Source organism: Bacillota bacterium (genome assembly GCA_023511835.1).
Lineage (GTDB): Bacteria > Bacillota > Sulfobacillia > JAIMAT01 > JAIMAT01 > JAIMAT01.
This window is the reverse complement of sequence record JAIMAT010000008.1, coordinates 1-48,811: the sequence shown is the minus strand read 5'-3', so window position 1 is coordinate 48,811 and position 48,811 is coordinate 1. Positions and strand designations below refer to the sequence as shown.

Here is a 48,811-nt window from a genome sequence, read left to right as displayed (position 1 = left end):
TGTCTTCTCCATAGGGCTCCCATTAAGCGCCAGGAGCCGAACTCCTGCCGGCCTGGGCGGGATTACTCGCACAGGCTCCTAGCGGGGCGCCACGATGAACTTGATCGCCGTCCGCTCCTCCCCGTCGATGTTGATCTCGGCGAAGGCGGGGATGGCCACCAGATCGATGCCATTGGGGGCGACGAAGCCCCGCGCGATGGCGATCGCCTTCACCGCCTGGTTGACCGCGCCGGCTCCCACCGCCTGCACCTCCGCGGAGCCGTTCTCGCGGAGCACCGCAGCCAGCGCTCCGGCCACCGACTTCGGGCTGGACTGCGCCGAAACCTTGAGTACCTCCATGGAGTCAGTCCCTCCTCTGAGGCACGATCCCTGCCGTCAAGTCAAGAGGCACCAATCCAGAGCACCGGCCCAGCTGCGATTGGTATCGGGTGATTCGGCGCCTTTCCGGGAAACCCTGCCGGTCAAGCTTTGCTTTCTGTCGGCCTCCACCGCCGCCTCGGCGACTTTCAACAGGAACCTCCACGCCTCGCCCGCGGCCCGGCCGAGCGGCCCGGCCCCTCAGCCGGGCCGCTCGGCCGGGCGGAGCCATCCGCCCGCCCGGCCGTGGCCGTCCGCCCCGACGCCCACCGCCAGGAGCGCCTGCTGCGCGGCGAAGAGCTCGGCATCCTTCTTAGAATGGCCGATCCCCCGCCCCAGGACCCGGCCTCCCAGCTCCACCTCCACCTCGAACTCCTTGGCGTGGTCGGGGCCGCGGGTGGCGACGAGACGATAGTTGACCGTCAGCCCCTGGCGCTGCGCCCACTCCTGCAGGCGGTTCTTGGCGTCGCGCAGCCCGCCGCCGCGCGCCGCCTGCTCGATCTGGGGGCCGAGGTGGCGGAGGATGAAGGAGCGGGCTCGCTCCAGGCCGCGCTCGCCCTCCACCAGGTAGATGGCGCCGCAGAGTGCCTCGAAGGCGTCCTCCAGCAGGCTCGGCCGCGTCTTGCCGCCGCTCAGCGCCTCGCCGCGCCCCAGGAGCAGCAGCTCGCCCAGGCCGATCTCCGCCGCGGTGCGGGCCAGGCTCTCGCTGGAGACCACGGCCGCGCGCAGCTTGGTCAACTCTCCTTCGGGCCAGTCCGGGTAGCGCCGGAAAAGCTCCTCGCTCACCACCAGCTCCAGGACCGCGTCGCCCAGGAACTCCAGGCGCTCGTTGGAACCGAAGTGGAGCAGCGGCCGGCCCGAGGCGGTCAGGAGCCGTTCGTTCCGGTGCTCGTTGACGTACGAGGAATGGATCAGCGCGCGCACATAGACCGGACTCTGCTCGGGAGGCCAGCCCAGGATCGCCTCCAGGCGCTTCCAGTCGGGGAAGTCCGCTCGCAGCCGCCGTGCCGTTCTCAAGCGCCGGGGCCTCCGTTTCCTTCCGCGGCGACGAGGACCAGCGTCACGTTCTGTCCTCCGAAGCCGAAGCTGTTGGAGAGGGCGGCCTCCGGCCGCGCGGCCACGGGGTCGCGGAAGAGCCGGATACCCAGCTCCGGCTGTGGGCGCTCGAGGGTGGCCGTGCCGGGCAAAACCCCGCGCTCCAGCCCCAGGGCGGTCAGTGCCGCCTCCAGCGTACCCGCCGCCCCCAGCAGGTGGCCCGTCTGGGCCTTGGTCGCCCCGACCCGGGGCGCCCTCCCGTCGTCGCCCGTGTAGCGCCCAAAGATGGCGGCGATGGCCCGGGCCTCCGCCTCGTCGCCCGCCGGCGTGCCGGTGGCGTGGGCGTTGATGTAGCCGATCCGCTCCGGCGCCAGGCCCGCGTCGGCCAGCGCCCGCCGCATGGCTTCCTCCGCGCCCCGCCCCTCGGGGTCGGGAAGCGTGGGGTGAAAGGCGTCCTCGCTGCTGCCGTAGCCCGCGAGCTCGGCATAGGGCCGCGCGTCGTAGAGCTGCTCCTCCCCGTCCAGCACCAGCGCCGCCGCGCCCTCGCCGATGACGAAGCCGTCCCGTTCCTCGTCGAAGGGCCGCGAGGCCCGCCAGGGCTCCTCGTTCCTGGTGGAGAGGGCGCGCATGTTGGCGAAGCCGGCCACGGCCAGCGGAACGATGGCGGCCTCGGTGCCCACCACCAGGAGCCGGTCCGCCTCGCCCCTGCGCAGGGCGCGCAGCGCCTCCCCCAGTCCGTGGGCGCTGGAGGCGCAGGCGCTGGAGAAGCTGGCCGCGGGCCCGCGGAGCCCGTGCCGCCCGGCCAGGAAGCGGAGCGCGGTCACGGCCGGGAAGGTGCGGAGGATCTCCATCTCGTCGAAGTCCGCCTCCGCTCCGAGCCTTTGCGCCACCCCGCGCCCCAGCGTCTCGATGCCGCCCAGGCCCGTCCCCAGAAAGAGCCCGCTCCGCTCCGGCGCCGGCGGCCGTGCCCCGCGCGCCTCGGCGTCCGCCAGCGCCTCGCGCGCCGCCCGCGCCGCGAAGCGTATGAAACGGTCGTAGCGCGCGAGTTCGGGATCCTCCCCGACCGCCTCCGCGGCCGGGTCGCGTACCTGGGCGGCGATGCGGACGCCGTACCCCTCGCTGGGGAAGCGGTCCAGCGGGCCCACCCCGCTGCGACCCGCCAGCAGCGCCTCCCAGGTGCTCTCCCGGTCGCCGCCCAGAGGGCTGACGATCCCCACCCCCGTGATGAAGACGCGGCGCCGCCCTCCGGAGTTCCGGACGCTGCCGCCCAACCCTACCATCCCTCCGTCCCCGTCAGAGCATGGCCATTCCGCCGTCCACCGCCAGCGTCTGGCCGGTGACGTAGGAGGCGCCCGGACCGGCCAGCCAGCGGACGGCGCTGGCGACCTCCTCCGGACGCCCCGGCCGGCCCAGCGGAACCTGCCGGAGCATCTCCTCCAGCCGCCCGGCCAGCGGTGCAGTCATCTCGGTTTCGATGTACCCGGGGGCGACGGCGTTGACCGTGATCCCGCGCGAAGCCACCTCGCGGGCCACGGCCCGGGTGAAGCCGATCACGCCTGCCTTGGCTGCAGCATAGTTCGCCTGGCCGACGTTGCCAAGGATTCCTGCCACCGAGGCAATGTTGACAATCCGTCCGGAACGCTGCCGCAGCATGGGTCGCAGCGCCGCCCGCGTGAGCCGGTAGACGGCCGTCAGGTCCGTCTCCAGCACCTCCCGCCACTTCTCCTCGTCCATGCGCACCAGGAGGTCGTCGCGGGCCACCCCGGCATTGTTGACCAGCACGTCCAGGCGACCCCAGCGCTCCAGGACCGCCGCCACCAAGCGGGCGGCCGTGGCGGGCTCGGCCACGTCGCCTTGCAGCGTCAGCCCCTCGCCGCCCAGCCGTTCGATCTCTTCGGCCACCTCGGCCGCGCGCTCCGCCTGGCCCCGGAAGTTGACCGCCACCCGCGCGCCGGCCCGCGCCAGTTCCAGCGCGATGGCCCGGCCGATGCCGCGCGAGGCGCCGGTCACCAGCGCCACCGCGCCCTCCAGCTCCCTCACCCGCCCACCCCCATCCGCTCGGCCCACGCTTCCGCCTCGGCCGCCTCGCCCACGTGGCTGACCTCCGCCTCGGGCAGCGTCCGCCGCACGAAACCGCTCAAGGCCGTCCCCGGGCCCACCTCGACGAAGTGCCGGATCCCGTCCCGCCACATGGCCCGCAGCGTCTCCTCCCAGTAGACCGGGTGGTCCACCTGGCGGATGAGCGCGTTGCGGATGGCTGCGGGCGACCGCCGCGCCCGGGCGTCCACGTTCTGGTAGACGGGCACCGCCGGCCGGGCGATGGCGAGCGCGCGCAGCTCCGGCTCCAGCCGCCGGGCCGCCGGCGTCATCAGCGCGCAGTGGAAGGGCGCGCTCACGCGCAGGGGCACCAGACGCCGCGCACCCTGCGCGCGCAGCAGCTCCACCGCCCGTTCGACCGCCGCCCGCTCGCCGCCGATCACCACCTGGCCCGGGCAGTTGAAGTTGACCGGCTCGACCACGCCGCCCCCGGCTGCGGCCTGACGGCAGGCCGCGGCCACCTGCTCCCGGTCGAGGCCGAGCACCGCCACCATGGAGCCCTCGCCCTCGGGCACGGCCTCCTGCATATAGCGGCCCCGGTGCTCGACCAGGCGGAGTGTCTCCTCCAGCCCGACCGCCTCGGCCGCCACCAGCGCCGAGTACTCGCCCAGGCTGAGCCCGGCCACGGCCACCGGCCGGTGGCCCATGGCGCGCAGCACCCGCGCCGCCGCCACGCTGGCCGCCAGCAGCGCCGGCTGCGTCCGCTCCGTCCGGTCCAGCTCCTCCTGCGGCCCCTCGAAGCAGAGGCGGGTGAGCGGCCAGCCCAGGGCGCGGTCGGCGGCCGCGAAGACCTCCCGCGCCTCCGCCCAGCGCTGCCAGAGGTCGCGGCCCATGCCCACCGTCTGGGCGCCCTGCCCGGGGAAGAGCCAGGCCACCGGCACCGCGCTCACGGCTCCCACGCCCCCGGTTCCAGCAGGCCGCGCACGCGCCCCAGGGCCCGCTCCTGGCCGGTCGCGCCCGTCCAGCGCCAGACCGCGGCGGCCCAGGTGAGGCCCGCGCCGAAGGCGGCGGTCAGCACCACGTCGCCCGGCCGCAGCCTGCCCGAGGTCTCCGCATCGTAGAGCGAGACCGGGATGGAGGCCGAGGAGATGTTGCCGTAGCGCTCGATGTTCAGGAAGACTCGCTCGCGCGGGATGCCCAGTCGCTCGCCCACGGCGTCGATGATGCGCGCGTTGGCCTGGTGGGGGACGAAGAGGTCGACATCCTCCAGGCCGAGCCCCGCCTGCGCCAGCACCCGCTCCGAGGCACGGGCCATGGCCGGCACCGCCAGGCGGAAGACCTCGCGTCCGTTCATGCGGATGACGTGCTCGCCCTGCAGCACCGTCTCCAGCGAGGCCGGGCGGCGAGAGCCGCCGGCCGGCTGGGTGATCAGGTCCGCGTGGGCCCCGTCGGCCCCCAGGAGGATGCCCAGAAGGCCCTCGCCCTCGGGCGCCGGCTCCAGCAGCGCCGCCCCGGCGCCGTCCCCGAAGAGGACGCAGGTGGCGCGGTCGTTCCAGTCGACGATGCGCGAGAGCGTCTCCGCGCCGATGACCAGCACCCGGCGGTAGGTGCCGGTGCGGATGAACTGGGCGCCTACGCTCACCCCGTAGAGAAAGCCGGAGCAGGCCGCCTCCAGGTCGAAGCAGGCCGCGCGCCGCGCGCCCAGCGCCTCCTGCACGAGGCAGCCCGTGGCCGGGAAGGGCATGTCCGGAGTGACCGTGGCGACGATGATCAGGTCGACTTCCTCCGCCCCCACGCCCGCGTGCGCCAGCGCCTGGCGCGCCGCGGCCACGGCCAGGTCCGAGGTGGCCACGGCGGTGGAGGCGATGCGCCGCTCGGCGATGCCGGTCCGGGTCAGAATCCACTCGTGGCTCGTCTCCACCATGCCGGCCAGGTCGTCGTTGGTGCGGATCTCCTCCGGGAGCGAAACGCCCAGCCCCCCGATGGTCACGCCTGTCAAAGCGCCTCACCCCCGCCCCGCTCTTCGACGATCATGAACTTGCCGCGGAAGACCGGCCGCTGGCCGGCCCGGCTCTCCACCAGCACCACGTGCTCGCTGGAGGAAGGGTGGCGGATCACCTCGGCCCTGGCCACCACCCGCTCTCCGACGCGTACCTCGCTCTTGAACTTGGCGTTGGCCACGCGCGTCCGCGCCGCCGGCGCGTCGATGACAGCCAGGGCGAGCGACTCCGCCTGGGCGAAGAGCAGCTGCCCCCGCACCACGCGGGAGCGCTCGAAGGCCATGGCCTCGTCCGTCTCCAGGAGCGAGACGGCATGGGAGCCCAGCTCCAGCTCCACCAGCTCGCCCACCACCTCGCCCCGGCCGACGCTGCGCAGCCGCTCGTAGGCGCGGCGCGCCATCTCTTGCAGGCGCAGGCGCAGCTCGGGGATCCCCAGCGCCATGCGGTCCAGGCGGACGGTCTGGACGCTGACCAGGAAGTGGCGCGCCAGCTCCTCGTCGGTGACGAAGGGATTCCGCTCCAGGTACTCGCGCAGCGCGCGCAGGCGCTGGCGGCGGTGCTGCTGGGTGAACGCGGCCATCGACCTTCCTTCGAGCCGCGCGCACCGGCGCGGCTCCGCGCTCCGGGCCATTGTAGCATGATCTTAAGACCAGGTCCCAATGACAGCGCCCGCCGAACAACGACCCGCCCCGACCCGCTTCGATCTGGGCGGCGGGTCCGGCGGGACCGAGTGGCGGGCGCGGGGCTCACTCGCCCGAGCGGACCACCTCGCGCTCCCCGTAGTAGCCGCAGTGGGGGCAGGCGCGGTGCGGCATCTTCATCTCATGGCAGTGCGGGCAGGGGACGAGATTGGGCGCCGCCAGCTTCCAGTGGGCCGCCCTCTTGTCCCGGCGCGACTTGGAGAACCTGCGCTTAGGATTGCCCATCCTTCTCCCTCCCCTCCCCCTCCGGGGGTGATCCGGGCAGGCGGAGCCTCTCCAGGGCCGCCCAGCGTGCGTCGCGTGCGGCCGGCTCGCCGTGGCCGCAGTCCACCTCGTTCCGGTTGGCCCCGCAGACGGGGCAGAGGCCCCGGCAGTCGGGCCGGCAGAGGCGCTTGAGCGGCAGGTCCAGGAGCAGGTTCTCCCGGAAGCCTTCCTCCAGGTCGATGGTGGTGCCGGCCGGGTCGAGCAGCCGGGTCGGCCGCTCCAGCTCGTCCTGCCCGCGCTCCGGCCAGCGCTGGTGCTCCTCGGGCGTCTGGTAGATCTCGGCGTACTCAAGGTGGACGGGCTGGGCGAACTCGGCCAGGCAGCGGTCGCAGACCAGGAGCGCCACCGTCTCGGCGCGGACGTGCGCCAGGATGAGGTGGGGCAGGTGCTCCAGCTCCACCGAGAAGCGGACGCCCGCCGCCAGCTCGGGCACTCCCTCGGGCCGCTCGCCCGGCGCCCAGCGCTCCTCGCCCTCCACGTGGGCGCGCGCCCCGGGCGCCTCCCTGCGCAGCTGCGAGACGTCGATCTTCAGCCCGACCACCCGCGCGGAGTATAGCCTCGCCCCCGGGGGGCGTCAACGAAGCGCGCCCCGCACGGCGGGTCTAGAATAGCGCGACAGGGAAGGCCTCGCGAGAGGCGGCGGGAGGTGGCGCATGGGGCTGGAGGAGGCGCTCGACTGGCTCTACGCCTCCTGGCTCGAGGCGAAGCCGCTGGTGGCGCGGCTGGAGGCGCCGCCCGGCGCCGGCCGTGACGAGGTGGCGCGCCATCCCGAGGTGACGGGCCGGCTGCTGGAGGCCCTGGGGCATCCGGAGCGTGGCATGGACGTCATCAACGTGGCCGGCAGCAAGGGGAAGGGCTCGACGGCCAGCTTCCTGGCCTCGCTGCTGGCGGCGCTGGGCGCGCGCACCGGCCTCTTCACCGGCCCGGACCTGGTGGACTACACCGAGCGCATCCGCCTGGACGGGCGCGCCATCGCGCCGGAGGAGCTGTCCCGGCTCCTGCTCGAGCGGGTCCGTCCCGCGGCGGAGGCGCTCCGCCTCCGTCCGCCGGTCTACGCCAGCCCGGTCGGTCTCGCCCTCCTGGCGGCGCTCCTCTGGTTCCGCGAGCGCGGCGCCGCTGCGGTGGTGCTGGAGCACGGTCGCGGCGCCCGCTTCGACGACGTCAACCAAGTGCCGCACCGCTGGGCCGTCCTGACGCCGGTCATGGTGGAGCACCGCGAGGAGCTGGGGGGGACGCTGGATCGGGTCGCCTGGCAGAAGGCGGCCGTGGTCCGGCCCGAGACCGAGGCGGCGGTGCTGGCCCGCCAGGAGGCGGCGGTGCTGGAGGCGGTGGAGCGGGAGGCCGCCGCGGGCCGGGAGGGGCGGCCGCCGGCCTCCGTGGACATGGCCGGCCGCGACTTCCACTGGCGCCTGCATGCCGGCGGGGGGGAGCCGGGCGAGGCGCTCCGCTTCGACCTGTTTACGCCGCTGGCCGCCTATCCCGGGCTCGTCGTACCGGGGCAGGCCCCCTTCCTGGTCGAGAATGCCGCCGTGGCCGTCCGCGCCGCCGAGCGCTGGTACGGCGGGCCGCTGCCCGCCGGGACGGTGCGCCGCGCGCTGGCCCGCGTCCGCCTGCACGGGCGGCTGGAGGTGCTGGAGCGGCGACCGCTGGTGGTGGTCGACGGCGCCATCCACCCGCTCGCCGCGAGCGCCGCCCTGGAGGCGCTCCGCCGCGCCCCGCGCCCGCGCTGGCTGATCGTCGGCATGCCCCAGGGGAAGGAGCTGGCCGGCACGCTGGCGCTGCTCGCGCCCGAGAGCGAGGTGCTCGCCCTGACGCGGGCGGGCAACCCCCACCTGCGCTTCGACCTGGAGCGCGACCGGGCCGTGGCGGCCCGGCTGGGCCACCCGGCCGCCGTCTTCGCCACACTGGAGGAGGCGCTCGCCCGGGGCCGCGCCGCCGGCGCGGCCAGCCTCTTCGTGGTGGGCACCCAGTCGCTGGTGGCCGACGCGCTCCGCCTCTACGCGGTCGACCTGCGCGACCTCTGGTGAGAGGGGCCGCGAAGCCGCCCGCGCGGGCGGCTCGCGCGCCGGGCCACGGAGAGGCTCAGGGCGCCGCGGGAAGGCCGAGGAGCCGCGCCGCCTCGCCGAAGTCGCGCACGGCAGCCAGACGCCCGGCCCCTCCGAAGGCGCCCTCCGCCTGCCCGGTCTCCCCCGCCGGCAGGAGGAGGAGCGAAGCGCCGAGGCGGCGGGCCGAGAGCGCCTTCAGGGCCACCTGGCCCACGCGACCCACCCTCCCGCTTTCGTCGAGGCTTCCGCTGACCGCCACCCGCCCGGCTGCTCGGCTCCTGGCGGGCATCCGCGCCAGCCGGCAAGCGATCTGCCGGTCCACCTCCAGCGCCAGGGCAAGGCCCGCCGAGGGGCCGGCGATGCCGCCGTCCGAGAGGCGGATTTCCAGCAGCCGGCCGCCGGGCGCGCGCCAGCGCCAGCGCCCGGCGACGCCGCCGTCGGGGACGGGACGGCCCGCACCGGCGTAGGCCGCCGTGGCCACCTCCACCGCGCTCCTCTCCGCCTCGTCCATCTGCCGCCGTGCCTCGTCGGCGTACGTCTCCAGGGAGCGGCCGCCGAGAAGCCTTTCGGCCGGCAAGAGCCTCGCCTCGCCGCGCCTCATCCAGGCAGCAGGCAGCTGGGCGAGGCGGAGAGGGCGGACGCGCACCGTCAGCAGGTGGATGTTCGGCCCGCCGCAGTCGGTTCCATCGCCGCGGGCGGCGGAGGGGGAGGCCGCTCCCCCGGAGGGGGCGGCCTCCTCCACGTGGACCAGTGTGGCTGCCGCCGGGGCGGGCCCCGGCTCGACCAGCAGGTAGCCGCTGGGCAGGAAGGCGGTCAGTACCGGGGCGAGGAGGACCAGCACCCAGCCGGCCAGCCGCCCGGCCCAAGCCGGCCTGCCCACGACCCTGCTACCCCCTCTGGCCCAGGTAGGCGCGGCGAACGCGGTCGTCGCGGGCCAGCTCGGCGGCCTTCCCGCCCAGCACCACCCGGCCGTTCTCCAGGACGTAGGCGCGATGCGCCAGCTGCAAGGCTGCTCGGGCGTTCTGCTCCACCAGCAGCATCGCCACCCCCTGGGCGTTGATCTCGCGCAGGGTGCGGAAGATGGTCCGCACCAGGAGAGGGCTGAGCCCCAGCGACGGCTCGTCCAGCAGGAGGATGCGCGGCTCGGCCATGAGCGCCCGGCCGATGGCCAACATCTGCTGCTCGCCGCCGGAGAGCGTGCCGGCCAGCTGGCCGCGCCGCTCGGCGAGGCGCGGGAAGAGCTCGAAGACCCGCCGCCGCCCCGCCTCCACGCGCGCCGGCTCCTGCCGCCGGGTGTAGGCGCCCAGGGTCAGGTTCTCGTCCACGGTCAGCGTGGCGAAGACCTGCCGCCCCTCGGGCACATGCGCGACGCCGAGGCGGACGATCTGGTGGGCTGGGCGCCCGCCTCGCGGCGCCGCCAGCAGCTCCTCCCCCAGGCGGACCTCCCCCTCGGCTGGCCGGACCAGACCGGAAATGCTCCGCAAAAGGGTGGTCTTGCCGGCGCCGTTGGCGCCCAGGACGGCCACGATCTCGCCCGGCTGCAGCTCCACGTCCACCCCGCGCAACGCCTGGATGTGCCCGTAGCGGACCGCGAGGCCGCGGACGGCGAGCAGGCTCACGCGCTCTCCCCCCCGCTCAGCTCGGCCTCCGGCGCCCCCAGGTAGGCCTCGATCACCCGCGGATCGGCCTGCACCACGGCCGGCGTCCCCTCGGCGATCATCCTCCCCTGGTCGAGGCAGACGACGCGATCGGAGACGTTCATGACCACCGACATGTCGTGCTCGATGAGGATGAGGGTGATGCCGGCCGCGCGGATGCGCTGCAGCTCTTCCATCAGCTCGGCGCTCTCCTGCTCGTTCAGCCCCGCCGCCGGCTCATCCAGGACCAGCAGCACCGGCTCGGCCGCCAGGGCGCGGGCGATCTCCAACCGCCGCTGGTCGCCGTAGGGCAGGTTCCGGGCCAGCTCGCCCTCCCAGCGCTCCAGCCCCATCTCGGCCAGGAGCCGTCGGGCCAGCGCCACCTGCCGCGCCTCGAGCGCCCGCGTCCGCCCGGGCCGGAGCAGCACTTGCCAGAAGCGCTGCTCCTCGAAACGGTGGCGCCCGGCCAGCACGTTCTCCAGCACGGTCAGCCCGGGGAAGAGGCGGATCGTCTGGAAGGTGCGCGAGACGCCCAGCGCCGCCACCCGGTAGGCCGGCAACCCTTCCACCGGCCGGCCCTCCAGGCGGATGCTGCCGCGGTCGGGACGGTTGAAGCCGGTGATCAGGTTGAAGAGCGTCGTCTTGCCGGCGCCGTTGGGGCCGATCAGGCCCAGGATCTCGCCGCGCCGCAGGCGGAAGCTGACCCCGTCCACGGCCACGACGCCTCCGAAGGCCTTGCCCACGCCCTCCACGGAGAGCAGCTCGCCGCCGGCGGCGCCGCGCTCGCGCCTGCCCGCTCCCTCGCCCGGCCCGGCGGCGGCGGGCCTCTCCGCTTCGGGCTCCGCCGCCTGCCCGCGGAAGCGCCACGGCCTCGCCGGCCAGATGCCCTGGGGCCGGAAGATCATCATGGCCACCATGGCCGCCCCGAAGACCACCATCCGGTACTGGGCGAAGTCCCGGAAGAACTCCGGCAGGATCTCCATCCCCACCGCGCCCACCACAAGCCCCGGCAGGGAGCCGGGGCCGCCCAGGATGACGATGGCGAAGAGCACCGTCGACTCCCAGAAGGTGAAGCTGTCGGGCGCCACGATGGTCAGCTTGCCGGCGAAGAGCGCACCGGCCAGGCCGGCCACGCCTGCTCCCGCGGCTACGGCGAGCAGCTTGGCCCGGCCCGGGTTGACCCCCATGGCCGTGGCCGCCTCCTCGTCCTCTCGCACCATGCGCCACGTGCGCCCCAGGGGCGAGTCGACCACCCGCCGCCAGAAGAGCACGGCCAGGATGCACCCCGCCAGCGCCACCCAGTAGTACCCCGCGGGCGTGGAGAGCACGTGCCCCAGCACCTGCGGCTGGGGGACGCCGGGGATCCCGTTGGCGCCGCCCGTCAGCCCGAAGGGGTTGTTGACCACCGCGATGCGGAAGATCTCGCCGATCCCCACGGTGACGATCAGGAGGTAGTCGCCGCGCAGGTGGATGGCCGGCCAGGTGACCAGCGCCGCCAGCCCCGCCGCCACCGCCACGGCCGCGGGGACGGTCCAGAGGATGGGGATCCCCAGCCGCGTGGAGAGGATGGCGGCCGTGTAGGCGCCCATTCCGTAGAAGGCCGCCTGCCCGAAGTTGTAGACGCCCGCCTGGCCCACCATCAGGTCGAGGCCGATGGCCGCCGTCAGGTAAAGCAGGAAGATATTGACCACGTCGGTCCAGTAGGCGTTGAGCGCGAAGGGCAGGACCAGCGCGAGAAGGAGGGCGGGCAGGCCGAGCCGCTCCTCCCAGGCTGCCCGCCGCCACCACCGGTCCGGGCTCCACCCCCTCACAGCTTGCTCACCACCCGCTCGCCCAGCAGCCCGGTGGGGCGGGCGATCAGGATCAGGATCAGCACGAGAAAGGTGATGGCCCCCTGCCAGGCCGACGAGATGTAGCCGGCGCCCAGCGCCTCCAGCACGCCCAGCAGCAGGCCGCCCACCATGGCGCCGGGAATGTTCCCGATCCCGCCGATGATGGCCGCCGTGAACGCCTTGAGGCCGTAGCCCCAGCCCATCTGGAAGCTGATCTGACCGTAATAGCTGCCCACCATCAGCCCGGCCGCGCCTCCCAGCGCCGGACCGATAAGGAAGACGAGCAGGATGATCCGGTCGACGTCGATCCCCATCAGGCGCGCCGTGTCGTGGTCGAGCGCCACCGCGCGGATGGCGGCGCCCACCGTCGTCCGCTGGACGAAGAGGTAGAGCGCCACCATCAGCGCCAGCGAGACCACGATGATCAGCAGCTGGACCAGCGCCACGTGGACGCCGGCCCCCAATGACCAGACGACCTGGGGCAGGAAGCCGTGCGGGAAGACGCGGTAGTCGGGCCCGTAGACCAGCATGATGGCGTTCTCGAGAAAGACGGAGACTCCCAGCGCGGAGACCACCGGCGCCAGGCGTGAGGAACGGCGCAGCGGCCGGTAGGCGATACGCTCGGTCAGCGCTCCCGCCAGGGCGACGAAGAGCATCACCAGCAGGAGCACCACCACGAGCCCGCCCGGCCCGGCCAGCCGGCTGGAGAGCGCGGAGGCGGTCATCAGGCTGAAGGCCAGGTAGGCGCCCAGCGCGAAGAGGTCACCATGGGCGAAGTTGATCAGCCGGAGGACGCCGTAGACCATGGTGTAGCCCAGCGCCACCAGCGCGTAGACCGAGCCCAGCGTCACCCCGTTGAGCAGCAGCTCCAGGAACCCGCTCATCGCACCCCCGCCCCGGTCCGGTCACTCATTCGGCTGCTTGTCGTAGAGAACGAACTTCCCGTCCTTGACGATGTAGGCCTTGTGCAGCGTCCCTTCGCGGTCGCCGTTGGCGGCGAAGCTGATGGGCCCCGTGAAGCCGGGGAAGTCCTTCAACTGGTGCAGGTAGGCCGCCAGCTTGTCGGGGTCGGTGGAGTGCGTCTTCTGGATGGCGTCCACAATGACGCGGAAGGCGTCGGCCGCCGAGATGGTCCAGACACTGGGCGGCATCTCGCCGTACTTCTGCTGGTACTGCTGGACGAACTGCTCCGCCTCGGGCGTCTTCAGGTCCTGCGGCTGCGGCGGCGTCGTCACCAGGAAACCTTCGGCCGCCGGTCCCGCCACCTGGATCAGCTGCGGGTTGTTGTTGGCGTCGCCGCCGATCCACTGCGTCTTCAGGCCGATGGCTTGGCTCTGCTTGAGCAGAAGGCCTGCGTCGGAGAAGTAGCCGGTGAAGTAGACCGCCTGCGGCGCCTGGGCCTTCAGCCGGGTGAGGACCGCGCCGAAGTCGTTGGAGCCGGGGACGATGGCGTCGAAGAAGACCACCTGCCCGCCGTCGGCCTTGACCGCCTGCTCCGTCGCCTGGGCGAGGCCCAGGGCATAGGTGGAGTTGTCGTGGAGCAGGGCGATCTTCTGGAAGCCCAGCGTCTTCACCATCAGGTCGGCCGCGAACTTGCCCTGCGCGCTGTCCAGCGTCGCGGTGCGGAAGAAGTACTTGTAACCCTTCTGGCTCAGCTGGACGGCCGTGGAGGCCGGGGTGATCTGGATCACCTTGTTCTGGTTGTAGATGGGCTGGGCGGCCTCGGTGGCGGTCGAGTTGTAGCCGCCCACCACCGCCACCACGCCCTCGGTCACCAGCTTCTGCGCGGCCACCGCGGCCTGCTGGGCGGTGCCCTGATCGTCCTGGGCCACGACCTGGATCTTGTGGCCGTCGATGCCGCCCTGGGCGTTGATCTGGTCGGCCAGGAGCTGGATCGCCTTCTGGAAGCCCTGGCCCTCGAGGGCGTAGTCGCGCGTCAGGGGGGCCTGGATGCCGATCTTGATGTCCCCGGCCGGAATGCCACCCTGCGCCGAGCTGCCGCCCCCTCCGGCGGGCGCCGTCCCGCCGCCGCCGCCACAGGCGGCCGCGAGCAGGGCGAGCGGGAGGGACGTGGCCAGGAGGAGCTTGCGGATCGCGCGCAAATGTCTTCGCTCCCTTCCTAATCGAATCGAAGTGCGGCCCGATGCCCTACAGATTTTTCGACCCCGGGCGCTTCTCCTGTCCGGCCAAGCAAGGTGGGCCGGGAGAAAGACTTGCCAGGGAAGGCTCGGGACGGGGGGCGGGAGAAGCAAGCCGGGGGGTGGAGACGACGGAAGTTCTCTGGCTGGACGCGGAAGGCGTCCGGGAGGCGCTGCCCCCGGCCGCGGCGGTGGAGGCGGCGGCGCGGGCGCTGGTGGAGGCCTGGCGGGGCACGGCGGAGGTGCCGCTGCGCCTCAACCTGCGCCTGGCAGGGGGAGGAAGCGCCCTCGTCATGCCCGCCTCGGCGGCCCAGCTGGCGGTCAAGGTGGTCTCCGTCGTCCCGGGCAACGCGGAGCGGGGCCTGCCGGGGACCCAGGGGGTGGTCCTGCTCCTGGACGGCGCCACAGGTAGCCCGCGCGCCCTCCTGGACGGGACCGTGCTGACCGGGCTGCGCACGGGCGGGGCGGCGGCCGCCGCGGCGCGCGCCCTCGCCCCGCGGCGGCGGGGCGTCCTGGCCATGATCGGAAGCGGCACCCAGGCCGCCTACCAGGTGGCCTGCACCCTGGCCGTCCTCGAGCTGGAGGAAGTCCGCCTCTGGAGCCCGCATCGCAAACATGCGGAGCGCCTGCGCGCCCGCGTGGAGAGGCTCCTGCCGCCGGGGGCGCTGGACCGGCTCTCCTGGCGCATCGCCTCGCGGGCCGAAGAGGCCGTGCGCGGCGCCGACCTGGTGGTCTGCGCCACCACCGCGCGCGAGCCGGTGCTGGAAGCCTCCTGGCTGGAGCCCGACGTGCACGTCAACGGCGTGGGCAGCTTCACGCCCGAGATGCGCGAGCTACCCCCGGAGCTGGCCGCCCGCGCCGCCGCCGAGGCCGGCCTCTGGGTGGAGAAGGAGGAGGCTGCGCTGGCCGAGGCGGGCGAGTTGATCGCCGCCGTGGAGGCGGGGCTCCTGGAGCCGGCCTCGCTGCGCCCGCTGGGAGCGCTGCTGGCGGAGGCGCGGCCCGGCCGGCGGGCGCGAGGCGCCAGCTTCTTCAAGAGCGTGGGCGTCGCCGAGCTCGACCTCTACGCGGCCCAGGCGGCGGTGGAGGCGGCCGAGGCGCGCGGGCTCGGCCGGCGCCTGGCGTGGTCGCCGGGCGGATGAGAGGCGGCCGCGGGGGCGGCGGGCGGTTCGGGGCCTGCGCCGGGGCGCCCGCGCCGGCCGGCCCCCCTCAGGCCAGGTCGGCCAGCGCTTCCGCCAGCGGCTTCCGCACGCCCAGGATGAAGGGCACGTCCAGCTTGGTGTAGCGCCGCGCCTCGGCCTCGCGCAGGCGCCGGATCAGGTCGACCAGCTGCGAGAAGTCGTCGGTCTCGAAGGCCAGGATCCACTCGTAGTCGCCCAGACCGAAGGCCTGGACGTTGTTGGTGTAGACTTCGGGGAACTCGGCCCCCAGCCGGCCGTGCTCGCGCAGCATGCGCGCGCGCTCCTCGGTGGGGAGCAGGTACCACTCCGGCGTGCGCACGAAGGGGTAGACCTGCACGTAGCGCTTGGGCGGGATGCCACGCTGGAAGGCGGCCAGATGATCGCCGACGAACTGCGGCGGCCGCGCCACGCCCAGGAAGGACCAGCTCAGCTCGCTGGCCCGGCCGAAGGTGGTGTGGCGCAGCGCCACCACCGTCCTCTGCAGGCTCTCCACCTGCGGGGCGAGGAGCCAGAAGAGGATGTCGGCGTCCGGCCGGAAGCCGACGCTCGAATAGACCCCGCGCACCTCCACGCCGGGCTCGGCCCCGAGCGCCGCCTCCACCTCGTCGACCAGCCGCTCACGCTGCCCTTCCACGATCCTCTCCCACTCCGGGCCGCGCCGCCAGACGGCGTGCAGCGTGAAGATCTCCGGCAGCCGGCCCGGCGCCGACCTCCCGCCTTCCGCGCCCATCGCCCTCGCCTCCCTCCAGGCTTTACGCGCTCTCCGGCGCGGAGATATTGTACCGGAGCGGCCGGTCCCTCCCCCGGCCGGGGGGTTGCCGGGGCGCGGGCCGGTGCTAGAATCGCCGTGTTCTCGAAGGCGGGCGGGAGCCCTCGAGAAATCCGGACCGGGGTTGGAGAGAGCGTGGCGACGGTCGCGAAGGGAAGCGAAGCCGGGGCGGCGCCGGCGCAGCTGCGGCGCGAGGTGAGTGTCTGGGGTTCCTACATGTGGGGCTTCTCCGACGTGGGAGCGGACATCTTCGCGGGCCTCGGCCTTGTGACGGTCGCCTCCCAGGGCGCCGCTCCGGCCGCCTTCGCCCTGGCCGGGCTGGTCTACGTCCTGATCGGCCTGGCCTACACCGAGCTGGCGGCGGCCTTCCCGGTGGCGGGAGGCGGCCAGTATTTCGCCACCCGCGGCCTGGGCGACCTCTGGGGGCTGATCACGGGCGGCGCGCTGATCCTGGACTACACCATCGACATCGCCCTCTTCGCCGTCTCCTCCACCGGCTACCTGAACGCGCTCATCGCCTTCTTCAGCGGTGTCGACCTGACCTCGATCAAGGTCCCCCTGCTGGGTCTCCACGTTCAGGCAGTCTGGCTCCTGGAGGCGCTGGCGCTCATCGCGGCGCTGATGTGGATCAACGTGCGCGGCATGCGCGAGTCCAACATGTTCAACCAGATGGTCGGGCTGGCCACCATGGTCATCGACCTGCTGCTGCTCCTGCTGGGTTTCGTCACCGTCTGGTCGCCGGGCCTCTTCGGCAGCCAGGTCGCCCACCAGATGCCCTCGCTCCACCAGTTCATGTACGGCTCGTCGCTGGCCATCATCTCCTTCGTCGGGCTGGAGTCCATCTCCCAGGCGGCGCAGGAGACCCGGCATCCGTCGCGCATCCTGCCGCGCAGCACCCTGACGCTCATCCTGACCATTTTCATCACCAGCATCGGCTACTCGGTCCTGGCCAACGGTACGCTGCCCTGGAACGCCTTCGCCGGTCACGAGCAGGACTCGGTGACGCTCCTGGCTCGGCGCATGCCCTTCATCGGCCCCATCGCCGGGCCGCTGACCGCGGTGATGGGCGCGGCCATCCTGGCCATCTCGGCCAACTCGGGCGTGATGAGCGTCTCGCGGCTCACCTACTCCATGAGCCACCACAACCTGCTCTCCAGCTGGTTCGACTACGTGGACCCGCGCCGTTTCACGCCCGTGCGGACCATCCTCTTCTTCTCCGGGATCGGCCTGGTCTGGACTCTCTTCGCCTTCGCCACGCCCAGCGTCATGGACACGCTGGGGAACATGTACGCCTTCGGCGCCACGCTGGGGTACGTGGTGGTCTTCATGGCGCTGATCGCGCTGCGCAGGAAGGAACCGGAGGTGCCGCGCCCCTTCCTGATGCCGCTCAACCTGCGGCTGCGCAACCGCGACGGGCGGCCCTACCTCTTCCCGGTCCTGGGCGCCGTCGGCTTCGTCAGCGTGCTGGTCGTCCTCTTCGAGGTGCTCTACACGCACGCCGTAGGGCGGATCTTCGGCCCCATCTGGGTGGTGGGCTGGCTGGTCTATTTCGTCTACTACCGGCGGCGGTCGGGACTCGGGCTGCGTACGCTGCCGCGGGACTGGGTGGGCGAACAGAAGGAGATCCTGGCCTCGGCCGAGGAGTACCAGCTGCTGGCGGAGTACGAGCAGGCGGTGGCCGCCTCGGGCCCCCATCTGGAGAGAGCGGAGGGCTTCCAGCCGTGAGCTTCCTGGCGGAGCACTGGGCCGGCATTCTGATCGCGTTGGTCATCGCCCTCCTGACCAGCCTCAACTTCCTCTGGATGAGCCGGGTGCCCAGACCCATCCCGCGCGCCCTGGCGGAGGCGGAGGGCAGGGTGGGCGGCAGCCGGCGCATCGTCGTCTTTCTCGACCCCTACCACCCGGAACCGGCCGCCGTGGCGGTGGCCCACCGCCTGGCGGCGGCGACGGAGGCCGACATCATCCTCGCCGCCCTGGTCCGCATCCCCTTCACCCGCTCGCTCAGCGTACCCCCCGCCCAGCAGGACGAGATCGAGCGCGGCATGCTGGCCGAGCTGGCCGAGGGGCTCCGCTCGCTGGAGCTGCGGCCCGTGACGCAGGTGGTCCCCTCCCGCCAGTATTGGGACGGGGCGGCCGAGTTCGCCCGGCGCCTGCGTGCGGCCATCGCCGTCGTGGGCGTCGCCGAGGAGTCGACCTTCGAGCGCGGCGAGGTGCTGGAGGGGCTCTTGCGGGAACTGCCCCTGGTAGGCTGCGAAGTGATCATCATCCGGCCGCGTGCCACGGAACGGTCGCGGAGACAGCTGGAGGCGGAGGTGCTCTGATCGGATGCGGATCATCGTCGTCGGATGCGGGCGGACCGGGCGACGCCTGGCCCGCGCCTTCGCCGAGCGCGGGGACGAGGTGACCGTCGTCGACCGGCGGACGGCCATGCTGGAGCAGCTGGCCGAGCTGCCCGGCGTGCACGTGGTGGCCGGGCTCGGCTTCGACCAGGAAGTCCTGCGGCGGGCGGGCGCCGCCGAGGCCGACCTGCTCGTCGCCGCCACCGAGAACGACAACGCCAACCTGATGGTGGCCGACGTGGCCCATCTCCTCCTCGGCACCCGCCGCGTCCTCCTGATCGTCAACGACGCCGAGGGCAGCGAGATCTACCAGCGCTTCGGCTATGACGTGATCGTCCCGGTGGAGCTGGGCGTGCAGAAGGCGCTGCTCTGCGCGGCCTCGGTCGCCGGCCAGGCGGCCGGCTCCCGTCCCGAGGCCGGCGGGCGTTGAAGGGGGAGGAGCGGATGTACCTGCTGGTGGTCGGCGGCGGCAAGGTCGGCTTCGCCCTGGCCCGCGACCTGATCCAGAGCGGCCACGAGGTGACGCTGATCGAGAAGCAGCCCGAGCGCGCCCAGTGGCTCGCCCGCCTGCTGGGCGGCGCGGTGCTCTGCGGCGACGGGACCAACCCCGAGACGCTGCGCGAGGGCGGTATCGAGCGGGCCGACGTGGTCATCGCGGTCAGCGGCCACGACGAGGACAACTACGCCATCTCCCGCATCGCCACCGCCTTCAAGACGGGCACGCACGTCATCGCCCGGGTCAACGACCCGCGCAACGAAGAGATCTTCCGCCGCATCGGCGTGCGCACGGTCAGCTCCACGCGGACCATCGCCGAGATGATCGAGGAGAGCGTGCCGCACCCCTGACGGCTAGCGGAGCCCCGTCTCGACGCGGAGCACCCGGGCGCGACCGTCCAGCTCGACGCTCGTCTCCAGGAAGTGGACCGCCTCGTCGAGCAGGCGCCGCGCCACCGACGCCTCGTCGCTGACCACGGCGATCCCGATCTCGGCCAGCTGGTGGGCGTCCCGGACGCCCACCTCGGCCGCCGAAACGTTGAAACGGCGCCGCAGGCGGTCCAGGAGCGCCCTCAGGACGGCGCGCTTCTCCTTCAGGCTGCGCGAGCCGGGCAGGTTGATCTCGACGCGCGCTACGGCCACGGGCGGCACGGCGCCCCCTCCCCTCACGACCCCCCCGCCGCCGCGAAGCGGGCCGGCTGTGCCAGCCACGCCTCGAGCGGCACGGGCCCCTGGAACTCGATGCAGCGGAGCCAGAGGCGGTAGGGCCGTCGGACGGCCCCCAGCTCCGGCCAGGGCAGCCTGCGCCGGTAGGCCGCCCGGAAGGCCTCCGCCTCGCGGGCCGGCAGGAGCAGCTCCCAGCCCACCAGGTCCAGCTCGCGGGGAGCCACGGCCAGCGCGTCCAGGTCGACCAGGCCGAGGATCCTCCCGTCCTCCGCCACCAGCTGGCTGTGGTCCCAGTCCAGGAGCAGCGGCGCCATCCAGGCGGGCGGAGGCAGCCGCCCGAGAGCCGCCTCCGCCTGCTTCAGCTCCTCTTCCAGGCGCGGCTCGGCCCTTGGGCTTCCCCGCCCGGCAAGCCAGCGCAGGCTCTCGAGGAGGCGCGGGTGAAACGTCTCCGCCGGCTGGCAGGCGCGGCCGGGCGGCCCCCAGCCCGGCGCCCGCCGCGCGTGGAGACAGGCCACCGCCTCGCCCAGGGCGGCGCCGAGGCCGTCCAGCGAGGCGGCCATGCGGCCCGGAAGCCACTCCACCACCAGGTGCGCCCGCGCTCCCAGGCCGACGGCCAGCGGTCGCGGCACCGGCAGGCAGCCCAGGTCGGCCAGCCAGCGGTAGGCCTCGGCCGCCCGGCGCACGTCGCCCGGCCGCAGACCGAAGAGGCGTCCGACGCCCCGCCAGAAGGCGGTCGAGCCCGCCACCCGCCCGGCTTGCCGGCGCGGCAGGCGGACCACCACCCGCCGTGTGGGCGTCCGCACCTCCCAGAGCCGGTTGGTGTGCCGCTGGTAGTCGGGGTCCAGCTGTCGGCGCTCCAGCACCGGTTCACCCAGGATGGCCTCCAGCCAGGCCTTGCTTCCTGCGCGCGGCGCCCTCACGGCGCCTCGCCCGCCGCGCGCTCGGTCCCGCCGCGCGCCAGCTCGAGCGCCAGCGCGAGCGCCCGGTCGAACATGGGGGCGGTGAGGCGGCCGGTGCGCGTGTTCTGCCGGCTGGGGTGGTAGCTGGCCACCACCGCCGGCCCGCCCGGCGGCAGCGCCACCTGGCCGTGGGCGAAGGGCGGCCAGCTCTCGCCCGCGCCCCACTCCTCGCGGGCCACCTCCCAGGCCACGCGCCCCAGCGTCAGAACCGCGCGGACGCGGGGCAGGAGCGCCAGCTCGCGGCGCAGGTGCGGCCGGCAGGCGCGCAGCTCCTCGCGCGTGGGCCGGTTGTCGGGCGGGGCGCAGCGCACCGGCGCCGTCAGGAAGCAGTCCTCCAGGCGCAGGCCGTCGCCGGCCCAGCGGCTGACGGGCTGGCTGGCGAGTCCGGCGCGGTGGAGCGCCGCCATGAGAAAGTCGCCCGAGTCGTCGCCGGTGAACATGCGCCCGGTCCGGTTGGCACCGTGGGCGGCCGGGGCGAGCCCCAGGAGGAGGAGGCGGGCGCGCCGGTCGCCGAAGCCCGGCACCGGGCGGCCCCAATAGCTCTCGTCGCGGAAGCGGCGCACCTTGGTCCGCGCCACTTCCTCCCGCCAGGCCACCAGCCGCGGGCAGAGCCGGCAGGCGACCACCGCCTCCACGTGGGCCCGCCAGGCCGCCTCAGCCGGATCCGCCGCCAGGCCGTCGGCCAACCGCCTCTCCCCCTTCCCGCGGCGCCGCCGCGCCGCCCGCCAGCACCTCTTCCAGGAAGCTCCGCACCGCCCGCCGGAACTCCGCCGAGCGCTCCACGTGGAGCAGGTGGCCGCTGCCGGGGCCGCGGAAGAAGAGGCGGCGCGCACCCGGCAGCCGCTCCGCCAGCCTCCGGCTGTAGCGGAGCGGGATCATCCGGTCCTGCGCGCCGGCCACCACCAGCGCCGGGACCCGCGGCAGGCGCTCCGGCGCCAGCGGCTCCGGCTCCAGCCCCAGGTAGGCCAGCAGCACCTCCCGCGACGGGCCCAGGGGCGGCCGCCAAGCCTCGGCCATGCGCTCGATCCGGCCCGGCTCCTCCGCCAGCCGGCGCGAGCCCAGGAGCCAGGCCAGCACCTCGGCGTAGACCGGCTCCGGCGCCCAGCGCACCAGCTCGCGCACGGCCCGCAGGCGGCGGCGCAGGTCGGCGTCCGCCTCCAGCCAGGGGTGGATCAGCACCATCGCCGCCAGCCGCGCCCCGGCGCGCGCCGCCAGCGCCAGCGCGGCCCGGCTGCCCAGGCTGAGGCCCACCAGGACCAGCGGCGCGCCGGGCGCCTCCTCCAGGAGCGGGCCGTAGGCGGCCAGGAGCTCCTCCCAGTCGGCCGGGGGCGGGCCCGCGCTGGCACCGGTGCCCGGCGGGTCGGGCGCCAGCAGCCGCCAGCTCCGCCCCCAGTCGGCGATCTCCGCGCCCCAGGAGCGGTGATCGGCCCCCGCCCCGGGGAGCAGCAGGAGCACGGGCGTCCCGGGCGGCGCCCCGGGCGGCCCCGAGCGGCGCACGTAGAGCCCGGCCAATCCCCCACCTCCCCCGCGCAGAGACGGCTCGGCCGCCCCTCCAGCCCCCCAGTCTAGCCCGAGCGGGCAGGGGCCGCGAACCGGGGTGCGGCGGCGCTCCGTCCGGGAAGCTGGGGAGACTAGGCGGGGGAGGCGAGGCCGCTGGAGACGCTGGAGGCCGCCCGCTGGCAGATGGGCATCTCGCTGGGCTGGCACATGCTCTTCGCCGCCTTCGGCGTCACCCTGCCGCTCCTGGCGGCGGCGGCCGAGGGCATCGGGCTGCTGCGCCGCTCGCCGCTTCACCTGGAGCTGGCCCGGCGCTGGTCCGTGGCCACCGGACTGCTCTTCGCCATCGGCGCCGTCAGCGGCACGGCGCTCTCCTTCGAGCTGGGGCTCCTCTGGCCACGGCTGATGGCCGTGGCCGGCCCCGTCCTGGGCGTGGCCCTCTTTCTCGAAGGCTTCGCCTTCTTCGTGGAGGCCGTCTTCCTCGGCCTCTACCTGTACGGCTGGGAGCGCCTGCCGGCCTGGGCGCACTGGGCGAGCGGGCTTCTCGTGGCCGCGGCCGGCTCCGCCTCCAGCCTCCTCGTCACCGCCGCCAACGCCTGGATGCAGCTGCCCAGCGGGCGGATGGCCGCCCTGGCCGATCCCCTGGCGGCCGTGATGCGGAACCCGGTCTGGTGGCCGATGGCGCTCCACTCGACGCTGGCCGCCTGGACGGCGGCCGCCTTCGCGCTGGCCGGGGGCGAGGCCTGGTCGCTCCTCCGCCGGCCGCACGCCCGGGAGGCCGCCCGGCATGCCGCCGGCCTCCGCCTGGCCATGGCGCTGGGCCTGGTGGGGGCGGTGGCCATGCCGCTCTCGGGCGACGCCGGCGGCCGCGTCGTCGCCGCCCTGGAGCCGGTCAAGCTGGCCGCCATGGAGGCGCGCTTCACGACCCGCGCCGCCGCGCCGCTCTACGTGGGCGGTCTCCCGGACGTGGCCCGGAGGACGGTGCGGTGGGCGCTGGAGATCCCGGGGGGGCTCAGCTGGCTGGCCTACCGGCGGACCGGGGCGGTGGTGCGCGGCCTGGAGAGCGTGCCGCGGGCGCTCTGGCCGGACGTGACGCTCACCCACCTCAGCTTCCAGGTGATGGTGGGCAGCGGGCTCGTGCTCCTGGCCGGCACACTCCTCTACTGGCTGCGCGCGGCGCGCGGCCGCCCGCCCCGCTGGCTGCTGCGCCTCCTGCTGGTCGCCTCGCCCTTCGGCTTCGTGGCGCTGGAGAGCGGCTGGCTGGTCAGCGAGTCCGGCCGGCAGCCGTGGGCCGTGGCCGGGCTCCTGCCCACCGCCCGGGCGGTGACGCCGGCGGCGGGCACCCCTGTCTCCCTGGCCGGCTTCGTCCTGCTCTACGCCGGTCTGAGCGCGGCCCTGGTCTACTTTCTGCGGCGCATGGCGGAGCCGGGGGCGCGGCCGGAGGGGGGCTCCGGGGAGCCCGCGGGAGAGGGGCTGGCGGCAGAGGTGGTGGACGATGCACCCTGAGACCGCCTCCCGGGCGTTGGCCGCCGCCGGTCCCGCGGCGCCCGAGCCGGTGCGCGCCGCGGCGCTCCTGCTGGCGGCCGTTCTCGCCCTCTACGCCCTCCTCGGGCTGGCCGACTTCGGCGCGGGCCTCTGGGACCTGGCTGCGGCGCGCGGCCCGCGGGCGGCGGCGGTCCACCGGGCGGTAGCGCGCGGCATGGGGCCGGTCTGGGAGGCCAACCACGTCTGGCTGATCTTCGCCCTGGTCCTCCTCCTCGCCGCCTTCCCCGCCGCCTTCGCCCGCCTGGGAAGCGGCCTCTTTCTCCCGCTCCACCTGGCGCTGGCGGGCATCATCCTGCGCGGGGCGGCCTTCGTCTTCGCCGCCCGGGGGCGGCAGGCCGCCGGGGGTGACGCCCCGCCCCGCCTCTGGGCGGTCGCCTTCGGCGCGGGGAGCCTGGCCGCGCCCTTCTTCCTCGGGCTCGCCCTGGCGGCCACGGCCCAGCCGCGGCTGGCCTGGCACTCGCTCTTCGCCCTCGTGGTCGCCCTGGCCGTGGTGGCCGCCGGCGCGCTGGAGGCGGCCGCCTACCTGGCCGTGGAGAATCGGGGCGCGTTGCGGGCGCACTTTCTCGCCCGGGCCCGGGCCGCCTTGGCCGCCCTGGCCCTGCTCGCCCTCCTCGCCCTCCCGCTCGCCCGGGCGGCCGCGCCCTGGCTGGGCCCGCGCCTGCTGGGCGGTCCCGGCCTGCCTTTCGTCCTCCTCGCCGGCGGGGCGGCGCTCCTGGACGCCCACGCCCTGGCGCGGGGCGCCGCCGAGCTGGCGCGCCTCTGGACGGCCGCCCTGGTGTTGCTGCTCTGGGCCGGCTGGGCCGCCTCGGCCTGGCCCTGGCTGGTCTGGGGCGAGCTGACCGCCGCGGCCGCCGCGGCGCCCCGAACCGCCCTCCGCCAGCTGCTCGTCCTGCTCCCCTGGGGCCTCCTCCTGCTCCTCCCCGCGCTGGCCCTGCTCTTCGCCCTGTTCAAGGGAGAGAGCCCGGCCCCGGGCCCCGGCTGAGCAGGAGCCAAGGCGGCGCCGCCCTCCCGCCTCAGGAAGCCCTCCCGCCCCCGGCGCCCACCTCGACCACCAGCCCGCTGTGCGCGCGCCCCGTCGGCCCGCCGAAGGCCCGCCGCGCCTGCTCCTCCAGCTCCTCCAGGTCGCCGTAGTGCGGCAGGTGGGTGAGCACGAGCCGCGCCACGCCCGCGCGCCGCGCCATGGCGCCCGCCTCGGGCGCCGTCAGGTGGCCGGCGCGGGAGCCGTCCTCGCCCTCGTAGTGGGAGGCCTCCGCCAGCAGCAGGTCGGCCCCCGCCGCCAGCGCCTCCACCTCGGCGCTGGCCGCCGTGTCGCCCGTATAGACCAGGCGCCGCCCGCCCTCCTCCACGCGGAGCGCCAGCGCCGGCACGGGATGGCGGGCCGGCGCCGCCTCCACCCGGAAGGCGCCGACGGTCACGACCTCGCCGGGGCGCAGGGGACGAAGCCGGCTCCAGGGGTCACCGGCCAGGTAGAAGCGGGCGCGCTCCAGCGCCCCCTCCGGGACGTAGACCGGCAGGGGTGCGCGTTCGAAGCCGTGGTACGACTCGACCACCAGCGCCTGGGAGAGGACGCCCAGGTCGGCGGCGTGATCGTGGTGGAGATGCGTCAGCAGGACCGCCTCAAGCCGCCTCAACCCCTCCAGCCCGGCGCTCTCCAGCAGGCGGCTGAGCACGCCCGAACCGCAGTCCAGGAGCAGCTCGCCCCCTTGCTCACCGTGCAGCAGATAGCCGGCGCTGGCCCCCTCCGGACCCGGGTAGCCGCCCCAGAAGCCGAGCACCTCCAGCCGCACGCCCGGCACCTCCCGTCCTTCTCTCGATGCGGCACCAAGGCCCGCGCCGCTCCTGGTAGGTTATCATCCTCCCCGTGGAGGAGGTGGACCGGTGTCGAAGCCGGCCGAGCGGGAGCACGTGGAACAGCACTTCACGGGCGGCGCCTGGATCCGCGATATCATCCTGGGCATGTCCGACGGCCTCACCGTTCCCTTCGCCCTGGCCGCCGGAATCTCCGGCGCGGTGACGCAGAACTTCCTCATCATCGTCGCCGGCTTCGCCGAGCTGGTCGCCGGCGCCATCAGCATGGGGCTGGGCGGCTACCTGGCGGCGCGGAGCGAGCTGGACACCTACCGGAACGAGCTGGCCCGCGAGCGGCGCGAGGTGGTGGAGCTGCCGGAGGTGGAGCGCCAGGAGGTGCGCGAGATCTTCGAGCGCTACGGGTTGCGCGGCGCCACGCTGGAACAGGCGGTGGGGGCCATCGCCTCCGATCACGAGGCCTGGGTCCGCTTCATGATGCGCGAGGAGCTGGGCCTGGAGGAGCCGGAGCCGGCGCGCGCCCTCCGTTCGGGGCTGACCATCGGCGCCAGCTACGTGGCGGGCGGCATTATCCCGCTGGCGCCCTACCTGCTGCCGCTGCCGGTGCCGAGGGCGCTTCTCCTCTCGGCGGTCGTCACCCTGGCCGCGCTCCTCCTCTTCGGCTGGCTCAAAGGAAGCGTCACCGGCGTGGCGCCCGGGCGCTCGGCGCTGCAGACGGCGCTGGTGGGCGGCATCGCGGCCGCACTGGCCTACGCCCTCGCGCGTGCCATCTCCGCCTTCGGCTGAGTTCCCCTCTGTGCGGCGAGCCCATCACGCTCCACCCTTCCGGGAATACTAGGCCGCGGCATTCGAAGTGCCGCCCGGAAGGCTTCCCAGTCCGTGCCGACCGGGCCGGAGGGGAGTGGAAGCCGTGATGGACAAGATCCGTCGACACGCCCTAGGGGTGCTCGTGCTCCTCGTCTCGGGCGCGCTGGTCAGCTCGGCCTGCGCCGGCCCGGGCGGGACCGCCCGCCGTTCCACCCCGGGACCGACCGGCACGAGCCGGGCCCAGCTCACCCCGGGCGCCACCGTGGGCGTCTCCGTGCTGCCGGCCAGCCTCTTCGACCCCAGCGCGCTCGCCCGTCCCGTGGCCTGGGCCACGCTGGTGAAGGGCAACCCCAAGCTGGCGGGCTACGTGGCCCAGCCCAGCAACGACCCGCGCGCCGCCCGCGTCTACACGCCCAGGAAGGACATCGCGGCCCTTCAGTTCCTGGTCGACCGCGCCGGCAACGTCGTCGGCATCCGGGCGCGCATGCCGGCCTCGGCCGGGCAGCAGCCCTGGTTCGACCCCGGCACCACGGCCGGGGCGGGCGGCAAGAGCTGGGTGACGCAGACGCTCTACCTGGTGCCGACGGCCGGCACCGCGGCAGGCGCCGCCGCCACCACCCCGGCGACGCCCGGCACCACCGCCACCACGCCGCCGGCCACCTCGCCGGGGACCTCCACCACGCCCGCCAACCGCGGGGCCACGCGCACCGCCCCGGCGACGCCCGGCGGCGCCATGCCGGGAACGCCGCCCCCGCCGGGCGCGCCGGGAACGGCCTGGCCCAACACGGCCGGCAACGCCCCGGTGGCCACCACCGGCGCCGCCTACGGCCTGGCCAACCTCGCGACGCTGACGCGCTACAATCCCCGGCTCGGCACGCTGCAGAAGATGGGCCCCTTCGTGCCGGGCATGGGCCAGCACTACGGCCACCCCGGGCCGGGCATCGTACTGATGACGGATAAGGCGGGGCATGTGGTGGCGGTGGCGGGGAACTTCCCCACCGACCAGACCGGGAACGGCTGGCAGGGCTTCTACGACCAGGAGCCCAGCATGCCGGCTTACGACCCCACCCAGGGCCGCTTCCTCTGGTCGCAGCACGTCTACTTCGTCGACCCCTCGGTCATCCGCTGAAAGGCGGCCGGGCCCCCGCCGCCGCCCGCGCCCCTTCCCGGGGCGCGGGCCCGCCGGCGCGGGGCCACCGCTGCCCCACCCGGCGTCCGGCGCCGTTCCGGTCTAGCCGACGAAGAAGAGATCGAGCTGCGGGAAGCGGCTCGCCAGCTCCTCCCGCAGCCGGCGGGACTCCGGCCGCTCCAGCTCCGGATCCCTCTCCAGAAGGCGCTCGCTCTCGATCCGGGCCAGCTCCAGCAGCTCGCGGTCACCCACGGGGTCGGCCACGTGCAGCTGGGGCAGGCCATGCTGCCGCTTCCCGAGAAAGTCGCCCGGCCCGCGCAGCTCCAGGTCGGCCTCCGCCAGCGCGAAGCCGTCCTCCGTGCGCGCCAGCCGCTCGAGCCGCTCCCGTCCCGGGCCGTCCTCCCTCGAAGCGACCAGGAGGCACTCGGACGCGAAGGGGCCGCGCCCGACCCGCCCCCGCAGCTGGTGGAGCTGGGCCAGTCCGAAGCTCTCCGCCGCCTCCACCAGGATGGCGGTCGCCTCGGGCACGTCCACCCCCACCTCCACCACCGTGGTGGCCACCAGCACCCGCACCTCGCCGCGCGCGAAGGCCTCCATCACCGCCGCCTTCTCGCGGACCGGCAGGCGGCCGTGGAGCAGGCCTACCCGCCAGTCCGGATGCCTCCGCGCCAGTTCGCGCGCCACCGCCACCGCGCCGGGCAGCGCCTCGCCGGACACCGCCTCCTCCGCCTCGTCGCCCCCTTCCTCCCCCTCCTCTCCGCCGACCCGCGGGCAGACGACGTAGGCGCGGTGACCGGCGCGCAGGTGCTCCCCCAGCCGCCGGTAGGCGGCCTCCCGCCCTTCCGGCGGGAAGAGGCGCGTCTCGATCCGGCCCCGCCCCTGGGGCAGGCCGCGCAGCAGCGAGAGGTCGAGGTCGCCGTAGAGGGTGAGGGCCAAGGTGCGCGGGATGGGCGTGGCGGTCATCACCAGCACGTCCGGGCGCACACCCATGTGCGCGGCCTTCCGCTGCAGGGCGGCCCGCTGCTCCACGCCGAAGCGGTGCTGTTCGTCGATGACCACCGAGCCCAGGCGCGCGAAACGGACGTCGGGCTGGAGGAGGGCGTGCGTCCCGACCACCACCGGCAGGCTGCCGTCGGCCAGCCGGTCGAGAAGCTCCTGCCGCTCCCCCGGCGCCATGCCGCCCCGCAGCAGGCCCGTCTCCACGCCCAGCGCGCGGAAGCGGGGGGCCAGGCCGAGCCAGTGCTGCTCGGCCAGGATCTCGGTCGGGGCCATCAGCGCCGCCTGGTAGCCGGAGTCCACGCTCTTCAGCAGCGTCATGGCCGCCAGTACGGTCTTCCCCGAGCCGACGTCGCCCTGCAGGAGCCGGTTCATGCTGAGCGGCCCCTCCATGTCGGCCTCGATCTCGCGCCAGGCGGACTCCTGGCCGTCCGTCAGCCGGTAGGGCAGGGAGTCGCGGAAGCGGCGCAGGCGCTCGCCGTCCGGCGCGTGGCGGACGCCCGGCAGTCCCTGCCGAGCACGGCGGCGCAGGAGGCCGAGCGCCAGCTCCAGCAGCCAGAGCTCCTCGAAGGCCAGGCTGCGCCGGCCCAGCTCCGCCTCCTCCGGCGAGCGCGGCGCGTGCACGGCCCGCCACGCCTCCCCCGTCGGCAGAAGCCCGAGGCGCCTCCGGCTCGCCTCGGGCACGAGGCCGGCGACTCCTTCCCGCCCCTCCAGCGCCCGCCGGCAGGCCCGGCGCAGGAAGCCCTGCGACAGCCCCCGCCCCGCGGGGTAGACGGGCACCAGACGGCCCACGCGCCCCTCCGCTTCACCCGGCTCCTCCACCTCCGGGCTCTGCATCAGCCAGCGCCCCTGGAACTCTTCCACGCGGCCATAGGCCGCCAGCGGCCGGCCCGCGGCCAGCTGCCTTTCGCGGTAGGGCTGGTTGAACCAGCGCAGGACGAGGCTTCCGCTGGCGTCCCGCAGGACGGCGTCCACCAGCTCCAGGCCGCGCCGGGCCTGCCAGCGCCGCACGGCCACCACCGTCCCGGCCACCAGCTGTTCCGAGCCGGCCTGCAGGCGGGCGATGGGCACCGGCCGGCGCCAGTCTTCGTAACGCAGGGGAAGGTGGGCGAGCAGGTCGCCCACGGTCCGGATCTGGAGACGCGCCAGCGCCGCGGCCTGGCGCCCGCCCACGCCGCGAAGCCGGGTGACCGGCTCCGCCAGGTCCGGCACGGCTGCCGCCGGCCCGACCCCCTCCGGTCCGGCGGGCGCTTTCCCCGGGGCCCCGGCCACCGGCGCCCCCAGCCGGCGCAGGAGCGCCGCCGCCAGCTCCCGCCGCCCTTCGGGGGAGGCCGCGCCGTAGGCGCGCAGAACCTCCCTGGCCTCCGCCAGCCAGGCGGTCCCGGGCTCCTCCGGGCCCCCACCCCCCGGCGGCGCGAGCATCGGCTCCAACCGCCGGCGCGCGTACGCCTCCAGGCCGCCGACCACCGTCCGGTCGCGGAAGCCGTCCCTGCTCTCCTGGCGCAGGATGGCCCGCAGCTCGCGGGCCACCTGCTCGACCGCCGACTCCGCCATGATTCCCCGGCCGACGCGCCGCCTACTCGACGGCCACCAGGAAGGGGTAGAAGGGCTGGTCGCCCCTCTCCAGCCGGACCTCGCACCCCGGCTTCAGGCTCTCCAACCGCTCCGCCAGCTGGCGGGCGCCGACCTCTTCCACGCCGTCGCCGTAGATGAGCGTCACCGCCCGCGCCTCCTCCCCGGCCAGGCGCTCCACCAGGGCGACCACCGCCTCCTCCAGGCCGGGGCCGGCGTGGACCAGCTCCTCGCCGCGCAGCGCCAGGAAATCCCCCTCCCGCACGCGTACCCCGTCCAGCACCGCGTCGCGGGCCGCCCGCGTCACCATCCCCGTGCGCACCTCCGCCAGCACGTCCTTCATCCGCGCCGCCTCGGCCTCCAGGTCGCGCCCGGGGGCGAAGCTCATCAACACCGCCATCCCCTGGGCCATGTCGCGCGTGGGCACGACCTCCACGCGCCGCCCCGCCAGGCGCGCGGCCTGCTGGGCGGCCAGGAAGATGTTGGCGTGGTTGGGCAGGAGGATGACGCCCTCGCCGGGCACCTGTCGCAGGGCGGACAGGATCTCTTCCGTGCTGGGGTTCATGGAGGGCCCGCCGCGGACCAGCGCGCTCGCGCCCAGCGAGCGGTAGAGATGCTCCATCCCGTCGCCCTGGACGACGGCCACCACCGCCACCCGGGGCGCCTCGGCCGAAACGGCGGGAGCGGGGGCGAGGCCGTTCTCGCGCGCATAGGCCTCCCCCTGCAGGCGCAGGTTGACCACGCTGACATCGCGCAGCTCGCCCCGCGCCACCGCCCAGCTGAGCACGCGTCCCGGATCGGCGGTGTGGATGTGGACGCGCGCCAGCCGGTCGCCCTCCACCACCACGAGGCTGGAGCCCATCCCGGCCAGCTCCCGGCGCCAGCCGGCGAAGTCGGGTGCGACGGCCGGCACGAGAAAGAACTCCGTCTCGTACGGCTCCTTCAGGCTCTCCAGCGCCTCCTCCCGGTAGCCGGCCGGCGGCGCTGCGGGCTCCGGCACCGCCGCCGGTACCACCGCGGGCCCTGCCGCGGAGGGAAGCCCGGTCTCGCTCGGGCGCCCGGTACCCATCCGCTCCGCGGCGCCCTCCAGGAGGTAGACGAGCCCCTGGCCGCCCGAGTCGACCACTCCCGCCCGCGCCAGCACCTCCAGCTGGCGCGGCGTCTCCGCCAACGCCTCCCGGGCGGCGGCCAGCGCCTCGCGCAGCACGCCCGCCAGGCCCGCGCCGCCCCCCGCCGCGGCCACGGCGGCCTCTGCCGCCCGCCGCGCCACGGTCAGGATGGTCCCTTCCACCGGCTTCATGACGGCCCTGTAGGCGGTCTCCACCCCGCGCTCCATGGCGGCCGCCACCTCGCTGGCGCCCGCCCGCTCGCGGCCCCGGAGCGCCTCCGCGAAACCGCGCAACAGCTGGGAGAGGATGACCCCCGAGTTGCCCCGGGCGCCCATCAGCGCGCCCTGGGCGAGCGCGCGCGCCACTTCGCCCAGCGCCGGGCCGGCGCGATGCGCCTCGCGCAAGGCTCCCTGCACGGTCTGGCTCATGTTGTTGCCGGTGTCCCCGTCGGGCACGGGGAAGACGTTGAGGGCGTTCACCTCGGCCTCGTGCAGCGCCAGCCGTTCCGCCGCGGCCTCGGCCGCGGCCAGCAGCGCGGGCCCGTCCAACTCGCGCAGTTCCAACTCCATCCCCCCGCGGCTCAGCGGCGGCCCCTGGCGCCGCGGCCCTGACCGTCCAGCCGGATCCCCGCCACCTCCACGGTCACCTGGTCCACCTTCAGCCCGGTCGCCTGCTCCACGCCGTAGCGGATCTGCTCGCGCGCGTTCTGGGCGACTTCGGAGATGCGGGTGCCGTAGCCGACGACGATGGCCACCTCGATGGCCAAGTGCTTCTCGTCCAGGCGGACGGTGACGCCGCGGCCGGGATTGCCGATGCCCAGGACGCCCGCCAGCCCCTCGAGCCCCCGGCTGGCCAGCCCGGTGACGCCGTAGCAGCGCTCCAGCGCGTGCGCAGCCAGCGCCGCCACCACCTCTTCGCTGATGCTGACCGTGCCCAGTCCGGTCTCCAACTCGCGGCCCATCCGCCACCACCCCGCCCGCACCGGCTCCGCCGCGCGCCCCCCGCACGACGCAGAAATGATAGCATAGCCCGGGTGCGTCATCCGGCCGCCCCGCGGGGCGCGGGGCGGCGGTTGCGCCCGCCGCGGGCGGATGCTAGCATGCCTCTGCCCACTTCATCTCGCGGGGGAAGGGATCCCAGTGGCCCGACGCTGCGATATCTGCGGTCGCGAAGTCGCCTTCGGCCATGCCGTCAGCCATTCCAACCGGAAGAGCAACCGCCTCTGGCGGCCCAACCTGCAGACGGTGCGCGTGGAGAGAGCGGAGGGCCGGCGCCGCCTGCGCGTCTGCACCCGCTGCCTCCGCTCGGGACGCGTGGCGCGAGCGGTCTAGCCGCCCGCAGCGGCGGCCTGCGCCGCCAGGCGGGCCAGCTCCTCCCGGGTGAAGGTGTAGCGGGCGTTGCAGAAGTGGCAGCGCACCTCGGCGCGCCCCTCCGCCTCCATCCCCCGCAGTTCGTCCTCTCCCAGCGCCAGCAGCGCGGCCTCCACGCGCTCCCGCGAGCAGCTGCAGCGGAAGCGCAGCGGCAGCGGCTCGCCCTCGATCCGCCAGGACCATCCCCGCAGCGCCTCGGCCGCCAGCTCCCGCGGACCCGCGCCGGCCTCCACCAGCCGGCTGATGCTTCCGATCCGCTCCAGGTTGGCCTCGACATCGGCGCCCAGCTCGTCCAGCGCGCCGGGCAGCACCTCCACCAGCAACCCGCCGGCGGCGCGCACTTCGCCACCCGGTCCGACCAGGACGCCCACCCCCACCGCGGCGGGCCGCTGCGCGGAGCGGCGCAGGAATTCGCTGACGTCGTCGCCCACCTCGCCGCTGGCCAATGGCACCGAACCCGTGTAGGGACGCCCCCGCTCGGGCTGGTAGGTCACGTACAGGAAGCCCTGCCGGCCCACGGCGCCTCCCACGTCCAGCTTGCCGGCCGCGTTGAGCGGCAGGTCCACGTGCGGTTCGCCCACGTAGCCGCGCAGGCGCCCGTCCGCCTCTCCCACGGCCACCGCGCCGCCCAGCGGCCCATCCCCCGCCAGCCGGACGGTGACCGAACCGTGCTTGGCGTCCGCCGCCAGAAAGGCGGTGGCCGTCAGGAGGCGGCCCAGGGCCGCCGTGGCCGTGGGCCAGGTGTCGTGACGGCGGGCGGCCTCGTCGACGACCGCCGAGGTGTCGGCGGCCATCACCCGTAGCCGCCCGTCAGCTCCCACCGCGCGCACCAGGCTGGATGGACGCACCCTCGACCCCCGCTCCGCTTCCGGCCGGCCGCGCCCTCCCGCTCCGCCCGCTCAGCCCGCCAGGCGTCGCAGGATGGGCCGCAACCAGGCCGGCAGCCGGATGATGATGAACCGCATTCCGGGCCACCCCCTTCGCCCGGGCCGCCTGCCCGGGCGAACTCCACTCTATGTGGCCGCACCGCCCGGGGGTGCCGCCTGGAGCCGCCTTCCGCTCCGCCGCACGCGCGTCAGTCGCGCGCGCGCAGCCGCCGCTTCCAGCCGCCCCGCTCCAGGACCACGTCCATCACGTCGTCATAGGTGATGATGCCCTGCAGCCTGCCCTCGTCGTCGACCACCGGGAGCGCGAGGAAGTCGTAGTGCGCCATCACGTCCACCACGCGCTCCTCGTCCGCCTCCAGCGGCACCGAGATGACGCGCCGGTGCATCACGGCGCCCAGCGGCCGGTCGGGCGGGGCGACGATCAGGTCGCGCAACGTCAGCGTGCCCACCAGGCGCCCGTCCTCCGCCACCACGTAGAGGTAGTAGATGGTCTCGGCGTCGGGCGCGAGGACGCGGAGGCGGTCGATGGCTTCCTGGGCGGTCAGGCGCTCCGGAAAGGCGATGAAGTCGGTGGTCATCAGGCCGCCGGCGGAGTGCGGCCCGTAGCGCATCAGGCGCTCCACGTCCGAGCGCTGGGCCTTCTCCATGCCGCCCACGATGGCCTCCTGGTCGTCGCGCGGCAGCTCGGCCAGCACGTCGGCGGCGTCGTCGGGCGCCATGCGCTCCAAGAGGTCCGAGGCCAGCTCCTTGGGCAGCCGCTCCAGGATGGCGCGCCGCAGCGGCGCCTCCTCGATGCGCGAGACCACTTCGGCCGCGTCGCGCAGGTCGAGGGAGCGGAGGAGCGCCACCTGCTCCTCCGGGTCGAGGTCGGGCAGGAGCGAGGCCAGGTCGGCGGGATGGTAGCCGCGCAGCTTGTTCCAGGCGATGGAGAGCTTGAGCGGCGAGGCCGGCGAGCCCAGAGGCTCCACCAGCGCCCAGGGGATCACCCGCTCGCGCGGGTGGAAGCCCAGCCGCCGCAGCAGACCGACCAGCCCTCCCAGTCCCAGCCGTTGCAGGAAGCCGGTCCAGCCGACGTCGACGGCCACGATGCGCAACGCCTCGCCCGCCCAGGCCACCTGCACGTCGTTGACGCGCACCACCTTGTGGCCCATGATGTCGATCACCTGCTTGTCCAGCACGTCCAGTCCCAGGCGGATGGTGCGCGTCTCGGGCAGAAAGAGGCGGATGGAGCGCTGGGGCGAGCGGACGACCAGGCGGCCGTCGGCCTCCGGGAGGAGCTGGCCGCTGGGCACCCAGAAGGCGTCGCCCCTCCGGCCGCGCAGGATGAAGCCGCGCGCCAGCGGGTTGGACTGTCCGGCCTGGATGACCACGTCTTCCAGCCGGCCCAGCACCACCGAGCCCTCCGACTCCTGGGCGTAGACGCGGCTGCCCAGCAGCCGGCTCAGGTAGAGCATCCCGTCCCCCCCTCTCCCGGCGCCGGCGCCTCCCGGCCCGCGCTTCGCAGCCCCGCCGCCCGCTCCGCGATCTCCGCCAGACGGCGCAGGGCGGCCGCGGGATCCTCCGCCCCGGCCACCGCCGCACCCGCCACCAGCACCTCGGCCCCCGCCGCCACCGCCTCGGCCGCCACCGCCTCGCCGATCCCGCCGTCCACCGCCAGCTCGCCCGCCCATCCCGCCGGCGCCTCGCCGGCCAGCCGGCGGAGCTTCTCCAGCGCCAGCGCCAGGAAGCGCTGCCCGCCCCATCCCGGGTTGACGCTCATCACCAGCACCTGGTCGACGAGCGGCCAGAGCCAGCGGACGACCTCGGTGCCCGTCGCCGGGTTGAGCGCCAGCCCGGTGCGGAAGCCCTGCTCGCGCGCGCCCGCCAGGAGGCGGTGCAGGTGGCGGCTGCTCTCGGCGTGGACCACCACCGTCGCCGGCTGCGCCGGCCGCAACGCCTCCAGCAGGGCCTCGGGCTCCTCCACCATCAGGTGGACGTCGAAGGGCAGCCGCGTGTGGCGGCGCAGCGCCGTCACCACCGGCGGCCCGAAGGTCAGGTTGGGCACGAAGTGCCCGTCCATCACGTCCAGGTGGAGACGGCGCGCCCCGGCGCCCTCCATGCGCCGCGCGAAGGCGGCCAGGTCGGAGAGGTCGGCGGAGAGCACCGAAGGCGCCACGATCGGCATGTGCACTCCTCCTCGGCGACGGGCGCCCGCGGCGCCCTCCTTCAGCGTCTCCCGGCCGCCTGCCGGACCTCCTCCAGGAGCGCCCGGTAGCGCGCATAGCGGCCGGCGTCGATCTCGCCCCGCGCCACCGCCTCGCGGACCGCGCAGCCCGGCTCGTCCTGGTGCAGGCAGTCGCGGAAGCGGCAGGAGCCTCCCGCACGAGCCAGCTCGGGAAAGGCGTCGCGCACCTCCCGCGGGTCCTCCAGCCCCGCCGGTTCCAGGCGGACGAAGCCGGGAGTGTCGGCCACCCAGCCGCCGTCCGGGAGCGGCAGCAGCTCCACGTGACGCGTGGTGTGCATGCCGCGCTCGGCGCGGCTGAGCGTTCCCGTACGCAGGCGCGCGCCGGGCAGGAGGGCGTTGAGCAGGCTGGACTTCCCCACCCCGCTGGCGCCCGCCAGCACCGTCAGGCCGCCCGCCAGCAGCGCACGCAGCTCCTCCAGGCCGGTCCCGTCCAGCGCGGCGGTCAGGAGGACGGGGTAGCCCGCCTTCCGGTAGGGCTCGAGAAAGCGCCGGGCCTCCTCGAGGAGCCCGGGCTGCCCCGCGATGCGGTCCACCTTGTTCAGCACCAACGCCGCCGGGATCCCGCGGCGCTCCGCCTCCAGCAGCGCCCGGTCCACCAGTTCCGGCACGATCTCGGGCTCGCGCCAGGAGGCCACCACCAGCAGCCGGTCGACGTTGGCCACGGGCGGGCGATCGAGCCGGTTCCGGCGCGGGAGGATCCGTTCGATGCGCGCGGTGCCGTCGGGCGCCGGCAGTACCTCCACCATGTCCCCGGCCAGGGGTGCTCCCTCCCCCTCCCGCCGGAGGCGGCCGCGGGGCCGCGCCGCCAGGACGCCCTCTTCCGTCTGCACCTCGTACCACTGGTTGAGGACCTTGACGACCCGCCCGGTCCGGCTCAAGGCGCTCCTCCCTTCAGGAGATCCCCGTCGGGCGGGTTGACCAGCTGACCGTCCTCGTAGACCTTCAGCCTGGCGTCGCCGCTCCCCCAGCAGGCGTCCACCTGGAAGGTGTCGCCCGGGAGATGCGTCGCCTGGTAGATCGTCCGCGTACCCGCGGCGTCGGTCAAGTCGACCCGCACCTGGACCGGCTGGCTGCCCTGCCCGGGGACGGTCAGCGTAGGCTGCGCCTGGTTGACGCAGCCGCGGCTGATCACCAGGTCGACGGCGCTGCCCGGCGCCACCATCTGGCCGGCGGCGGGCGAGGTGGAGACCACCGTCCCCGCCGGATAGCCCGCCAGCTGGTAGGTCATCTTCCCCGGGACCAGCTGCTGCGCCCGCAGCTGGCTGAGCGCGTCGTCCACCCCCAGCCCGACCAGGGCCGGAACCGCCACCTGGTTGACGCTCGGCCCCTGGCTGACGGTCAGCGTGACCGTGGCCCCCTGGCCCAGCGAGGAGCCCGGAGCGGGCGACTGGTCGATGACGTAGCCGGCGGCCACGGAGTCGCTGTACTCCTGGACCACCTGCACTTTCAGCCCCCGTGCCTGGAGGAGCGTCTGGGCCGTCTGCTGGGGCATGTTGGTCACCGCGGGCACCGTCACCTGCTCCGGTCCCTGGGAGACGACCACGCGCACCGGCTGTCCGGCCTTGACCGACTCGCCCGGGGCCGGCTCCTGGGAGATGACCACGTTGGCCGGGTACCGTTGACTGTAGCGCTGGTCGGCAACGCTCAGCGTCAGGCGCGAGTCCTGCAGGGCCCGCGTCGCCTCGCTCAGGGTGAGCCCCACCACCCTGGGCACGCGGACGGTGGGCACGTCGAACCAGTGCGCCAGTGCCCACGCGCCGTAGCCCGCCGCCCCCAGCAGCAGGAGGAGGCCGGCCAGCGCCCAGAGCCACGGGCGGTGCCGCCCCTCCCGTTCCGGGCGCTCGCCGGCGGCGGCATCCACCCCGTCGCGCCTCCCCCGGCCGGCGGCCGCCGCCAGGGCGAGCGTCGGCTCGTCCTGCGCGCCCCCGTCGAGCGTCTCCTCCTCCCCGGCATACAGCAGCGGACGGCCCGCCAGAAAGGCGCGCAGGTCCTCCGCCATGGCGGCCGCGCCCGGGTAGCGGCGGCCCGGCTGGCGCGCCATGGCCTTGCGCACCACCCGCGCCAGCGCCTCCGGAACCTGGGGCGCCAGCGCGGCGAGGTCGGGCGGTTCTTCCTGGAAGCGCTTGAGCGCCACCTCCACCGGACTCTCGCCGTCGTAGGGCAGCTCCCCGCTCAGCAGCTGGAAGAGAAGGACGCCCACCGAGTAGAGGTCGGAGCGCCCGTCGAGAGGGCTGCCGCGCGCCTGTTCCGGGGAGATGTAGTGCGCCGAGCCCAGGATGGCCCCGGTGGGCACCAGCGTCGCCTGGCTGACCGCGCGGGCGATGCCGAAGTCGGCCACCTTCACCCGCTCGTCGCGCGTCAGGAGGATGTTGTCCGGCTTGATGTCGCGGTGGATGACACCGTGGCGATGCGCCTCCTCCAGGGCGTCCAGGATCTGGGCGGCGATGCGCGCCGCCCGCGCGGGCGCCAGCGCCCCCTCCTGGTCGAGCAGCTGGCGGAGGCTGCGACCCTCCACGTACTCCATCACGATGTAGTGGAGCTCTCCGTCGTCGCCCACGTCGTAAACGTTGACGATGTTGGGGTGGGAGAGCATGGCCGCGGCCTGCGCTTCGCGGCGAAAACGGCGTACGAACTCGGGGTCGGTGGCGTACTGCTCGCGCAGGACCTTGACGGCCACCGGGCGGGAGAGGAGGCGGTCCAGCCCCTTGTAGACGACGGCCATGCCGCCGCCGCCCACGCGGTGAAGGATCTCGTAGCGACCGCCCAGCAGGCGTCCGATCACCCCAGACCACCCGAGGCCAGACCCGCCTCGCGGTCGCCTTCGGTCCCGGCCTCCAGCTCGGCCACCAGGACCGTCACGTTGTCGGGAGCCCCGCCGCGGTTGGCGGCCTCCACCAGGCGTTGCGCCGGGCGGTCGCCGCCCTGCGCCAGCAGCTCCACCACCTGCTCCAGGCTGAGCGCCGCCGTCAGGCCGTCGGTGGCCAGTAGCAGCCGGTCTCCCGGCTCCAGCCGGAGCCCCACGACATCGACCTCCACCTCGGGCGCGGTGCCCACCGCGCGGGTGAGAATATGCCGTTCGGGGAGGCGCTCGGCCTCCTCCTCGCTCAGGGCGCCGCGCTCCACCAGCGCCCGCACCAGCGAGTGGTCGGAGGTCAGCTGACGCAGGCTGCCGCCCCGCCAGAGGTAGGCCCGGCTGTCGCCCACGTGGGCCACGGTCAGCTCGCCGGCCTCCACCAGCGCCGCCGTCAGGGTGGTGCCCATGCCGCTCCAGTCGGGCCGGCGCTGGGCCGCCTGCCAGACCGCCTCGTTGGCCCGGTGGAAGGCCGCCTCCAGCCTCTGGCGGCGGAGCGCGCCCGGACCGGCGTCGCCCAGCGCCTCGGCCAGCGCCTGCAGGGCCAGGCGGCTGGCCACATCGCCGGCCTGGTGGCCGCCCAGCCCGTCGGCCACCGCCAGGAGCTCCGCCGCGCCCAGGCGCCGCCAGAGCCAGGCGTCCTCGTTGCGTACGCGTACTCGCCCCACGTCGCTGGCGGCATCGACCCGCATCCCCGCTCCCCCTCCCGCGGCCCCCGCGCCGGCCTCGTCCCCCGTCCCCGGCGTCGTCTGCCGCCTGCTACTCGCCCAGCCGCACCAGCGGCCGCGCCGCCGCCTCCACCTCGCGCCGGCGCAGCTGGCCGCAGGCCGCGTCGATGCGGCGCCCCAGGGAGCGGCGCACCGTCACCTCCACCCCCGCCCGCTCCAGCACCTGCCGGAAGGCCTCGATGCGCTCCGGTGGCGAGCTGGCCAAGCCCCTCCCCGACTCGTTGAGCGGGATCAGGTTGACGTGGTTGGGCAGCCCGCGCAGGAGGCCGGCCAGCTCGCGGGCATGCTCGGCCGCGTCGTTCACCCCGTCGATCATCACGTACTCGAAGGTGGGGCGCCGTCCGGTCCGCGCCGCGTACAGCCGGACGGCCTCCATCAGGCGGGCGATGGGGTAGCGGTTGTTCATCGGCACCAGCCGCCGCCGGAGTTCGTCGTTGGGGGCGTGGAGCGAGACGGCCAGCGTGACGGGGAGCCCTTCCTCCGCCAGCCGCTCGATGGCCGGCGCCACCCCCGAGGTGGAGACCGTCATGCGCCGGTACGAGATGGCCAGCCCCTCCGGCTCGTGCGCCAGGCGCAGGAAGCGGACCGTCTCGGCGTAGTTCTCCAGCGGCTCGCCCATCCCCATCAGCACCAGCCGGCTCAGGCGCTCCCCCCGGGGCAGCAGCTCGCGCTGGATGGCCAACGCCTGCTCCGCCATCTCGGCCGCCGTCAGGTCGCGCCGCTTCCCGCCCAGGGTGGAGGCGCAGAAGCGGCAGCCCACGTTGCAGCCCACCTGCGTGGAGATGCAGGCGCTGAAACCGTAACGATAGCGCATGCGGACCGTCTCCACCAGCTCGCCGTCGGCGAGCCGGAGAAGGAGCTTGACCGTCCCGTCCTCCGGGTCGGCCTGGCGGCGGACCACTTCCGCCGGCTCCAGCGGGATCCGAGCCTTGAGGCTCGCCCGCCAGGCGGCGGGCAGGTCGGTCATGGCCTCGAAGTCGGTGACGGCGCGCCCCTGGATCCAGCGCAGCAGCTGCCGCCCGCGGTAGGCCGGCTGGCCCTCGCCCAGCGCGAAGGCCTCCATCGCCTCGCGGTCGAACCCGCGCAGGTCGGGCGGTCCGCCCGCTACCCGCTCGCTCCCCGCCATCGCTCACGCCTCCCTGGCCAGGCGGGCGATGTAGTGCCCGTCCAGCCCGTCGCGCTGCGGGAGCAGCTGGATCTCGCCCTCCCGCTCCACCCGCCCCGCCAGTCGCTCCGGCAGCCAGGGCGCCAGCGCCTCCCGCCGGAAGGTTGGCCAGCGGCGCAGAAACGCCTCGACGGTGGCCGCGTTCTCCTCCGGTTCGAGTGTACACGTGGAGTAGACCAGCGTCCCACCCGGGCGTACCAGCGGCGCCACGCCGTCCAGGATCTGGGCCTGGAGGCGCGCGGCCGCCGCCACGTCCCCGGGCCGCTTCCTCCAGCGGGCCTCGGGGCGGCGGTTGAGGACGCCGGTGCCGGTGCAGGGCGCGTCCACCAGCACGCGGTCGAAAGAGCCCGGCTCCAGCCGCGCGGCGAGCCGGCGGGCGTCTTCGGCCAGCAGGCGGATCGAGCGGAGACCCAGGCGGCGCGCGTTCTCCTTCACCCGCCGGAGCCGCCCCGCGTCCACGTCGACGGCCAGCACCAGCCCGCGGTCGCCGGTCTGCTCGGCCAGGTGGGTGCTCTTGCCGCCCGGCGCCGCGGCCACGTCCAGGATCCGCTCGCCGGGCTTGGCGCCCACGCTCAGGCCGATCAGGAAGGAGGCCTCCGACTGGACCTGGTACCAGCCCTCCGACCAGCCGGGGAGCTCGGCCGGGGAGCCCCCTCGCAGGCGGATCACCTGCGCGCCCGTCAGCCCCGGCTCCGCCTCCAGGCCGGCCGCCCGCAGTCTCTCCAGCGCCTCCTCGGGGCGGGCGCGGAGGCGGTTGACGCGCACCGTCAAGGGCGGTGGCTCGTTCATGTAGCGCATCAGCCGCTCCGCCTCCCCGCTCCCGTAGCGTTCCACCCAGCGGCGGGCCAGCCAGTCCGGGAAGGAGTGGCGGATCGCCAGCGCCTCCGCCTCCGCTCCCTCCGGCAGGCTCCACTCCTCCCGGCGGCGCAGCGCCTGGCGCAACACGGCGTTGGCGTAGCCCACTCCGGCTTTCCCGCCCGCCGCCCGCAGCGCCTCCAGCGTCTCGTAGACCGCCGCGTGCTCCGGGACGGAGGTCTCGCTCAGCTGGAAGAGCGCCAGGCGGAGGGCCCAGCGGACCTCCGGCTGGAGAAGGCGGAGGGGCCGGCGCGAAAAGCGTTCCAGCAGGTAGTCGAGGCGGCGCATCAGCCGCACCGTCCCGTAGAGGAGCTCGGTGGCCAGGTGGCGGTCGGCCGCGGAGAGTCCGCCCGCCGCGGCCAGCTCCGCCTCCAGCGCCTCCCTGGCCCGCTGCCCGCGTTCCACAGCCAGACAGGCGCCGAGCGCCACCCGCCGCGCGCCCGCCGCTCCGCCCGCCCGCCCCGGAGGCTTCTCAGGCAAGTCGCTCCCCCGGCTCGACCGGGTTGCCACGGAGAAAATCACCCACGGACATGCGCCGCCGCCCCGCCGGTTGCACCTCCAGGAGGCGGACGCGCTCCTGCCCCTCCGGGCCGCAGGCGACCACCAGCGAACGGGCGTCCACCGCCACCACCCGGCCCGGCTCGGCCGCGGTCGCGGGGGGCTCGGGGCCGGGCAGGGCCTGCGCGCGGAAAACCTTCAGTCGCTCGCCGCGGTGGAGCGTGTAGGCGCCGGGTCGCGGGCTGAGAGCGCGGATCTGGTCGACCAGCGCCGCCGCCGGCCGGCTCCACTCCAGGCGCTCCTCCTCGGGGCGGATCTTGGGCGCGTAGCTGGCCTCCGCCTCCTCCTGCGGCCGTCCCTCCACGCTCTCCCCCGTGGCCATGCGGTGGAGCACCTCGATGAGCAGCTCGGCGCCCGCCGCCGCCAGCTTGGCCCCCAGCGAGCCGGCATCGTCCTCCTCGTCGATCGGTATGCGCCGCTGCGCCAGCACCTCGCCCGCGTCCACCCGCTCCGCCATGCGAATGATGCTGACCCCCGTCTCCCTCTCACCCGCCATCAGGGCGCGCTCGACGGGCGCGGGGCCGCGGTAGCGCGGCAGGAGCGAGGGATGGACGTTGAGCGCGGCCACCGCCGGCACGGCCAGCACCTCCGGCGGCAGGACGAAGCCGTAGGCAGCGGTGACCAGGACGTCCGGGCGCAGCCGGCGGAGCTCCTCCACGAAGGCGGGGTCCCGCGGGCTCTCCGGCTCCAGGATGGTCAGGCCGTACTCCTGCGCCTGGCGCTTAACTGGCGAGGGGAGGATCGCCTGGCCGCGACCCCGCCGCCGGTCGGGCTGCGTCACCACGCCGGCCAGCTTGAAGCCATGGCGGGCAAGACGCCGGAGCACCGTCACCCCGAATTCGGGCGTGCCCATGAAGACCAGTCGGTAGGCGGTCTCCGGCGGCAGGCGGACCACGTGCTCCGCCTTGTCCACGTAGAGAATCCCGTCCAGATGGTCCAGCTCGTGCTGGAAGGCCCGCGCCTTGAAGTCGTCGGCGTCCACCCAGATGCGCCGCCCCTCGCGGTCAAGGCCGGTGACGCGCACGTGGCGCGCCCGCGTCACCTCGCCCACGTAGCCGGGGACGCTCAGGCAGCCCTCGTACCCCGTCTGCTCCCCCTCGCTCTTGAGCAGCTCGGGGTTGATCATCTCGATCAGCCCGTCGCCCACGTCGACCACGATGACGCGCAGGTCGACCCCGATCTGCGGCGCCGCCAGCCCGACGCCGTCGGCGTCGTACATGGTGGCGGCCATGTCGTCCAGCAGCCTGGCGATCTGGCGCGTGATGCGCCGCACCGGGCGCGCCTTGCGACGCACCTCGGGGCGGCTGCTGTCCAGGATGGGCCGCACGCTCCCCGGCCGGCGGCGCTCGCCGCGCGCCGCCGGCGCCTCCTTGTTGGCCTGCTCGCGCTCGCTCTCCATGCCCTGCCCGTCCCTCTCCTTCCCCGGCGCCGGGGGATCCCTCCGATCCGACCCCGTGCCCGCCTTCTAGAGCAGCGATACCGGGTCGACGTCCACCACCAGGCGGGCCGCCGGCAGCTCGCGACCGGCCCGCGCCGCCGCCGCCAGCGCCGCGTCCCTGAGCGGACCGACGCGCTCGCCGCCCAGCAGGAGATGCCAGCGGCTCTGCCCTTTCAGCCTGCCCAGGGGAGCCTCGCTGGGCCCCACCAGCCGCGCCCCCGCCGGCCGCCGCCGGGCCAGCTCCTCCGCCGCCAAGCGGGCCGCCCGCTCCGCCTCGGCGGGCGAGGGGGCCAGAGCCAGCAGCCGGACCAGTCGGCGATAGGGCGGATAGCCCAGCTCGCGGCGGATGGGCAGCTCCACCCGGGCGAAAGCGTCCGGGTCCATGCGCAGCGCCGCCTGGATCGCGTAGTGCTCGGGGGCGTAGCTCTGGACCAGCACCCGCCCCGGCCTCCCGCCCCGCCCCGCCCGCCCCGCCGCCTGGGTGAGCAGCTGGAACGTACGCTCGGCGGCGCGGAAGTCGGGCAGGTTGAGCGCCGTGTCGGCGTTGACGATTCCCACCAGGGTGACGCCGCCCACGTCCCAGCCCTTGGCCACCATCTGCGTCCCCACCAGCACGTCCGCCTCCCCGCGCAGGAAGCGCCGGTAGATGGCCTCGTGCGCCCCCTTGCGCGCCGTGCTGTCGGCGTCCATGCGCAGGACCCGTGCCGCCGGCCAGCGGCGGGCCAGCTCCTCCTCCACGCGCTGCGTGCCCGAGCCGTGGTAGCCCAGCGCGCTTCCTCCGCAGGCGGGGCAGCGGGCGGGCGGCCGCTCCGCCCAGCCGCAGTAGTGGCAGCGGAGCAGCCCCTGGTCGGCGTGGTAGGCCAGGGAGACCGCGCACTGGGGGCAGCGGAGCACATGGCCGCACTCCCGGCAGAGGACGAACGTGTGGAAACCGCGGCGGTTGAGGAAGAGCACCGCCTGCTCGCGCCGGGCCAGCACCTCGTCCAGCGCCTCGGCCAGCGCCCGGCTGAAGAGCGAGCGGTTCCCCTCGGCCAGCTCGCGCCGCATGTCCACCGCCTCGGCCAGCGGCAGCGGCCGGCCCCCCACCCGCTGGGGCAGCCGCAGCCGCCGGTAGCGGCCCTGTTCCGCCTCGGCCAGCGACTCCAGCGCCGGCGTGGCGCTGCCCAGCAGCACCGGGCAGCCCGCGCGCCGCGCCCGCTCCAGCGCCACCGAGCGGGCGTGGTAGCGGGGCGTCTCCTCCTGTTTGTAGCTGGCTTCCTGCTCCTCGTCCACCACGATCAGGCCGAGGCGCTGGCAGGGGGCGAAGACGGCCGAGCGCGCCCCCACCACCACCGCCGCCTCGCCGCGCCGCACCCGCCACCAGGCGTCGTAGCGCTCGCCCTCGCCCAGCCCGCTGTGGAAGACGGCCACGCGGTCGCCGAAGCGCGCCCGGAAGCGCGCCACCGTCTGCGGCGTGAGGGCGATCTCGGGCACGAGCACGATGGCCTGGCGTCCCGCCGCCAGCACCGCCTCCAGGGCGCGCAGGTAGACTTCGGTCTTGCCGCTTCCCGTCACCCCCTGCAGGAGGAAGACGGCATGGGCGGAGGCCTCCACCGCGCGCCGGATCTCCGCCACCGCCTCCTCCTGAAAGGGGTTGAGCACCGGCCTGCGGTCGGGTTCGGGCGGCTCCGTCCACGCAGCCCGCTCCCGCTCCCGCCGTTCCACGGCCAACAGGCCCGCCCGCACCATCGCCCGCAGCGTGGCGGCGCCGACGCCCGCGGCCCGCTCCAGGTCGCGCCGCCGCCACGGCCCCGGCGAGCGGCGGAGGAGCTCGGCCACGCGCCGGCGCGCCGGCGCCCGAACGCCGCCCGCGCCCTGCGCCCACTTGCCGGAGAGGAGGGCGGGCGTCGCCGCCAGCAGCTCCTCGGTCCGCGGCCGCACGCGGTCGCCGCGCAGGCCGGCGGGCAGCATCACGCGCAGCGCCTGCACCAGCGTCGAACCGTAGGCACGGGCGCACCAGCGCGCCAGCTCCAGCGCCTCCGGCGTCAGGGCCGGCATGGGGTCCAGCACCTCGGCGATGGGCCGGACGCGTTCGGGAGGCAGTGAGGGCTCCGCCCGCAGCTCGACGACGAACCCCTCGCGCCGGCCGCGGCCGAAGGGGACGCGGACGCGCCAGCCGGGCTGCAGGCGGCCGATCCATTCGGAGGGGATCCAGTAGTCGTAGAGGCGGTCGGTGGCGGCCGCGGCGATGTCGACGGCGACGGCCGCCGCCCGCGGCGCCTCGCCCGCCCCGGGGTTCACTCGGTCCCGTTCACCTCGTAGGTCACCTTGCTCTGGGCGATCTCCTTCAGGGCGACCACCACGGGTTTCGAACCCTGCTTGGCCACCGCCGGCGCGGCCCCCTCCAGGAGCTGGCGCGCCCTCTGGGCGGCCACGTTGACCACGGCGTACTTGCGCGGCATGGCCGCCAGCACCTCTTCCAGCGTCGGGTCGAGACGGCTTTCCATGCGGATTCACTCCCTCCCCAGCGGCGGCGACGGCGCCGGCGAGCGCGCCTCGCCCGGCTCCCGCCCGGGCAGCGGCTCGCCGCCGGCCAGGCGCCGCCAGGCGCGGCAGTGCTCGGCCTGGCGGATCACCTCCAGCAGCTCCGCCGCCCTCTCCACCTCGTCGTTGACCACGGCGTAGTCGTACTCGCCCATGTAGCTCAGCTCGCGGGCCGCGCTGGCCAGCCGGATCTCCCGCGCCTCCGGTCCCTCGGTCCCCCGCCGGAGCATGCGCCGGCGCAGCTCCTCGAAGGAGGGCGGGAGGATGAAGACGAAGACCGCCTCGGGATAGGCGGCCTTCAGGCTCATCGCCCCCTGCACGTCCTTCTCCACCACGACGTCCACGCCCTGGCCCAGCCACTCCTCCATGGGGAGGCGCGGCGTGCCGTACGCGTGGTCGTAGACGCGCGCCCACTCCACCAGCTCGCCCGACCGCCGCCTGGCCTCGAAGGCGCTCTCCTCCAGGAAGACGTAGTCGACGCCCGGCAGCTCCCCCACCCGCGGGGCGCGCGTGGTGACCGAGGGCGCGAAGCGGACCTCCGGGTGGCGCGCCAGCCAGGCCTTGCGCACCGAGCCCTTGCCCGCGCCGCTGGGGCCCGAGAGGACCATGAGCAGCCCCGGGAAGCGGGGCCTGGCGGCACTCTCCAGCGGACCGGCTGCGGCGCTCACGACTCCTGCTCCACCTCCGCGATCTCCTCCGCCGCCGGGCTGGCCGCCGCCTCGCGCTCGACTCCGCCCTCGTGGGTCAGCATGCGGTGGGCCACCGTCTCCGGCTGGATGGCCGAGAGCACCACGTGCTCGCTGTCGGTGATGATCACCGCCCGCGTCCGCCGCCCGTAGGTGGCGTCGATGAGCCGCCCGGCGTCCCGCGCTTCGGCCACCATCCGCTTGATCGGCGCCGACTCGGGGCTGACGATGGCGATCACGCGGTTGGCCGAGATGATGTTGCCGAAGCCGATGTTGATCAGCTTGAGCTCCACCGCACCTCTCCCCTTCGATGCCAGAATGATACGTCCGGCCGGGCGGCCGATCCAGCCGCCGCTACGGCCGCACGGAGAGCGTGCGGCTCCCCTCCAGCGCCTCGGGCAGGAGACGCTCCCAGTCGATGCGCGCCTCGGCCTCCTCCACCTCCTCCGCCCGCGGCCGCGTGGCGGGGTGAGCGGGGACGAAGAGCGTGCAGCAGTCGGCGTAGGGCAGGATGGACGTCTCGTAGGTGCCGATCCGCCGCGCCTCCTCCACGATGGCGCTCTTGTCCATGGTGATCAGCGGGCGGAGGACGGGGAGCGTGGTCACCCGGTTGATCACCGCCAGGCTCTCCAGCGTCTGGCTGGCCACCTGGCCCACGTTCTCCCCGGTCACCGTGGCCAGCGCGCCGCGCCGCCTGGCCAGTGCCTCGGCCAGGCGGAACATGGCCCGGCGCATGAGGATGACGCCCAGCTCCGCCGGGGCCTCGCGGTAGATGGCCGTCTGGATCTCGGTGAAGTGGACCAGGTGGACGGTCAGCCCGCCGCTCCAGCCGGCCAGGATCCGCGCCAGCTCCAGCACCTTCTCCTGCGCGCGCTCGCTGGTGTACGGGAAGCTCTCGAAGTGGACGGGCTCGATCTCGATCCCCCTGCGCATGGCCATCCAGCCGGCCACGGGGCTGTCGATGCCGCCGGAGAGAAGGAGCATGGCGCGGCCGCTGGAACCCAGCGGCAGCCCGCCGGGCCCCGGAACCGTCAGGGCGAAGGCGTAGGCCTCCCGCTCCCGCACCTCCACCTGCACCCGCACGTCCGGCCTGTGGACGTCCACGCCCAGCTCGGGGTGGGCCGCGTGGAGGAAGCCGCCCAGGCGCGCGTTCATCTCCAGCGAGCCCAGCGGGAAGCGCTTGTCCACCCGGCGCGCCTCCACCTTGAAGGTCCGCGCCGGCCGCCCCGAGGAGGCGGCCGCGGCCAGCGCCTCCTCCAGCGCCGCCAGCGCCGCGGCCTCGATCCGCTCCGGCTCCGGCGGGACGCCCCAGACCGGGCTGAGCGAGACGACGCCGAAGACGCGGCTGAGGGCGCGCTCCACGGCGGTGCGCTCCGCCTCCGCCGGCGGCGGCGCCACCAGCAGGCGGCCGTTCCGCCAGGAGACCTCCAGGGCGGGGAAGCCGGCGCGCTCCAGCGCCTCCTCGACGCGGCGGCGCAGCTGGCGTTCGAAGGCCGGCCGGTTCTTCCCCTTGAGGCCGATCTCGCCGTAGCGCAGGAGAAGCAGGCGGCGGCCGCCGGGGAGGCCGCCGGCGACCGGGCCGCCAGGCGCCGCAGAGGGGTCGTGAAGCCGCCCGCTCACCTCCGCACCCCCCCGGCGCGCCGGAGGTCCTCCAGCGCCCGGCGGAAAGCCTCCGCGGCGGCGTCCACTTCCTCGGCCCGGGTCGCCCAGGGCGAGAGGCTGATGCGCACCGCCCCCTCGGCGCGAGGCCGCTCCAGGCCCGCGGCCAGCAGGACGTGGCTGGGCTCGGGGCGGCGGGCGGTGCAGGCGGAGCCGGTGGAGACGAAGACGCCCTCGCGTTCCAGGGCGTGCATCACCGTCTCCCCGCGCAGGCCGGGGAAGCTGATGTTGAGGATGTGGGGGGCGGCGCCCTCGAGTCGGTGGCCGTCGCTGGCGTCGCGCGGGCCGTTGAGCTGTCCGCCCAGCCTCTCCAGCTGCTCCGCCAGGCGCCGCCTCCAGGAAGCCAGGCGCGGCACCGCCTCCTCGCGCTCGGCCTCCGCCAGCCCGGCCACCCGCGCGAAGGCCACGATGCCCGGCGTGTTCTCGGTCCCCGAGCGCAGGCCCCGCTCCTGGCCGCCCCCCAGCAGGAGCGGCTCCACGCGCGCCTCGCGCGCCAGCCAGAGCGCGCCCACGCCCTTGGGGCCGCCCAGCTTGTGGGCGCTGAGCGCCATGGAGGTCACCCCCCAGGCCCGCGGCCGCAGGAGGAGCTTTCCCGGCGCCTGGACCGCGTCCACGTGGAAGAGCGGGCGGCGCGCCGGCGCCAGGTGGCCGAAACGGCCGGCCAGGAGGGCGCCGACGCGGTCGACGGGCTGGACCGTGCCCAGCTCGTTGTTGACCAGCATCACGGCGACCACGGCCACGTCCTCGCCCAGCATCTCCTCCAGCCGCTCGAGGCGGACGCGCCCCTCCCGGTCGACGGGGATCCGCTCCACCTGCCAGCCCTCCCGCGCCAGCCGGGCGGCCGGCTCCAGGACGGCTTCGTGCTCGACGGCGCTGACCAGGATGCGCCGCCCCCAGCCGCGCCGGGCGGCGGCCCCGCCCAGCAGCGCCAGGTTGTCGGCCTCGGTGGCGCCG

At 74.9% G+C, this 48,811-nt stretch carries 49 protein-coding genes; 11 read left to right on the top strand and 38 right to left on the bottom strand.

Annotated elements, in window-relative coordinates; all coding sequences use genetic code 11:
• Positions 1–78: 78 nt before the first annotated feature.
• From K6U79_03055 to K6U79_03015, 9 genes are all read right to left on the bottom strand, one after another.
• Entirely contained in the window at positions 79–339 is a 261-nt protein-coding gene (locus tag K6U79_03055; GenBank protein ID MCL6521336.1) for a stage V sporulation protein S, read from the bottom strand.
• A 219-nt stretch (positions 340–558) separates the two neighbouring features.
• Positions 559–1,374, bottom strand: a complete 816-nt coding sequence (gene rnc, locus K6U79_03050) for a ribonuclease III (protein ID MCL6521335.1) — start codon at positions 1,372–1,374, stop codon at positions 559–561.
• On the bottom strand, positions 1,371–2,672 hold the full coding sequence (locus K6U79_03045; GenBank protein MCL6521334.1) for a beta-ketoacyl-[acyl-carrier-protein] synthase family protein: 1,302 nt from the start codon (positions 2,670–2,672) through the stop codon (positions 1,371–1,373). Before K6U79_03045 ends, rnc begins: the two co-directional genes overlap by 4 nt.
• 13 nt (positions 2,673–2,685) lie before the next feature.
• Positions 2,686–3,423 carry a 3-oxoacyl-[acyl-carrier-protein] reductase gene (gene fabG / locus K6U79_03040; GenBank protein MCL6521333.1) on the bottom strand — a complete coding sequence of 246 codons (738 nt, stop codon included), beginning with the start codon at positions 3,421–3,423 and terminating at the stop codon, positions 2,686–2,688.
• 5 nt (positions 3,424–3,428) lie between these two features.
• Positions 3,429–4,322, bottom strand: a complete 894-nt coding sequence (fabD, locus tag K6U79_03035; GenBank protein ID MCL6521332.1) for an ACP S-malonyltransferase — start codon at positions 4,320–4,322, stop codon at positions 3,429–3,431.
• Between the two features lie 53 nt (positions 4,323–4,375).
• Positions 4,376–5,428, bottom strand: a complete 1,053-nt coding sequence (locus K6U79_03030; GenBank protein MCL6521331.1) for a ketoacyl-ACP synthase III — start codon at positions 5,426–5,428, stop codon at positions 4,376–4,378.
• Entirely contained in the window at positions 5,425–6,009 is a 585-nt protein-coding gene (gene fapR, locus K6U79_03025; protein ID MCL6521330.1) for a transcription factor FapR, read from the bottom strand. Before fapR ends, K6U79_03030 begins: the two co-directional genes overlap by 4 nt.
• Positions 6,010–6,175: 166 nt before the next feature.
• Positions 6,176–6,355 (bottom strand): 50S ribosomal protein L32, encoded by a 180-nt coding sequence (gene rpmF, locus K6U79_03020; protein MCL6521329.1) that lies wholly within the window; start codon positions 6,353–6,355, stop codon positions 6,176–6,178.
• Positions 6,342–6,926 (bottom strand): DUF177 domain-containing protein, encoded by a 585-nt coding sequence (locus K6U79_03015; protein ID MCL6521328.1) that lies wholly within the window; start codon positions 6,924–6,926, stop codon positions 6,342–6,344. The genes rpmF and K6U79_03015 overlap by 14 nt, the downstream gene beginning before the upstream one ends.
• Before the next feature lie 121 nt (positions 6,927–7,047).
• On the opposite strand from K6U79_03015, the gene K6U79_03010 reads away from it, so the two are divergent.
• Complete coding sequence (locus K6U79_03010; protein MCL6521327.1) at positions 7,048–8,421, top strand: hypothetical protein; 1,374 nt, start codon at positions 7,048–7,050, stop codon at positions 8,419–8,421.
• Positions 8,422–8,476: 55 nt separating this feature from the next.
• On the opposite strand, the gene K6U79_03005 is transcribed toward K6U79_03010, so the two are convergent.
• From K6U79_03005 to K6U79_02985, 5 genes are read right to left on the bottom strand one after another with little or no spacing between them, the layout of a single operon-like run.
• Positions 8,477–9,319, bottom strand: a complete 843-nt coding sequence (locus K6U79_03005) for a hypothetical protein (protein ID MCL6521326.1) — start codon at positions 9,317–9,319, stop codon at positions 8,477–8,479.
• Between the two features lie 7 nt (positions 9,320–9,326).
• Positions 9,327–10,052, bottom strand: a complete 726-nt coding sequence (locus K6U79_03000; protein ID MCL6521325.1) for an ABC transporter ATP-binding protein — start codon at positions 10,050–10,052, stop codon at positions 9,327–9,329.
• A gap of 2 nt (positions 10,053–10,054) precedes the next feature.
• Positions 10,055–11,887 (bottom strand): branched-chain amino acid ABC transporter ATP-binding protein/permease, encoded by a 1,833-nt coding sequence (locus K6U79_02995; protein MCL6521324.1) that lies wholly within the window; start codon positions 11,885–11,887, stop codon positions 10,055–10,057.
• Positions 11,884–12,792, bottom strand: a complete 909-nt coding sequence (locus K6U79_02990; protein MCL6521323.1) for a branched-chain amino acid ABC transporter permease — start codon at positions 12,790–12,792, stop codon at positions 11,884–11,886. The genes K6U79_02995 and K6U79_02990 overlap by 4 nt, the downstream gene beginning before the upstream one ends.
• A 21-nt stretch (positions 12,793–12,813) precedes the next feature.
• On the bottom strand, positions 12,814–14,037 hold the full coding sequence (locus K6U79_02985) for a branched-chain amino acid ABC transporter substrate-binding protein (GenBank protein ID MCL6521322.1): 1,224 nt from the start codon (positions 14,035–14,037) through the stop codon (positions 12,814–12,816).
• Between the two features lie 131 nt (positions 14,038–14,168).
• Here K6U79_02985 and K6U79_02980 point away from each other — a divergent pair, with 131 nt between their 5' ends.
• A complete protein-coding gene (locus tag K6U79_02980) occupies positions 14,169–15,185 on the top strand; it encodes an ornithine cyclodeaminase family protein (GenBank protein MCL6521321.1) in 1,017 nt (338 codons plus the stop codon).
• A gap of 67 nt (positions 15,186–15,252) precedes the next feature.
• Here the strand turns inward: K6U79_02980 and K6U79_02975 are convergent, their stop codons facing one another.
• Positions 15,253–15,954 (bottom strand): chlorite dismutase family protein, encoded by a 702-nt coding sequence (locus tag K6U79_02975; protein MCL6521320.1) that lies wholly within the window; start codon positions 15,952–15,954, stop codon positions 15,253–15,255.
• Positions 15,955–16,128: 174 nt separating this feature from the next.
• Here K6U79_02975 and K6U79_02970 point away from each other — a divergent pair, with 174 nt between their 5' ends.
• From K6U79_02970 to K6U79_02955, 4 genes are read left to right on the top strand one after another with little or no spacing between them, the layout of a single operon-like run.
• Positions 16,129–17,718, top strand: coding sequence for an APC family permease (locus K6U79_02970; GenBank protein MCL6521319.1), 1,590 nt, complete (start codon positions 16,129–16,131; stop codon positions 17,716–17,718).
• Complete coding sequence (locus tag K6U79_02965; protein MCL6521318.1) at positions 17,715–18,314, top strand: hypothetical protein; 600 nt, start codon at positions 17,715–17,717, stop codon at positions 18,312–18,314. Before K6U79_02970 ends, K6U79_02965 begins: the two co-directional genes overlap by 4 nt.
• 4 nt (positions 18,315–18,318) lie before the next feature.
• The gene (locus K6U79_02960) at positions 18,319–18,762 is read left to right on the top strand and encodes a TrkA family potassium uptake protein (GenBank protein ID MCL6521317.1); all 444 of its coding nucleotides are present in this window, start codon (positions 18,319–18,321) and stop codon (positions 18,760–18,762) included.
• Entirely contained in the window at positions 18,759–19,178 is a 420-nt protein-coding gene (locus tag K6U79_02955) for a TrkA family potassium uptake protein (GenBank protein MCL6521316.1), read from the top strand. Before K6U79_02960 ends, K6U79_02955 begins: the two co-directional genes overlap by 4 nt.
• A gap of 3 nt (positions 19,179–19,181) precedes the next feature.
• On the opposite strand, the gene K6U79_02950 is transcribed toward K6U79_02955, so the two are convergent.
• From K6U79_02950 to K6U79_02935, 4 genes are read right to left on the bottom strand one after another with little or no spacing between them, the layout of a single operon-like run.
• Positions 19,182–19,478, bottom strand: a complete 297-nt coding sequence (locus K6U79_02950) for a DUF503 domain-containing protein (GenBank protein MCL6521315.1) — start codon at positions 19,476–19,478, stop codon at positions 19,182–19,184.
• Between the two features lie 14 nt (positions 19,479–19,492).
• Positions 19,493–20,413 carry an aminoglycoside phosphotransferase family protein gene (locus K6U79_02945; GenBank protein ID MCL6521314.1) on the bottom strand — a complete coding sequence of 307 codons (921 nt, stop codon included), beginning with the start codon at positions 20,411–20,413 and terminating at the stop codon, positions 19,493–19,495.
• Positions 20,410–21,126: a uracil-DNA glycosylase gene (locus K6U79_02940; GenBank protein ID MCL6521313.1), complete on the bottom strand. Its 717-nt coding sequence runs from the start codon at positions 21,124–21,126 to the stop codon at positions 20,410–20,412. Before K6U79_02940 ends, K6U79_02945 begins: the two co-directional genes overlap by 4 nt.
• Positions 21,107–21,964, bottom strand: coding sequence for an alpha/beta hydrolase (locus tag K6U79_02935; protein MCL6521312.1), 858 nt, complete (start codon positions 21,962–21,964; stop codon positions 21,107–21,109). Before K6U79_02935 ends, K6U79_02940 begins: the two co-directional genes overlap by 20 nt.
• 171 nt (positions 21,965–22,135) lie before the next feature.
• On the opposite strand from K6U79_02935, the gene K6U79_02930 reads away from it, so the two are divergent.
• Complete coding sequence (locus K6U79_02930; GenBank protein MCL6521311.1) at positions 22,136–23,455, top strand: cytochrome ubiquinol oxidase subunit I; 1,320 nt, start codon at positions 22,136–22,138, stop codon at positions 23,453–23,455.
• Positions 23,445–24,476: a cytochrome d ubiquinol oxidase subunit II gene (locus K6U79_02925; GenBank protein ID MCL6521310.1), complete on the top strand. Its 1,032-nt coding sequence runs from the start codon at positions 23,445–23,447 to the stop codon at positions 24,474–24,476. The genes K6U79_02930 and K6U79_02925 overlap by 11 nt, the downstream gene beginning before the upstream one ends.
• Positions 24,477–24,507: 31 nt before the next feature.
• On the opposite strand, the gene K6U79_02920 is transcribed toward K6U79_02925, so the two are convergent.
• Positions 24,508–25,290, bottom strand: a complete 783-nt coding sequence (locus tag K6U79_02920; protein ID MCL6521309.1) for an MBL fold metallo-hydrolase — start codon at positions 25,288–25,290, stop codon at positions 24,508–24,510.
• 82 nt (positions 25,291–25,372) lie between these two features.
• On the opposite strand from K6U79_02920, the gene K6U79_02915 reads away from it, so the two are divergent.
• On the top strand, positions 25,373–26,086 hold the full coding sequence (locus tag K6U79_02915) for a VIT1/CCC1 transporter family protein (protein ID MCL6521308.1): 714 nt from the start codon (positions 25,373–25,375) through the stop codon (positions 26,084–26,086).
• Between the two features lie 124 nt (positions 26,087–26,210).
• Positions 26,211–27,236, top strand: coding sequence for a hypothetical protein (locus K6U79_02910; protein ID MCL6521307.1), 1,026 nt, complete (start codon positions 26,211–26,213; stop codon positions 27,234–27,236).
• 102 nt (positions 27,237–27,338) lie between these two features.
• Here the strand turns inward: K6U79_02910 and recG are convergent, their stop codons facing one another.
• From recG to K6U79_02895, 3 genes are read right to left on the bottom strand one after another with little or no spacing between them, the layout of a single operon-like run.
• Positions 27,339–29,786 carry an ATP-dependent DNA helicase RecG gene (gene recG / locus K6U79_02905; GenBank protein ID MCL6521306.1) on the bottom strand — a complete coding sequence of 816 codons (2,448 nt, stop codon included), beginning with the start codon at positions 29,784–29,786 and terminating at the stop codon, positions 27,339–27,341.
• Positions 29,787–29,808: 22 nt separating this feature from the next.
• Entirely contained in the window at positions 29,809–31,482 is a 1,674-nt protein-coding gene (locus K6U79_02900; protein MCL6521305.1) for a DAK2 domain-containing protein, read from the bottom strand.
• 11 nt (positions 31,483–31,493) lie between these two features.
• Entirely contained in the window at positions 31,494–31,874 is a 381-nt protein-coding gene (locus tag K6U79_02895; protein ID MCL6521304.1) for an Asp23/Gls24 family envelope stress response protein, read from the bottom strand.
• A 178-nt stretch (positions 31,875–32,052) separates the two neighbouring features.
• On the opposite strand from K6U79_02895, the gene rpmB reads away from it, so the two are divergent.
• Positions 32,053–32,244: a 50S ribosomal protein L28 gene (gene rpmB / locus K6U79_02890; protein MCL6521303.1), complete on the top strand. Its 192-nt coding sequence runs from the start codon at positions 32,053–32,055 to the stop codon at positions 32,242–32,244.
• Here the strand turns inward: rpmB and hslO are convergent.
• The 15 genes from hslO to K6U79_02815 form a co-directional block, all read right to left on the bottom strand.
• Positions 32,241–33,077, bottom strand: coding sequence for an Hsp33 family molecular chaperone HslO (gene hslO / locus K6U79_02885; protein ID MCL6521302.1), 837 nt, complete (start codon positions 33,075–33,077; stop codon positions 32,241–32,243). The genes rpmB and hslO overlap by 4 nt on opposite strands.
• A gap of 281 nt (positions 33,078–33,358) precedes the next feature.
• Complete coding sequence (locus tag K6U79_02880; GenBank protein MCL6521301.1) at positions 33,359–34,624, bottom strand: CBS domain-containing protein; 1,266 nt, start codon at positions 34,622–34,624, stop codon at positions 33,359–33,361.
• Entirely contained in the window at positions 34,612–35,334 is a 723-nt protein-coding gene (rpe, locus tag K6U79_02875) for a ribulose-phosphate 3-epimerase (protein MCL6521300.1), read from the bottom strand. The genes K6U79_02880 and rpe overlap by 13 nt, the downstream gene beginning before the upstream one ends.
• A gap of 41 nt (positions 35,335–35,375) precedes the next feature.
• A complete protein-coding gene (gene rsgA / locus K6U79_02870) occupies positions 35,376–36,272 on the bottom strand; it encodes a ribosome small subunit-dependent GTPase A (GenBank protein MCL6521299.1) in 897 nt (298 codons plus the stop codon).
• Positions 36,269–38,176, bottom strand: a complete 1,908-nt coding sequence (gene pknB, locus K6U79_02865; GenBank protein ID MCL6521298.1) for a Stk1 family PASTA domain-containing Ser/Thr kinase — start codon at positions 38,174–38,176, stop codon at positions 36,269–36,271. The genes rsgA and pknB overlap by 4 nt, the downstream gene beginning before the upstream one ends.
• Positions 38,173–38,937 (bottom strand): Stp1/IreP family PP2C-type Ser/Thr phosphatase, encoded by a 765-nt coding sequence (locus tag K6U79_02860; protein MCL6521297.1) that lies wholly within the window; start codon positions 38,935–38,937, stop codon positions 38,173–38,175. The genes pknB and K6U79_02860 overlap by 4 nt, the downstream gene beginning before the upstream one ends.
• A gap of 67 nt (positions 38,938–39,004) precedes the next feature.
• Positions 39,005–40,099, bottom strand: coding sequence for a 23S rRNA (adenine(2503)-C(2))-methyltransferase RlmN (rlmN, locus tag K6U79_02855; GenBank protein MCL6521296.1), 1,095 nt, complete (start codon positions 40,097–40,099; stop codon positions 39,005–39,007).
• Between the two features lie 3 nt (positions 40,100–40,102).
• On the bottom strand, positions 40,103–41,473 hold the full coding sequence (rsmB, locus tag K6U79_02850) for a 16S rRNA (cytosine(967)-C(5))-methyltransferase RsmB (protein MCL6521295.1): 1,371 nt from the start codon (positions 41,471–41,473) through the stop codon (positions 40,103–40,105).
• Positions 41,466–42,950, bottom strand: coding sequence for a methionyl-tRNA formyltransferase (fmt, locus tag K6U79_02845; GenBank protein MCL6521294.1), 1,485 nt, complete (start codon positions 42,948–42,950; stop codon positions 41,466–41,468). The genes rsmB and fmt overlap by 8 nt, the downstream gene beginning before the upstream one ends.
• Before the next feature lie 66 nt (positions 42,951–43,016).
• Positions 43,017–45,269, bottom strand: coding sequence for a primosomal protein N' (gene priA / locus K6U79_02840; GenBank protein ID MCL6521293.1), 2,253 nt, complete (start codon positions 45,267–45,269; stop codon positions 43,017–43,019).
• On the bottom strand, positions 45,266–45,475 hold the full coding sequence (rpoZ, locus tag K6U79_02835) for a DNA-directed RNA polymerase subunit omega (protein ID MCL6521292.1): 210 nt from the start codon (positions 45,473–45,475) through the stop codon (positions 45,266–45,268). The genes priA and rpoZ overlap by 4 nt, the downstream gene beginning before the upstream one ends.
• A gap of 6 nt (positions 45,476–45,481) precedes the next feature.
• Positions 45,482–46,120 carry a guanylate kinase gene (gmk, locus tag K6U79_02830; GenBank protein MCL6521291.1) on the bottom strand — a complete coding sequence of 213 codons (639 nt, stop codon included), beginning with the start codon at positions 46,118–46,120 and terminating at the stop codon, positions 45,482–45,484.
• A gap of 56 nt (positions 46,121–46,176) precedes the next feature.
• Positions 46,177–46,491 carry a DUF370 domain-containing protein gene (locus K6U79_02825; GenBank protein MCL6521290.1) on the bottom strand — a complete coding sequence of 105 codons (315 nt, stop codon included), beginning with the start codon at positions 46,489–46,491 and terminating at the stop codon, positions 46,177–46,179.
• Positions 46,492–46,552: 61 nt separating this feature from the next.
• Positions 46,553–47,743, bottom strand: a complete 1,191-nt coding sequence (gene thiI, locus K6U79_02820) for a tRNA 4-thiouridine(8) synthase ThiI (protein ID MCL6521289.1) — start codon at positions 47,741–47,743, stop codon at positions 46,553–46,555.
• Between the two features lie 71 nt (positions 47,744–47,814).
• On the bottom strand, positions 47,815–48,811 hold a 997-nt coding region (locus K6U79_02815; protein ID MCL6521288.1), incomplete at its 5' end, for a cysteine desulfurase.

Excerpts from the sequence above, each read along its gene's own strand:
- K6U79_02900 (MCL6521305.1), bottom strand. The coding sequence starts at position 31,482 with ATGGAGTTGGAACTGCGCGAGTTGGACGGGCCCGCGCTGCTGGCCGCG.
- fabD (MCL6521332.1), bottom strand. The coding sequence starts at position 4,322 with ATGGGCCGCGACCTCTGGCAGCGCTGGGCGGAGGCGCGGGAGGTCTTC.
- hslO (MCL6521302.1), bottom strand. The coding sequence starts at position 33,077 with ATGGCCGCCGACACCTCGGCGGTCGTCGACGAGGCCGCCCGCCGTCAC.
- fapR (MCL6521330.1), bottom strand. The coding sequence starts at position 6,009 with ATGGCCGCGTTCACCCAGCAGCACCGCCGCCAGCGCCTGCGCGCGCTG.
- rpmF (MCL6521329.1), bottom strand. The coding sequence starts at position 6,355 with ATGGGCAATCCTAAGCGCAGGTTCTCCAAGTCGCGCCGGGACAAGAGG.
- K6U79_02880 (MCL6521301.1), bottom strand. The coding sequence starts at position 34,624 with ATGCTCTACCTGAGCCGGCTGCTGGGCAGCCGCGTCTACGCCCAGGAG.
- K6U79_02975 (MCL6521320.1), bottom strand. The coding sequence starts at position 15,954 with ATGGGCGCGGAAGGCGGGAGGTCGGCGCCGGGCCGGCTGCCGGAGATC.
- fmt (MCL6521294.1), bottom strand. The coding sequence starts at position 42,950 with ATGGAGAGCGAGCGCGAGCAGGCCAACAAGGAGGCGCCGGCGGCGCGC.
- K6U79_02895 (MCL6521304.1), bottom strand. The coding sequence starts at position 31,874 with ATGGGCCGCGAGTTGGAGACCGGACTGGGCACGGTCAGCATCAGCGAA.
- K6U79_02960 (MCL6521317.1), top strand. The coding sequence starts at position 18,319 with ATGCGGATCATCGTCGTCGGATGCGGGCGGACCGGGCGACGCCTGGCC.
- gmk (MCL6521291.1), bottom strand. The coding sequence starts at position 46,120 with ATGGTCCTCTCGGGCCCCAGCGGCGCGGGCAAGGGCTCGGTGCGCAAG.
- K6U79_03045 (MCL6521334.1), bottom strand. The coding sequence starts at position 2,672 with ATGGTAGGGTTGGGCGGCAGCGTCCGGAACTCCGGAGGGCGGCGCCGC.
- recG (MCL6521306.1), bottom strand. The coding sequence starts at position 29,786 with ATGGCGGAGTCGGCGGTCGAGCAGGTGGCCCGCGAGCTGCGGGCCATC.
- rpe (MCL6521300.1), bottom strand. The coding sequence starts at position 35,334 with ATGCCGATCGTGGCGCCTTCGGTGCTCTCCGCCGACCTCTCCGACCTG.
- K6U79_03010 (MCL6521327.1), top strand. The coding sequence starts at position 7,048 with ATGGGGCTGGAGGAGGCGCTCGACTGGCTCTACGCCTCCTGGCTCGAG.
- K6U79_02990 (MCL6521323.1), bottom strand. The coding sequence starts at position 12,792 with ATGAGCGGGTTCCTGGAGCTGCTGCTCAACGGGGTGACGCTGGGCTCG.
- K6U79_02925 (MCL6521310.1), top strand. The coding sequence starts at position 23,445 with ATGCACCCTGAGACCGCCTCCCGGGCGTTGGCCGCCGCCGGTCCCGCG.
- K6U79_02930 (MCL6521311.1), top strand. The coding sequence starts at position 22,136 with ATGGGCATCTCGCTGGGCTGGCACATGCTCTTCGCCGCCTTCGGCGTC.
- K6U79_02860 (MCL6521297.1), bottom strand. The coding sequence starts at position 38,937 with ATGCGGGTCGATGCCGCCAGCGACGTGGGGCGAGTACGCGTACGCAAC.
- rpoZ (MCL6521292.1), bottom strand. The coding sequence starts at position 45,475 with ATGGAAAGCCGTCTCGACCCGACGCTGGAAGAGGTGCTGGCGGCCATG.
- rlmN (MCL6521296.1), bottom strand. The coding sequence starts at position 40,099 with ATGGCGGGGAGCGAGCGGGTAGCGGGCGGACCGCCCGACCTGCGCGGG.
- K6U79_03055 (MCL6521336.1), bottom strand. The coding sequence starts at position 339 with ATGGAGGTACTCAAGGTTTCGGCGCAGTCCAGCCCGAAGTCGGTGGCC.